This window comes from Haloarcula montana (assembly GCF_035666295.1).
GTDB lineage: Archaea > Halobacteriota > Halobacteria > Halobacteriales > Haloarculaceae > Haloarcula > Haloarcula montana.
The window spans coordinates 2,765,202-2,820,450 of sequence record NZ_CP142027.1; the positions used below are offsets into that span (position 1 = coordinate 2,765,202).

The following is a 55,249-nucleotide window of genomic DNA, read 5'->3' on the forward strand; positions in this document are numbered from 1 at the left end:
TCCGTCCTCGACGAGGGCGGTTATCTGCTCGGTGTACTGCGGGATAACTGTCGGTCCGGTTCCCAGAAACTCGCTGGCCTCGGCGATCCGTTCGGCGTTGTGCTGGACGGGTGCCAGGGGCGCTTCCGGGGTCGTCTCGATGACTGTCGCACCGTCGAGAGCGGCCGCCGGGATCGAGATATCGGGCGGTAACGGATCGAGGACTGGCTGGGCGGCCTGGAGTGCCTGGGTCCGGGAGACGAACCGGTCGTAGGCGTCACCAGCGTGCCGGCCGGCGTAGGTCGCGGTGTACGTGCTTCCCTCGCGACTGACCAGTCCGTCCGCCCGGAGCGATTCGATCGCTCTGTCGATCGTCGAGCGGGCGACATCGGTAGCTTCGACGAGTTCCGGTTTGGTTCTGGGTTCCACGAGCAGCGTGAGTAACTCCCGTCGCCGAGCGATCGTATCGACGAATTCGGGTGGACCTCCCATCGGCAGTGACATCTAACTGACTGGATATGAATGCACCGGCTCCCACAGAAACTGAGCAATGAATCCTATCCGTTGGGCAACTGTCCAGTGGTTTTTCGCACTGTGGGAACATTCCCGGACAATCGGTATAAGTACTACCGACGTACTCTATCTCTGATGGGTCCGGGACTCTTCCGGACCGGACGAGTGGTCACGTCCGCCCCCGGACGTGCCTCTGACACACCGACCACTCGTCACGTGTTCTACGCCCCGAACTCGTCTTCCGTAACCCGCACGACCAGCGTCTCGTCGACCTCACGGAGGTCGTATTCGGGGATGACCTCGCCCGTCCGCGTGACCAGCATCGGTTCGACGAGCCGGGGCGGCCCGGTCGACTCGGGTTCGGCCTGCTCCGTCTCGACAGCCTGCGGCTCGACGCCGTAGACCATCAGGAACCGATCGGTCTGGTCGGGTGTGACGTGGTCGTCCCTGACTGCCGCAGCAAGGTCCCGCGAGAGCCACTCGGTCTCACTGACCGAGGGCTCTTTGACGAGTGCGGCGTCGACAAAACGGACCAGATACCAGTTGAGGTCGTTCAACAGTGCGACTGCCGCACCCAGGCTCACCGTCTCGACCGCGACGGTGTTTTCGAACGGTTCACGCAGGTCGTAGGTCATCAACGCGTCTCTGGCCGTCTCGCGGGAGAGGAGTTCGTACCTGAGGTTCACCTCGTCGTCGCCGACGAGACAGACCTGTGTCATTGTCGGGGACAGACGCCGTGTGTGGATTTAGCTTTCGGTGCGTCCGTTCGGGGCTCTTGAGCGGGGCCGTCGCCGGGCGTCAGAACGTCGTCACGTCGCCCTCGATGACCTGCCGAGTGATTTCGGTCACGTCCGCGAGTTCGTCGTCGACGGCCGCACGGACCTCCGCCTCGATGTCGCCGACCGAGACGCCCTCTTCGGTGACCAGCATCGCGTCGGCGACGTGTGGGTCGTCGATGGGTGAACCGATCTGTGAGAGCAACCGGAGCTGGAGCTGGCGGATCCCGTCGACCTCCTCGACGACGGACTCGGCGATCGATGTCGAGAGGAGGTTGTAGATCTTCCCGATGTGGTTGACCGGGTTCTTTCCGGAGGTGGCTTCCATGCTCATCGGGCGGTTGGGCGTGATGAGCCCGTTAGCGCGGTTCCCCCGGCCGACCGAGCCGTCGTCGCCCTGCTCGGCGCTGGTCCCGGTCGTCGTCAGGTAGATCGACTCGTTCTCGTAGTCGTCGGCGGTGTTGACGTGGACGGAGATGTCCCGGTCTGTGTACCCCTCGGCCAACTCGGAGACGTATTCGCGGACGTCGGCGACGGCGTCCTTGTACCCCTCCAGGTCGGCGACGTACTCGTCGACCATCGCCACGGCGACGGTCACGTCGATGTGGTCGCCCTCGCGTTTGCCCATCACTTTCACATCTTCACCGACGACGGGGTTATCGGCAGCGTACTCCCCGGTCAGCCGGCGTTCGGTGTTGTAGACGATCCGTTCGGTCTCCGAGAGGGGCGCGTGGCCGACACCGTAGCTCGTATCGTTTGCCATCGGGATGGCGGCTTCCTCGCCGAAGACAGTCTGGAGGTCGCCCGAGCCCTCGCCCAGTTGTACGTCGACGATGACGTCCGAGCCGACATCGAGATGGGGGAACTGTTCGTCGAGGTACTCGCGGGCAGCCTCCAGCGCGAGCCGCTCGGCCGGGATTCGGGTCCCCTCGTAGGTCTTGGTCGCCCGGCCGACGATCAGCAGATAGATCGGTTCGAGGACTTCGCCGCCGCCGTAGGCCGGCGCGGCGGTGCCGGCGACGAGTTGCGTCTCATCGGTGTTGTAGTGGAGGACCTTCCCGACGCGGTCGATGTACGCGGTCGCCAGCCGGCGGGAGACGCTCTCGGCGACGCCGTCACAGATAGAGTCCGGGTGACCGATCCCCTTTCGCTCGACGATCTCGACTTCCTGGTCTTCGACTGCTAGCCCGCTCTCGGGCTTGACGTGGATGTTCCGGTCGGTCATTGCCGCGTAGTTGGCAGGGGTGGGTTCTATAACTTACGAGAAGTGTTCGGCATCGAAAAATAACTCTCAAGAATCGTCGAGCAACATCCCGAGATACGACGTCCGGCGCTGATCGGCCGGGTCGAGCCCGAGGTCTCGAACCACGTCATACGCCCCTTCGCGTGCCTCCTCGACGGCGTCTTCGGACTCGACTTCCGTCTCGACTTCGACGTACTCGCCGACGCCCTCGACGGCGTCGAGCGTGACCGTGTAGCCGTCGTATCTGTAGAACCGGCGGTCTTTCTCGACGGTGGCGACGGGATCGAATCCAAGGTTCCGAAAGAGCAAATCCGCGTCGGCCCCATCGTCGACGCCCGTCTCGACCTCCGTTCGCGTCTTGGATTCGTCGTCGACGAGCGGTCCCTTGTAGGTCATCCGGGCCGTCGTCGTCCCCTCGCGGGTCTCCCGACGGACGCGGAACGCCTCGTCGGTCTCGGCGAAGTCCCTGTGGGGCGCGTCGTAGTAGGTGTCTTCCTGGACGACTGTTCTGGTCCGTTCCGCCCCGAGGTCGGCGAGGCGGTCCGCAACCGTCGCGAGGTGGGCCGGGACCTTCACCTCCACTTCGTACATGTGACCGGAGACGGCGGACACGGTCAAAAAGCGCTTGTTTCGACCGCGGGGTTTACTGTCCCCCGGACCACGTGAGGGTGTATGGACGGTCAGTACGAACCCGTAGAGTCGCCCGACGAGACGACCGTCTTCCCGTATCACGACCTCACACCGCCGACACCCGCTGACGTCGAAGCCGCCGGAGAAGTCGTCAGCGAGTACCTCCCGACGACACCGCTGGTCCGTAGCGAACCCCTCTCGGCGGCGCTGGAGGCGGATGTCTATCTCAAACGCGAGGACACGCTCCCGACTGGAGCGTTCAAAGTACGGGGAGGTGTCAACCTCGTCGCGACGCTGCCCGAGGAGTTCCGCGAACGGGGCCTCGTCGCCGCCAGTTCCGGCAATCACGGCCAGTCCGTCGCCTGGGCCGGCCGTGAGTTCGACGTTCCCGTCACGATCGGCGTCCCCGAAGCGGCAAACGACGACAAGGTCCGGGAGATGCGCCGACTCGGCGCGGAGGTGATCCGCCACGGTGACGATTACGACGACGCCCGGGAGTACATCGAGGAGCTGGCCGTCGAGCGCCAGGCCCGCTATGTCCACTCGGGCAACGAGCCGAAGCTGCTCGCCGGCGTCGGGACCGCCGGCCTGGAGATCCTCGACGAACTCGGAGAGATCGACTACCTGTTCAGCCCGATCGGCGGGGGCTCCTCGGCCGCTGGCTACTGTCTTACGGTGGGAGCCGAGACCGATGCGAAGATCATCGGCGCACAGTCGGAGGCGGCTCCCGCGATGTATCGGGCCTGGCAGGAAGACACGCTCGCCGCCCACGAGCGCATGGAGACGATGGCCGAGGGTGTCGCGACGCGGGTCCCGTTCGCGCTCACGATGGAGGTCCTGCGCGACGACCTCGCTGACTTCCGGCTCGTCTCCGAGGACGCTATCAAGGACGGCGTCGCCCGCGTCTTCTGTGAGGACCGCATCGTCCTGGAGGGTGCCTGTGCCACTGCCGTCGCGGCCGCGTTTCAGATGCGCGAGGAACTCGCCGGTCAGACGGTCGTCATCCCGGTTTCGGGCCGAAACATCGAGCAATCGAAGCTCGAACGCATCCTCGCGGAGAGCGACTACCCCGGCTGACCGACGGGAAACGTTGTTCTTAAGAGTGCCACGACAGTCGAACACGGTATGAGCAACGAGTCCGAGGCCGACGCCGACGACGTTGAGGAAGGAGCAGACGAAGCAACCGAGGCAGGCCTGCAGGATGGCGATGTCATCAAACTCGCCTACACCGCACGCACCGTCGAGGACGGCTCGCTCGTCGACACGACCGACGAGGAAGTCGCCGAAGACGAGGGTGTCGACACCGAGCAGCAGGAGTTCGGTCCCCGCACGATCGTTCTGGGTGAGGGCCACATCTTCCCGGACGTCGAGGAAGACATCACCGGCAAGGAAGTCGGTGACGAGGGCACTGTCACGATCGCTGCCGTCGACGCCTTCGGCGAGTACGACGAGGAGCAGGTCCGGACGATCTCGAAGGACAAGATCCCGGAGGACGACCGCTACCCCGGCGCGCACGTCCAGATCGAGAACGAGCAGGGCCACGTCGAGACGATCATCGGCGGACGCGCCCGCGTCGACTTCAACCACCCGCTGGCCGGCGAGGACGTCGAGTACGAGTACGAGATCGTCGCCGAGGTCACCGACCGCGAGGAGAAGGCCCAGGGCATCATCCAGATGATGCTGGACATGGAGCTTGACCTCTGGTTCGAGACCGAGACGGTCGAAGAAGAACAGCTCGTCGAGAGCGACGACGAGGACGACGAGGAGTCCGAACCCGAGTACGAGACCGTCGAAGTCGAGAAGGACACGCTCTACATCGAGGCGACGCCCCAGCTGACGATGAACCAGCAGTGGATGATGGGCAAACAGCAGATCGCCCAGCAGCTCACCCAACTGCTCGGCGTCGATCGCATCATCGTCCAGGAGGAGATCGGTGGCGGCGGCATGGGTATGCCCGGCATGATGGGCGGCATGGGCGGCGGCCCCGGCGGTGCCGACCTCGAAGAAGCGCTCGAAGACGCCGACGTCGACGCCGAGGAGATCGTCGACGAGATCGACGGCGCCGAGGAGTAACGCCGACCGCGGTTCTCGCGTTTTCAGACCAAGCAGCCGTGCCTGTCGCGCTCCTCACAGACGACGTGGCCGGGAGGCCGCTCCGTCGGCCGACCTGGGGAAGGGCAGGGCTGTCAGGAGCATACCGCGAGCGAAGCGAGCGGTTTCACTCGGCCGAGTGCAACGAGGCCGAGCAGTTTTTCCCCATGTTTTTGCAAGGAGAGGTTCGCGCGCCGCGAAGCGGCGACGCGAACCCGACGCAATAAAAAGTGGTGTTACGCGATATCCCGGGACGTGTCGATGCTGACCTCCTCGACGAGGTCAAGTTTGATCACGTCGTTGGGCGCACGGCCGCCACGGAACTTCGGGATTGCCAGCCGGTTGGCGATCTCGTCGCCCTCGATCTGGGTGTTGAGTTGGAAGACGACATCGGCGAAATGCTCGGTGGTGTCACGCAGCGGCGGGACGTCCCGGCCGTTGAGACAGTGCAGAATGCCCAGACTGTTCGTGTTGACGATGTGGTTCTGGAGGTCGTTCATGAACGCGCGAAAGCGGGAGTGTGGCTCCTGGGATTCGAGGACGTCCAGCGGATCGACTATCAGGTTCGAGGTCTCGGGCAGCGCCGAGACGAGTTTGCCCGCGTTGTCCAGCGGGGCCTCCCCGGAGATGTGCCGAACCGTCGGGTCGCCGGTGTTGGCGGGCGTCTGTTCGATGCTGGCGACGACCGACTCGGCGGTCCGGTCCAGCGAGAGCCACAGGGTCCCGCGTGTGGCGGTGAGTTCGTAGAGGAACAACTCCGCCTGGCTCGCCGGGTGTGCGGACAGGGTGACGATACTCCCGGCGGGAATCCCGCCGTCGAGTTTCCTGTCGAGGACGTCGATGCCCGTCCGTAACCGGTTCACCATACCAGTGAGAAGTACAGAACACACAGGATTAAATATTCCGCTTATCCAGGCGCTTTGCGACTGCTGCGTACCGAACGGCGACAGCCCTCGCTTCGAGTGGAGGTTCTGATACCTCGGGGACGTGTACCACGTCCCGACACCTCAGGAGATCGCCCGGTTGAGCTGATCCGTCGCTACGGGTGAGGACGACCAGCGAGGGAGGTGAATCGAGTTCGCGGGCCATCGCCGCGGTCTTAGCGGCATCCCGGAGGCTCTGTTCGGTCGGTGTCGCCACCACGACACTCCTGTCAGCGCGGCGAAGCGGGACGGCAGCGTCGGGGCCGGCGCCGGCGGGACAATCGACCAGAACCGGTCGGTCGCGCCCACGGAGTTGTTCGAGGGCGCTCGCGAGTGTCGATCGATCGGCGGTGCCACACGGGAGCACGTCGAGACGTGGGAACCGACCGGATCGGCGGGTGAGCGGTGAGAGTCCGGTCCGCTGGAGTCGTTCGAGTCCCGGGGTCCGATCGACACTGACGCGGTGGTGGATATCCGGCATCTGTCTGTCCGCGTCGACGACGAGCGGCCGGTGGCCGCGAGCACCCAGCGCGCTGGCGATCCCGAGCGCTGTCGTCGTCTTCCCACAGCCACCTTTCCCGCCTGCGATAGCGAGCATACCGGCGTTCCCTTCGGCACCCGATTTCAACCTTCGCCGTGTCGGGAGATTCAAGAGCGTCGGGGGCGCCCTTCCGAGTACGATGCGGCACGACCACATCATCAGCGCCAAACAACTCTCACGGGCCGATATCGAGGAGGTGCTCGATCACGCCGCCACGATCGCGGAGAACCCGGCTGCCTTCGCCGACCGGCACAGCGACACGCTGTTGGGACTGCTCTTTTTCGAGCCCAGCACGCGCACGAAGATGAGCTTCGCGACGGCGATGAAGCGTCTGGGTGGCGACATCGTCGACATGGGGTCGGTCGAATCCTCCAGTGTCAAGAAAGGGGAGTCCCTGGCCGATACGGTCCGGGTCGTCGAGGGCTACGCGGACGCGCTCGTCCTCCGCCACCCGATGGAGGGATCGGCGAAGATGGCCAGCGAGTTCGTCGACGTGCCGCTTGTCAACGCCGGCGACGGGGCGGGTCAGCACCCGACGCAGACGCTGCTCGATCTCTATACGATCCGAGAGAACGCTGGGTTCGACGACCTCACGATCGGGATTATGGGTGATCTGAAGTACGGACGGACAGTCCACTCACTGGCTCACGCGCTGACGACGGTCGACGCCCACCAACATTTCATCAGCCCCGAGTCACTGCAACTGCCCCGGTCGGTCCGGTACGACCTCCACGAACAGGGAGCAGACGTCCGGGAACATACCGACCTCGACGAGATCCTCCCAGCACTCGACGTGCTGTACGTGACCCGAATCCAGCGCGAGCGGTTCCCCGACGAGAGCGAGTACCGCGAGGTCGCCGGCCAGTACCAGATCGACGGGGAGACACTCGACGTTGCGAAGGACGATCTCACGGTGATGCACCCCCTCCCCCGCGTCGACGAGATCGCCCACGAGATCGATCAGACGGACCACGCGAAGTACTTCGAGCAGGCCCACAACGGCGTTCCGGTTCGGATGGCACTGCTCGATCTGATACTCGGAGGTGAGCCACGATGACTGATGACCAGCAACTCCGCGTCTCGAAGATCAAGAACGGGACCGTTATCGATCACATCACTGGCGGCCAGGCGCTCAACGTGCTTGCGATCCTGGGGATCGACGGGAGCGGCGACGCACTCTCCGTGGCGATGAACGTCCCCTCGGACCGCCTGGGCAAGAAAGACATCGTGAAAGTCGAAGGGCGAGAACTCTCCCAGGCCGAGGTCGATGTCCTTTCGCTGATCGCCCCGGCAGCCTCGATCAACATCGTCCGGGAGTACGATGTCGTCGAGAAACACCGCGTCGAACGCCCGGACGTCGTCGAGGGCGTCCTCGAATGTCCGAACCACAATTGCATCTCGACGAAGGACGAACCTGTCGACTCACGCTTTGCCGTCACCGACGACGGCGTCCGGTGTGAGTACTGCGAGACGATTATCCGGGACGACCTGCCGGCGCACATCCTCGTCGAGTGAGTCAGCGCAGATCGATCTGGTTTCGGAGCCCGTCCCAGGACCCGGTTTCACGGGCTCGTTCGACGTTGTCGGCGACGATATCGGCTAGTCGATCGTAGTACGATGGCGTGTGTCCGGCGTTGTGTGGGGTTATCAGGACGTTCTCGAAGTTCCACAGCGGGTGCTCCTCGGGGAGTGGTTCCGGGTCGGTCACGTCCAGGACGGCGCCGCCGATGTGGTTCCGACGGAGCGCCGAGACCAGCGCGTCGGTCTCGATGACTGGACCGCGGGCGATGTTGACCAGCACGGTCTCGGCGTGCAGCGTCCTGAACACGTCGGCGTCGAGCAGTCCGTTTGTCTCTTCTGTCAGTGGGCAGGCCAGTGCGACGTAGCGGGCGTCCGCCAGCGCAGTGTGGAGGTCGTCGTAGCCGTACACTTCGTCGGCCGGGCCACCCTTCTCCGGACTGTGTCGCACCCCGACGGTCTCGATATCGAACCCGTCCAGTCGGTCCAGCACCGCCGTTCCGATCGCACCCATCCCGACGACACAGACTCGACTGCCTGCGAAGTCGTCGGCCTGGAACGACTGCCAGACACGGTCACGCTGCTGTCGTCGGGCGGTGAGGAACCCGCGAGCCATCGAGAGCCAGGCACCCAGGACGTACTCGGCGATATTCGGGCCGTGGACGCCGGAGGCAGTCGTCAGTGCGATGCCGTGGTCACGGAATTCCGACAGCGGGAGGTGGTCGTAGCCGGCGTAAGTGCTGGCGAACAGTTCGAGGTCCTCGGCGTGATCGAACAGCGCCGGCGCAAACGAACTCCCGGTGACGACGGTCGCGTCGGTCACGAGGTCCCGTTCCTCGTCGGGAGTCCGGGCCAACCGAACTGTTGTGTCGGGGAGCCGTTCCCGGAGCGCGTCGGCGTATCGGTCGGCGACCATCCCGTGGATCTTGTGGCGTAATACCAGAATTTCCGTCATCGAATCTCACCCTGGGAGCGCATGCGTTGGCTGCAAACGGCTCCGGCAAAACTCTATCGACGAACGAAACCGACTCTCCAGACTGTCGGTTTCAATGGCTTTACCGTCCGATTTATCGGTATTAAACGGTCGTAAACGGTCTCAACAGTCGGGGGTGTATATCAGATCCCGGGTCCAGGAATGGGTACGAATGAGCGATACTGTGGGGCGTGTCATGGTCGCCGATGACGACCCCGATATGCGTGAGTGTTACCGGCTCTGGCTGGGGGAGAGCTACGACGTAGTCACCGTTGCCGACGGTGACACCGCTTTGGATCGGCTCGACGAGACGGTCGATGTCCTCGTGCTTGATCGGGAGATGCCGGGATCGAACGGCGGAACGGTAGCGAGGGAAGTCGCGGCCGGGCCGTTTGAGCCCGCAGTCCTGATGATCAGTGGCGTCGAACCCGACGTGGATCTGCTCGATATTCCCGTCGATGAGTACCTCACCAAGCCCGTCGGTCGGGACGCGGTGCTGAGTGCCGTCGAACGCGTCGGCGTCGTCACACAGTTCCAGTCGGAACTACAGGAACTGTTTGCACTGGCCTCCCGGGCGGCGACACTCGAATCCGCCGTCGGTCAGGCCCAACTCGACGACTGTGGGGAGTACGCGCGCTTGCTCTCCCGGCTCCGGGAGAAACGCTCGGCCGTCGACGACGCGCTCGACCGAGCAACCAACGTCGAGAGCTGGCAGACGACCTTCGAGGCCACGCTATCGCGACCGGAATCGGATCTCTCCCAGTCGTCGGCTGCGAGACAGTAGGTTTTAGCCGCCCGGGTGGCACCGTAGTCGGTATGGAACACGTAGATGTCGCTATCGTCGGGGGTGGACCTGCCGGTTCCTCGGCGGCAGCGGCCGCCGCCGACCACGGCGCGGACGCGGTGGTCCTGGAGAAGGGGGTCCCAAGGGCCGACCGCGACCCGACGGGGCCGGACTCGACGGACGCAGCCGGGCTGTTGGACTACTGGATCGACCTCATGGAGTTCTCCGTCGACGAGATTCCCGATCACGTCATCCTCAGCGAACTCGACGGGGCGAAGTTCCACGGTCCGAACAACGAACTCGCGATGACGGAGACGGGCATCGACGCGAGCTACGATGGGTTCGGCCTCACCTTCCACCGCGCCCGGTTCGACGACTGGCTCCGCGAGCGGGCCACGGCGGCCGGTGCCGACTATCGCGTCGGCGTCAGCGTTCGCTCTGTCGAGACCGATGTCAATAGCGATCCCCGACACACCCTCCGGCTGGCCGACGGCGACGATCTCACCGCCGACTACGTCGTCCTCGCGGACGGACCACAGCGGACGATAACCGGGGGGACGCTCGATCAGTTCCTTCCAGCCGACCAGCAGATGAGCGATGTCCTGCCGTCGACGACGGCCAACCACATCGCCTACCAGGAACACCGCCGGATGCCCGAGGAGCTGTTCGACCCCGATCACATCGAGTTCTGGTGGGGGATTATGCCCGGCCACACGGCTTATCCGTGGATCTTCCCCAACGATCGCCCAGTCGCTCGGATCGGGCTGACGATGCCGATCGGGCTCGATATCGACGACTACGATGTCGCCGAGTGGGACCTGCTCGAAGAGAGCGACGAGGGAATCCCGCGGGGCAACGAGTACATCCGCCGACTGCTTCGCCGGCAGTTCCCCGACTACGAACTCGCGGACTTCCCGCTCGTCGAGGACCGCGGGAAGTCCGGCGGCACCGAGACCTATCCGATCTCCTCGACGCGACCGATCGAGTCCCCGGTCGGGGCCGGCATCGCCGTCACCGGCGGTGCGATGGGGGGGACCTCGGCCTTCCACGAGGGCGGGGACCACGTCGCCGTCCGAACGGGGAAGATCGCCGGTCGACTGGCCGCACAGGGCAGCCTGGAGCGGTACAACGACGAGTGGGAGGCAGCCCTCGGCGACGAGATCCGACGGAACGTCACCTTCGCGGATCTCGTCCGTGGCTGGGGGCCGAGCGACTGGGACCGCGCGTTCGAGACCGCAACTGCTCTGCAGGACGTTCGGGGGATCAAGGCCGACGCGGCACTGCGTGGCGGACTCCACGGCGTCGAACTGGTCGCCCGCTACAAGTGGGGGAAGTTCGGCTACCGGGGCAACCGCTACGCCCAGTTGCACGAGGACGACTACACGGTCTGAGGGCGAACGCTTAGGTACGCCTATCTGTTAGGACGAGTGCGCGCCTTCAATCCCCGGCGGAGGCCCGTCTTCGGGACGATGAAGGTCCGGAGAACCCGGGCGCGCGACAGTTGCAGTTCGGAGACGCTTTCGGCGTCTCCCGCGCTCGCGGTTGACGCCGCTCGCGCAACTGGTCGTCCAGTGGACGACCCGCCCGGCACGAGGGTTTGCCGGCTGACCTGGCACGCCGCCCAGGATGATGCCGGACGTTAGTGTTCCGGGCGTACATTTCGAGTATGCTAATAGAACCATATAAAAATAATATAAATGACTTCAGATACAATCTATAGTTGATAGGTATTCGTCCGTATTGATGCCCCCCTTCTCGCCGAATTTCGGAAATCGTCGCTGATGACGGGCCTGGGATGAGGTCTGCCGGGAGTGCTGCATCGCTGTCGTGTCTGGATATCCCTGCTGAATATGTAGCACAAATTCTATGTGGTCAGTCGGAGTATTCTGGGTAAAGGGTGAATAGATGAGTCCTCTCTTTTTTCTTTTTTCGTGGAACAATAGTTTCCCTCTACAACAACTCCCCGTGCAGCTTCCGGTCTCGTTCGACGTAGTCGTCGTACTGGCGATCATCGCCATCGTCTTCGTCCTCTTCGTTACCCAGCCGGTTCCGATCGACGCCACCGCGGTCGGCCTCGTCGTCGCACTCGTCCTCCTCGGCGAGTGGACCGGCGTATCACCCGAGCAGGGTGTTTCGGGATTCTCGAACCCCGCGACGCTCACGGTGCTGGCGATGTTCGTCCTGAGCGAAGGCGTCCGACGGACCGGGGTCATCCAGATCCTCACGCGGAAACTGATCGCGTTCGCCGGGGACAACGAGTTCAAACAGTTGCTCGCTACGGTCACGCTCTCCGGACCGCCGGGCGGGGTCGTCAGCAACGTCTCCGTCGTCGCCGTGTTGATACCGGCGATAATGAATCTCGCTCGGCAAACGAAGACGTCGCCCTCGAAGCTCCTGATACCACTGTCGTTCGCCTCGATGCTCGGCGGGATGCTCACCGTCGTCGGGACGATTACGAACCTCCTGGCGAGCGAGGTGTGGGTCCAGGTCGGCGGTCCCGACGCAGAGCCGTTCGCCCTGCTTGAGTTCACGCATTTGGGCGCGATCGTCTTGCTCGTGGGGATCGTGTACCTGCTCACCGTCGGCCGATACCTCACTCCGGCACGGATCGAGCCGGCGGAGTCGCCCAGCGACGCGTTCGGCATGACCGACTACCTCACCGACGTCGTCGTCATGGAGGACTCGCCGGTCGTGGGTTCCCGTGTCGGGGAACTGGGCGAGGAGGACCTCGATCTCGACGTGTTCCAGATCGTCCGTGGCAACCGGACACTCGCCCGCGGACTCGGATCGGAACGGATCCAAGCGGGCGACGTCCTCTCCGTCAGGGCCGACCAGGAAACCCTCCAGGAGGTCATCGAGCAGGACCACCTACAGCTGTTACCGGAGGTCATGGAAGCGGCCACGGAGGACGATACGTTTCTCCCTGCCGGCTTCTCGCCACGGCGTCACGGTGGGGAATCGCTCGACGCGGAACGCAGCGACTCTCTCGCCGAGGACGAGGCGTCGAGCGAAGACACGGAGGAAGACGGCGACGAGACGGCCGAAGAAGCCCCCGACGAGGAGATTGAACTCACCGAAGTCGTACTCCTGCCCGGCCCCTGGTCGAGTCGGCGCAGCGGTGTCGCAGACTTCGAGCGCGACTACGACGTGACAGTGCTTGCGATCCGGCGCGGCGACGAGGTGATCCGTCAGCGTCTCCGAGAGGTCCGGTTGCGGGCCGGCGATGTCATCCTCGTCCAGGCGCCTGACCAAGTACTCGATCGCATTGCGAGGGACACGAATGTCGCTATCGCGGGCGAGGACAGATGGGAGGATTTCGACCGATCGAAGATCCCCATCGCGCTGGGAATCCTCGCCGGAGCCCTCGGACTCGCGGCACTCGACGTTTTGGGGCTTATGACGAGTGCGCTGACGGGCGTTGCGGCGATGTTCTTCACGGGCATCCTCACGCCTGAGGACGCATACGAAGCCGTCGACTGGGAAGTGATTTTCATGGTGGCGGGTGTCATCCCGCTTGGCATCGCAGTCGAGGCCTCGGGCACGGCGGATCTCATCGCCGACCTCGTCGTTTCCGTCAGTGACCTCTTTCCCGTGATCGTGGTCCTGGGGCTGTTCTACCTTGGGACCGCGGTCATCACGGAGATGGTCAGCAACTCCGCCAGCGTCGTATTGCTGTTGCCAATCGGGGTTGAGGTCGCTAGCCAACTCGGCGCCAATCCCTTTGCGTTCGTAATGGCCGTGACCTTCGCGGCCAGCACACCGCTCCTGACCCCCGTCGGCTACCAGACGAACCTGATGGTCTACGGACCAGGCGGGTACAAATTCACTGATTTCGCACGCGTCGGTGCGCCATTACAGTTGATCTTGACTGTCGTCACGACAGTCGGCATTGTGTTCTTTTGGGGAGTATAACCCGGAGAGAGTGGAGAACTAGCAGCGATACCGAGACGCTCAAAGCTGCACCAGCTATGTGGTTACCGACCGACGAAGCTCTATGGTCGGGTTGCTACCGGTTACAACTGTTGTGATGACTGAGATAGATCGATGCGAATCTATGATTGGCCGACGGGTAACTCTCAGGCGAACAATTAATGCCACTTCCCTAATTTGATACTGGTGAGGACTCCAAACGAGCGATGGATTCACGAACCGTCTTCCATAAGCATCCCTATGCTACGATGGTCTCCACCGTGTTCCTCTTCTCCCTCCTGATAACAACAGTATACTTCTTCGGCTTGTATCCTGGCGTACAGAAAACCCGGCCGAAGTTGGACGCATTCCTCACGATTACAGTGGTCCTCTTCGTCGCAACAGTTGGGAGCTGGATCACAGCAATAATTCTGAGCTCGGATAATATATGATCCACTCGGAGTTGAAATGACACTTTGCCTACCGCCGATTTGCAAAACAATGCCGCCCAGCGGTCGAACGCAAATTGGTATGGGTAAGCGCTCCTGCGATCACGACAAACTCGTTGAATACATGGACCCGTGGGCGCAACCGATTTCACAGCACAGGATAGAGTCCGTTTAGTAGCGAATGTCTCATTCACCGAGTCTACTAGTGGATTCTCGCCTGGTCCGGGCGTACATTTTGAATATACTATTAGTGCTATTTGTGAATAATATGAATAGCATCAACTACAGTCTATCATTGGGGCCTGATTTCCCACGTAGAGTCCCTCAGTCGCTGTATTTTCAGGGAAACAGTCGATGATAGCGGCCCTGGAATAATGTCTGTCGGGAGACTATGTTACCTGTCTGGTGTGGATGTGTGTGCTGCATACAGAGCGCATAGTCAGCATTCCGGACTACCGATTAGAGGCAATTGGCAATGGTCAGCACAGAGGAGTCACTTATGAGTGCAGGCAACGTGTCGTACAGTATGCCTGAAGAAGTCCTGTTCAAATCGGAAAGCAACCAGAGTCGAGAAGAGATTGCAGCATACCTTCGGAAAGTCGCGGATAATCTCGACAGCGGAAACGCTATCAGCCTGAAGGCAGGCTCCGACTCTGTAACGCTGAATCCCCCTGCCCGACCAACCTTCGAAGTCAAAGCTGAACGCGAAGGCCCGGCTGGCAATATGACTGAACGAAGTATCGAGTTCGAACTCGAATGGGACGAGAATGACGGCGAGGAGAGTGGCGAAAGTGGTCAGTTAGAAATCGAGTAGTCACTCCGCAGATCTTTTGACCGGCTGATTCATCGCAGGGTTCCCGAAGCAAACAGAACCAGTTTGCTGGATCCATCCTCTGAGCCTTGCACAGCTGTTACTGACACATTGCGTATAGATCAGAATGAGGCGTGCAAGATGGAAGGCGCATATCTTGCACACCGTTTCTTTTTGTTCAGCCGGCTTGACACAATTAATACAGACACCACACTTTTTGATTTGGCGAAGGGGATCTTCAGTATCCTGTGACTGGAGCCGACCCGATACAGTGTCCATTTTGTGGGTGGACTGGTGACGAGGCTGAACTCGAACAGACAAATAATGGGATCGCCTGCCCTGCTTGCGGGGAAACTGTAATGATCGGGTAACTGTACAGCAAGACGGTATCAAATTTGTCCCGCCACCGCACTTAGGTGGCTTGAACATGAACACGAGGTATGGTTCTTGACTCAGACGTCAGGACCCACGATTCACTGCAGACAAGCCTCAAAACCGCAATCGAACAGGCACTCACACTGGAGACGTGGGTCTCCAGTTCCCGCGAGCGGATTGCCTCGAAATCGTTCATCAGTCGCCACACGCAGTTTGGTTCGGTGGACGAGTTCTATGTGGCCAGCCCGTGTGACGATGACACTATTGGCGGCGTCCAACAGCTCTCGGCCGATGAACGCGACGCGTTCGTAGCGCGGACAACTGATTTCGAGACATGGGCAGAAATGAAGGAAAGCGCAGCTGTCGAAGATCTCGTCACGCTTCAGAATATCTAACTACCCGAGTCCCGGAAGCGCAGCGAGTGTGTGATAGAGCGCGAAGCTAATTACGGCCCCGCCGACCATCGAGCCGACCCACGCCCCGACAGTGTAGACCGTCTTTGTGGTCGATACCCCGGCGGAGTCCGACGACCCGCCAACAAGTCCGGCCCCGACAATACTAGAAATCATCACTTTGTTGAACGAGATGGGATAGCCGAGCGCGATTGCTGCTTGCGCGACGAGAAATGCAGGAATGAATGCCGCAATCGACCGCTTCGGCCCGAGTGAGGCATACTCGCGGGCCACAGCCTGGATGAGGCGTGGCGAACGGAACCATCCCCCGAGGAGAATTCCAAGGCCCCCGAGCGCGAGCAGGTACAGCGAGGGAAGGCCGAGCGACGATTCAAAGACGGCTTCCAGTGGCCCGGTGGCCAGTCCGACCTGCGACCCACCGCTGGTGAACACGACGACGAGGGCGAGCGCGACCAGCATTCTGTTGATTCCGGTCCTCACGTCACGCCGGAGTTGCCAGTAGACCACTGCGAGCGTGAGAAGTCCGAGTACAACCCCAACGAGTACGGTTCCGGCCTCGCCGAGCCCTATCGATGCGACGTTAAATTGACGGGTGATGACGCCCGCGATCGATCCTTGCTCGCTCTGGGGGGCCGGGAGAAACGATAGCTGGACGTTGGCGAGTGTGTAGCCGACGCCGCCAGCGAGCAGCGGAATACTTAGCGTATCCGAGACCGTCTCATCCAGTAACAGCCACGCGAGACCATACGCGAGGACGCCCTCGACGACCGGAATCGCAAACCAAAATCCCAGAATCCTGGCGTACGTCACGACTGCAAAGCCACCGCCGAGAGCGACACCCGCACCGATCGCTGCACCGGTGACCGTGAACGCTGAGGGAATAGGGTAGCCGCGGGAGTTCCCGATCGTGATGAGTGTGGCTGCCGTGAGCAGCGTCGCAGTGGCTGCTAGTGGCGTGATCGTCACGCCGGTCACCAGCCCGTGACCAATCGTCTCGGAGATACTGCCACCCTGTGCAATGGCACCGAGACCGGCGACGAGGCCGACCAGTAGTGCCCCCCGAAGGGTGGACAACGCGTTCGCTCCGACGGCTGGCGCAATCGGGGCGGAGTTGCTGTTTGCCCCGACGGTAAATGACATAAAAAGCGACGCAACGAGCGCGACAGAGACGATTCCGATTACTGAGGACATAGGTGTCCAGATTCAGACGGTGCTGTGACTCGGAGTAGGACCCCGATACGCCACACTCCTAAACAGACACGTATGACTCTGTTGGTAGCGTTCGCGCGTCTCGTGGAACTGATCACAGACCCCGTCTAGTTGACTCTCCTCATCGTTCGACCCGAGTCTGCTACCTCGCCGCCTGGTCGATGAATACCCACGGATCCCGGTGAAACCTGATACGGAATGCGGAAGTAGGAATATTATGGATCTGAGGTTCCTTAGAAGGGGATAACACATTCACCGAGCCTACTAGTAGTTTCTCGCCCGGTAGTGTTCCGGGCGTACATCTCAGTCCTACGTAGTCAGCAGTATGTTTTTGTTGGAGTAACAGCAATACGGAACTACGTCTGAGAGAGGTGTCCGACGGATCGCACGCGATCTCATGTAGTGAACCGCACGTACGCGACCGTCGAATCAGTGTCCGTCAGGTGTACGCCCTCGTTGAAGAGCGTGGGAAAGATCCCGAAGCAGTTGCCGATCGCTACGATCTCGACGTGGCCGACGTGTACCACGCGCTGGCATACTATCACGATCACCCGCGAGAGATGCGCACCGTAGAACAGGAACGCGAAGTCGCCATGGAAGAGTTCAGTGAATCGATCGATCGTCCCGAAGGCGTCGATCCAGACGCTGCCTGAGATGAGCGGGTGTCGCTTTCTACTGGACGAAAATATCGACCCAAAGGCGGCGACGTATTTGGCGAAGGAAGAACTCTACACTGAGCACGTCCGTGACGCGCTCTAGCAGGGAGCAGATGTCTTTCCGTATGCCCGAGACCACGATCTGGTTATCGTAACGAGCGACGTGAAAGATTTCGGTGGATTACCATCCGGGGATCACGCTGGTATTGTTCTGCTTCACGATGATACGATGCCGGCGTATCAGGTTGCGGCAGGTCTCATTACGATGACCGACGCATACCAGAATCGAGATCCGTTTGGTGGCCGTGAGGTACTCGACCCATGGGTTTGACAGATATGTTATTTCCATCTATTTGAATTATTAAAATAGACGATACACTTCTACTGTATAGTAGATCTTCGCCCGGAATACTTCCGGGCGACACACTCACTACCGTTACCGAACCTGTCGGTGAATACCTCCACAGAGACTGTTTCAGGCACAGTCACTGCTTACGAGTTCTATCCCGCTATCGCCGTGTTGGCGGTTTGTAGAAATTACGAGGGGAAACCTACGACGGGAGCCGCGGGACGGTCAGCCGTGTACAGCCAACCGCTCGACGGACTGCTTGAGTTGTGAGACGCCGGCACGCCAGAGTGCGAACCCGGAGCGGACCCGGTCGCGGCTGTGGTCCCAGGCGTCGGCTGGGGCCTCGGCTGGGCGTCGGGTGACGAGAGCGAAACAGCGAGGACACCGCTTGTGGCGCTGATCCGAGAGCGTGTACTCCAGCCACCCACTCGGGGCGGGACTCTCGTATCCGCAGTCCGAACAGAACAGCGTCGATTTCTGTCGCGGTGCGTCTGGCTGGCTCATAGTCGAAGCGAACAGGTACCCATATAAATCCCTTCTGGCTCGGGTGGCTAGTCACTGTACAACCGTTAGTATCCATTAATCGTCCTAGGGTTCTGCTGGGGCCGGCTGTCACGACTATCCCGGCAACAGACCACCGTCGCGACGCTGCTATCGATGGTCCGGGCCTGCTCTCAATGTTTGAACTGGGGCCGAGAGGTTCATACGACTCGATGTGATTTACTGTCCCATGGCGAGGGGAAGCTCCCCCGTGACGGTCCTTTGCCTGGTCGTACTCCTGGCTGTGGCACCGGCACAGGGAACCGCGTTCAGCGGAGCGGGACAGCAGAGTGCGGACGACCAACCGACCGGTTCGGTAGCGGACGCCCTGGAGACAGCAGCCGCATCGTCTGAGGATGCGGCTGGCGAGCGCGTCCGTGTCGTCGTCCGGTTCGTGAGCGACGATGCCCGCGACGACGCGTCGTTGGGGGAGACCCACCCTGGAGTCGATATCACGGGTGGGAGATCGGTCGATTTCATGCCGGTACTGTTCGTCGAGGTACCCCGGTCAGCACTACCGGGACTCCGTGCGCGTCCGGATGTCGAGTCCGTGGTCATCGACACCAAAATCGAAGGACCTGAACCCGTAACTCCGGCGAGTACGGTCGATACTCAGTCGGGGACGACGCAAAGTCAGACGACACCCTGGGGAGTGGACCGAATCGGTGCCCCCACCGCCCAACAGCAGATCGACGACGAGGCCGTTGCAGACGTGGACGTGGCTGTCCTCGACAGCGGGATCGACTACCAACACCCCGACCTCGACGACAACGTCGTCTGGGGAGCGAACTTCTCCGGGTGGGCGAACGAACGGACGCTTGCGAGCGCCGACGACGATAACGGACACGGAACGCGTGCAGCCGGTATCGTCGCTGCCGAAGACAACAACCGGGACGTCGTCGGCGTCGCCCCGAACGCTGATCTCTACGCGATCAAGGTGATGAATTCGAGCGGTGTCGGCTACTACAGCTGGTGGGTCAGCGGAATCGACGCGGCACTGAAAGGGCCAGACGGGACGATAGGGACTGCCGACGACGCCGACGTACTCTCGATGAGTATCGGCGGCAGGAGCGACGCGAGTACCCTCCGGAACGCGATCGCGGACGCCAGCAGCCATACGATCGTCGTTGCGGCCGCCGGCAACAACGGCGACGGCGACCCGTCGACCAACGAGGTTATGTACCCGGCGAAGTACGACGATGCAATCGCGGTCGCGGCGACCGACCGCGACGACCGGACGATGGAGTTCAGCGCTGAAGGCTCGGAGATCGAACTCGCCGCACCTGGTTCCGGACAGTACACCACGGACATCGGCGGCGGGACCTCCTACTTCGGCGGGACTTCCGCGGCAGCGCCCCACGTCGCCGGCGCGGCGGCGCTGATAATCGGTGAAGACGTAGAAGACGGTACCAGGGATCTCTCGGACGACGATGTCCGTCAGCGTCTCCGGGAGACGGCGACCGACATCGAGGCGCCGGGACGGGACAACAAGGCCGGGTACGGACTCGTTCAGGTCGATATGGCGCTATCGAGCCCGAACGCGGCCCCGACGGCAGATGCCGGATCGGACACGTCGGTGACTGCTGGGGCCACGGTGACCCTGGACGCGACCGGTTCGACAGATCCGGACGGGGATACGCTGGAGTACTCCTGGGACCAGATCGATAGCACCTCGGTATCACTGCGTGACGCGAACACGGCGACGCCGGAGTTTACCGCGCCCACCGTCGACAGCCAAACGACGCTGACGTTCGAGCTGAAAGTCGACGACGGAAACGGCGGCTCGGCGACGGATACGGTGGACGTGACGGTCTCGCCGTCGAACTCGGCACCGACTGCCGACGCCGGCCCGGATTCCTCGGTGGCCAGTGAGGCGACGGTCACACTGGACGCGACCGGTTCGACCGATCCGGACGGGGACAGTTTAGCGTATGCCTGGAGCCAGACCGGCGGGCCGGCGGTTTCGTTGTCGGGAGCGGCGACTGCACAGCCCACGTTCACGGCCCCGAGTGTTCGCAATCAGACAACGTTGACCTTCGAGGTCACGGTTCAGGACGGATCGGCGGCCAGCACCGATACGGTCGCGATCACTGTCGAACCGCCAGCGAACAGCAGTCGGTTCGATGTCGACGGTGACGGAACCGTCGACAGGGAGGACGCGATGGCGGTCATTTCCGCGTACAACTCCGGCTCGTCGATCGGCGGGAAACCCGTCGACGTAACCGATGTCATGACGGCCATCTCCGAGTTAAACTCCTGAGTTCGAGACCGCGAGCGCAACTCGAACGCTCTTGTACGCCTATCACATACCGATCCATATGATCCGTGACCGGGAGCTGGCAGCGGAGGAGCCGGCGACGACTGTCGCACTCGACTGTCTCGAACGTGGGATCGAGAGTGCTCGACCTGGGACCGTGATACCGTCCGTGGTCTCCGTCGATGGGACGACGATCACGGTCGCCGGCGAACAGTTCGACCGTCGCGCGTACGACGAGGTGGTCGTCCTGGGTGGGGGAAACGGCGGCGGGCACATCGCGGCAGCACTCGAACGCGAACTCGGATCGGCGCTAGACGGCGGTGTCGTCGTGACCGACGCTTCGGTCGACACCGACCGAGTTCGTGTCCTGCCAGCGGATCACCCGCTGCCAAGCGAGCGCGGCGTCGAGTCGACACGGGAGTTGCTCGCAGCGGCCGACGACGTCGACGAACGGACCCTCGTTCTCGCAGTGGTAACCGGTGGCGGGAGCGCCTGCATGGTCGCCCCCGACGGAATCCCGCTGGCAGACCTGCGGTCGACGACGACAGCGCTGCTCGACAGCGGCGTTCCCATCGAGTCGATCAACGCCGTCCGCAAGCACCTCTCGGCGGTCAAAGGCGGGCACCTGGCACGGCGACTGGCGCCGGCCCGTGTCTGTGGAATCGTTTTCAGCGACGTCGTCGGCGACGATCTGTCGGTGATCGCCAGTGGCCCGCTCACACCGGACGATTCGACGTTTCAGGACGCGTTGGACGTTCTCGACGGGATCGACGCGGCCGTCCCCGACAGCGTCCGTCGTCGGCTGGACCGCGGCGCTCGTGGCGAGGTGGCCGAGACCCCGCAGGCGGGCGATCCGGCCTTCGACCGGGTCTCGACGCACGTCGTCGCTACCAACATGACGGCGCTGCGTGCGGCGAGCGACCGAGCGGCGGCGGCCGGCTACGAGTCGGTGATCCTCTCGTCGCGCGTTCGCGGCGAGGCACGGACTGCAGCGGGGACACACGCGGCTATCGCCGCCGAGATCCGTGCGACCGGCACGCCGATCGAACCACCCGCCGTCCTCCTCTCGGGTGGCGAAACGACGGTTACGGTTTCGGGTGACGGCCACGGTGGGCCGAACCAGGAGTTCGTCCTCGGTGGCCTCGCGGACCTGCCCGAAGACAGCGTCCTCGCGGCTGTCGACACCGACGGTATCGACGGAGCGACCGACGCAGCCGGGGCGATCCTCGGGGCGGGGAACCGTCCGGATCGAGAAGCGGTCCGTGGGGCGCTGGACCGAAACGACGCCTATCCGCTGGTGGCCGACTACGGTGGGCTCGTCGAGACGGGACCGACCGGGACGAACGTCAACGACCTTCGCGTACTGGTCGTTCCGTAGCTCACAGCGCGAGCAGCGCGCTCTGGACAGTCTGGTCGGCGTAGACCACGGAGAAATAGAGACCGGTGAACAGCGTCGCGTTGTAGAAGCCGTGGATCAGCGAGGGGACCACGATGTTGTCGGTGTACTCGTAGCTGACACCGAAGACCAGCGCCGGCAGGACCAGCAGGCTCACGACGAAGAGGTTCCCCGCGGTCGAGCCACCCGAGAGCGCGAACCAGTGGAGGCCGGCGAACGCGACGCTGGGGACGAGAATCCCGACGACGGGGTTGAACACCGTCCGGATTCGGCCCTGGACGACGCCGCGGAAGAGCAGTTCCTCGCCGGGGCCGACGAGCAACAGCGAGGCGGGGATCAACAGGAGGATGATCTCCGGGTTCTCCATGCCGACCTCCGCCGCGGAGTTGGTTCCGGTATCGACCGCTAGTTGCGAGGCCAGTAGCGAGCCACCGATCGCGGCGGCGAGCGCGAGGAAATAGCCCACGACGACGACGGCTACGTCTCTGAACGACGGCACCGACGCGGGGATGTCGAACTCGACGAACGGGCCATCGATACCTAAGAGGTCCCGGATCCCCGACGCGATCCGGGGTCTGAACCGGACGTACGCGAGTGCGACGCCGGCACAGCCGACACCTTGGACGAAGATGAGACCGAGGACGAGGATGTGGGTCGTCGTCAGGTTCAACCCCACTCCGAACTGGAGGATTACGAGCGTGAGGACTGTCAGTGCCGTTCCGAAGAGGAGACCACCGGCGCCGATTCCCAGTGCCGAGACGACGGCGACGACGGTCTGCAGGAGGGACTGTTGGCGTTCGTCGGCTGCACGTGCCATGATACTCACGGCTAGTGGCGTGGGCCTGATAACAGTTCGTCTACGGGAGACCTACCGCGACCGTTCGCCGGCTTCGACGGCGATCTCCAGCCAGTTATCCTCGGGCGGGAGCGGACAGGAGAAGGTCTCGCTGTATGCACAGAAGGGCGCGTACGCCAGGTTGAAATCCAGCGGGATCTCCTGACCGTCTGTCAGCGAATCGCCGAGTTCGAGTTCGATGTAGCGGCCGTTGTCGTAGCTCTGTTGCCCGGTCGTCTTGTCTCTGAAGGGGACAAACAGCGTCGCCGTATCCTCGTCGGGCTGTCGGTAGCCCGCCAGTTCGCAGTCGGTTCCGTTGAGGGTGAACGAGAGTGTCGCGACGCGCTCGTAGCGGCTCGGTGGCCCGTTCGTCGTCTCCAGATCGAGTGTCTCCGGATCGTCGTGGACAGTGACCGTCGCCGTGACGCGATACGTCGGGTCCGGGTCGAAGTACGCCAGGCCGTCGAACTCGTCGCGTTCGGCCGGCGGGATCGGCGATTGGCGGTGGTCGGCGAAGAATCGATCCTTCTCGGCGCGGTTCTCACGTACTTGCTCGGCCCACCCGTCAGGGACATCGTTCATACCACTGCTTGGCCGAGCGACCGTTTCAGTCCGGCGACTCGGACCTGGAGCGGGAGCCCTCGCTGGACAGGCGCGGAGTCACAACCCGAGATGACGCCGGAAAACGGGACCAAACTTGACAGCGGTTTCTTCACCGTGAAACAGCCCGTACAATTATATATTCGGCCACAAGATTAATATACCAATGGGGTCCCCCGAGGCGAAGACGTTCTACAGTATCTTGGGTGTGGGTCCGGACGACGACGCCGCCCAGATCCGTGAGGCGTACCGAGACCAGGTCAAACAACACCATCCGGATGTCAGCGAGGCCGCCGACGCACCCAGGCAGTTCAAGCGGCTCACGACGGCGAAGGAGGTCCTCACCGACGAGGACGAACGGGCGCGATACGACCGGCTGGGTCACGAGTCCTATCTGCGCCGTCAGCCCACCACAGCGGGCTGGGAGATCGAGACCGAGAACGCCCGTACTGCCAGCGAGGCCGCCGGCGAGTACGCTGACGGCTCACCCGATCGGAGTGGTCCGACTGCACGGACCGAGACACCGAACCAACAGACCAGAGGGGGGACGACGGCCTACGGAACCGCAGCGAGCTACTACACGCCGGGGCAGCGTCTCGGCGCGGATCAGTCGGGCGGCGTCCGCTCGCTTCTGGGAAGTCTCCGACGATCCGACACTGCGCTGCTGGTCCACGCGCTGTTGCTCGTCAGTTCAATCGTCATCGGGTCGATCCTCCTGACCGCCGGCGTCGTCGGTGCCGTCTCGCCGTTCGTGAGCGCGGTCCTCGGCGTGTCGATGGTCGGAATCACGGTCTTCGTCGCCGGACTCCACGTCGTCTCGCGACTGTAGCCCCGGCTCGAAGGGAAACCCGTTTTCCGTCCCGTCCCGAACGCGGGGTATGAACGTACGTTCCGTCCAAGATCTCGGTCCGGACGAGCGCGCGGCACTGTTCGACCGGGACGCGGGTGTCGATGCCGTCCGTGACGACGTCAGCGATATCGTCGCACAGGTCCGCCAGGAAGGCGACGTGGCACTCCGCCGGTTCGCCAGCGAGTTCGACGACGTGGAGGTCGGCAACGTCGACATCACCGACGCCGCCGAACGCGCTTACGAGGAGTTAGACGAAGACGTCCGTGACGCCATCAAACACGCGGCCGACAACATCCGGTCGTTCCACGGGCGCCAGGTCCCCGAAGACTGGCGCGAGACCGTCGGCGGGCGGGAACTGGGCCGTCGGTTCAGACCCCTGGACAGCGCCGGCGTCTACGCGCCCGGTGGGACCGCCGCGTACCCGTCGAGCGCCCTGATGGGTGTGATCCCGGCCAAGGTCGCCGGTGTCGACCACGTGGCCGTCGCCACGCCGCCCGCCGAGACGATCAATCCTGTTACGCTGGCCGCTATCCACGTCGCTGGGGCCGACGCGGTCTATCAGGTCGGGGGCGCACAGGCCATCGCGGCGCTGGCCTACGGAACCGAGACGGTCAGCGCCACCGACATCGTCGTCGGGCCGGGAAATCAGTGGGTGACCGCCGCCAAAGCCGAGGTCAGGGGCGATGTCGCGATCGACTTCCTGGCCGGTCCCTCCGAAATCCTCGTCGTCGCCGACGGGACAGCCGACCCGGACCTCGTCGCGGCCGACCTCGTCGCCCAGGCCGAACACGACGAGAACGCCTCCGTCGTCGCCGTGACCGACGACGAGAATCTGGCCGAAGCCGTCGTCGAGGCCGTCGACGAACAGGCCGCTGGAAGGGAGCGGGAGGCGGTCGTCCGGTCGGCGCTGGACAACGACGCGTCGGCGGTCCTGCACGCCCGTTCGATGAGTGAGGCCGTCCTCTTCGCAGAGGAATACGCCGCCGAACACCTCTCGATCCAGGCCGACGACGACGAGGAACTGCTCGAACGGATTCCGTCGGCTGGCTCCGTGTTTCTGGGGCCGGACAGCCCCGTCGCCGCCGGCGACTACGCGACCGGGACGAACCACGTGTTGCCAACCGGCGGCGGTGCCCGCGTGACCGGAGGGCTCTCCGTCGACACGTTCGTCCGGTCGACGACCGTCCAGCGACTCTCCCACGACGCACTCGCCGATCTCTCGGAGACGATCACGACGTTAGCCGAGGCGGAAGGGCTCGAAGCTCACGCCGAGAGCGTCCGCAAGCGCTTCGAGGACTGAAACTCCCGCGCCGTCAGGGTTAACAGGATCGGGCGCGCAACTGGTTGTATGAGCAGCACAGCCGAGGACGGCGAGCCGGAACCGAACCCGGACCGGACGGCGGTCGCCGTCAGCGAGCACGCAGCCGAGGAGGCACTGGACCTGCTGGCCAGCGAAGGGATGGATACCGACATCGCTGGACTCAGACTGTTCGTCCAGCAAGGGGGGTGCGCGGGGCTCTCCTACGGGATGCGCTTCGAACACGAACCCGAAGACGACGATACGGTCTACGAACGCAACGGACTCCGGGTGTTCGTCGACGGGGCCAGTCTGGACTACATCTCGGGGTCGGTCCTCGACTACGAGGGCGGGCTTCAGGGGGCTGGCTTCCACGTCGAGAATCCGAACATCGTCAGCGAGTGTGGCTGCGGCGAGTCGTTCCGGACGTAGGGTTCTATTCTGCGAAACGAGTGGTGTATTCACCCGGAACAGCTGTGATTGGCAGCGTTGGGCAACGCTGTCCAACACGGCTGTCGGTAGACTGGTACGGGAGCGACAGCCGGACCCAGTCGTGGGGTTATTCTTCGAGTTCGAACGCGACGACGACCTCGGCCTGATACTCCCGGCCCTCGACGCTGCCGATCTCGACGCCTAACTCCTCGACTTCGACCCATTTGAGATTGTCGAGTGTCCGTTCTGCACGCTCGATAGCGTCGTCGGCGGCGGCGTCGAAGCTCTCCGAACTGGTTCCGATCAGCGTGATTTTCTTGAACACCATGGCATGGTACCATGCCACACGGTAGGGGATAAAACTACGGAAAGGGGTGGTTTGGGTGGGCGCGGTTCAGGAGTCCTCTTGTCGTGCCTTCCGGTCGAGCCACCCCTCCACGTGTCCGACGACATCGGTGAGGTGAGCTGTGCCCCACGTGGCGACGACGATGGCGCCGATGGTGTCGAACACGAGATCGAGCATCGTGTCTTCGAGTCCGAACTGGGTGAGGATGTTATCGTTGCCCGTCGCAGTCGCCAGCAGGCCCAGCGAGAACTCGATGACCTCCCACAACACGCCGAAGGCCATCACGAACAGCAGGATGAACACGAACGTAAATCGCGGCGGGAGAACGAGGTCCGGGGAGTGCTCTTCGAGTGCTCTGACGGTCGTGTAGCCGACGGCGGCGACCACCGACGACGAGAGTGTGTGTGTGATGTGGTCCCATCCCGGGACCGTGGCGTAGAAGTTCTGCTCAGCCCCCGGGAGTCCGACGACCCCGACGGCGTGAAGGAACACGGCTGCGGAGATCCACAGCGTCAACGCGGGGTCGAGTGTGATGTTGTAGTCCCGTTCCAGCACCGACGGGAGTTGTGCGACGAGTAGGCCGATGCCCGTGTTGACGATGATTCCGGTACTCCCCCGCTCGATCCCGATGGCGAACAGGCCGACCATCGCGAAGATCATCCCCCGCGAGATCCGTGTCTGCCACCGCTCGCTGATCCCGATACGGTCGCGTAGTCTCATTGTTGGACCCTCACGTCTTCGGGGACGCGGTTCAGGCCGACCTGTCGGCTGACGTAGACCGCGAAGACGAGTCCGGCGCCGACGCCCGCGGCCGTCGAGGCGACGAACTCCCACATCAGTGCCTCTTCGATAGCGTGTCCGGAGAGCGCGGGATCGAGCAGGAACGTCGTCCCCAGCAGCAGGTCCGCCCCCCACCGGACGACCGCCCAGATGCCCGCCGTGGCCATGGTGGTGACGACGACGAACGCGGCGGCGAACCGGGGGGTCATACGGACCGGCGTGAACACGTGGAGTTCGACGGCGACGATGAGTGCGACCGCCGCCACGGAGAGGTACTTCGCGAGGTTTCCGGTCATCTGCACGGTGGCGAACATCCGGCCGACGACCGGCAGCGCGGCGAGCAGGAGCACCTCCCAGGGGAGCATCGCGTTCCGGTGGCGTAACAAAACGGGCGGTAACACGGCGAGAGCGACGAGCCCTGCCGCGAACCCCGCCCACAGGAGATCACCGCTGAGAAAACTCGTTACAACGACAGCGGCGACGACGGCGACGACGGCCCAGGCCGCGAGGGCGTTGGTTCGCTGGTCCCGGAGCAACCGACGGACGTCGCGGTTCATATCAGGGGGTGCGGTCGGACGAGGAAAGGTCTATCGCAAACGGGAGTCCTCAGAGCGCACCCAGGGCGAGGGCGTACGCGAGCGCCGCGATCGTCACTGCAGTGAGTCCGGTAACGAGCGTCGAGAGCCAGTCCACTTCCCGACTGAACGGTCTGACCGGCGTCGCGACGGCGCCCAGCGCGAGGACGCTGAACACGAAGTGGGCCGACTGTTCCAGCGTCGGCGCCGGGATGACGAGCGCGGCGGCCGCGTACCCGACTCCCAGCGAGGCACGGGGGTGGACGAGTCGCGTGAGCGACTGGCCCTGGCTGTGGACGTAGGCGTATACCGCCAGCCAAACCGTTCCCAGTTCGATGGCGAACGCTCCGAGGAGATGCACCGTCGGGTCGGGATGCAGCACCACCAGGTCGGTGATCAACTGTACGTCGAACGGGAACAGTAACGGTGGCGGCGATCCGGTAAACAGGTCACCGAAGGGGTGTGAGAGCAAGCCGGCGAGCGCCAGCGGCAGGAGCGTCCACGGCTCGATGTCCAGGCGCCCGGCGACTATCGCGACGGCGATCCCGCTCGTGACGAACACGAGCGTGACGATACCGCCGACAGGCCCGCTGAACAGCGTCGCGACGACGATCAACGCTGTGGCGATTCCAACGGCAACCGGCCGCCCCGGCCACGCCGACAGTCGCCAGCAGACGGCTGCGACGGCCAGGGCGGCCCCCATGACGAGCGAGTGTGTCGGCCCGCGGTGGATGACGTTGGCCGTCTCCCAGAACACGTCTGGCCCGACAGTCTCGGCCGACTGCAAGAGCAGTCCGACCGGTGCGTAGACGACGTCGACGTCCGGAACAGCGGCGAACAGACCGGCCACCGCACCGAACTGCAGCGCTCGTCGTGGTGCCACCCCGAGTCGCTGGGCGACCAGGACGACGACGGCAAACGCTAGCAGCGCGTGACCGACGAACATACTACACAGTTCTCGGTCCAGTAGCTTAACTGTCGCGTGTCAGACGATATCAGGGGAACCACCCGTCGATAGTCGGGAGCTACCGAGACAGCGGCACCGAACCCGCCGGGAACGCGTCACTCGCCCCGCAAATCTCCGTCTGTTCCGGTGCGTTATTTAGGCACGACTCCCGAACGGCCTACAACAGATGGCTATCGCAGAGTCGGTCAGAGACCGAGGACGCCTTGTCGTCGAGCGACCCGGTGGAATCGCCGTCGGCGCGGTCATCGGGTACCTCTTGCTCGATCTCCTCGTGAAACTGAGTGGGACGAACCTCTATTTCGGGGGAATCAAACTGATCGGTGGATCGCTCACCATCCCCTCGCTGGGGACGATGGTGTTAGACGGAATTCTGGTCGGGCTGGCCGTCGGGTTGGCCGGAATCGGTCTCTCGATGACGTACAGTATCCTCGATTTCGCGAACTTCGCACACGGGGATACCGTTACCGCCGGCGCATTTTTCGGCTGGGTCGTCGCCTATATCCTCGCCGGCGTCGGGACGGGCGCATCGCTCGATCAACTGTTCCTGTTCAACTCCGGCGAGCAACTGAGTGCCGTCACGACGCTCCTTCCGGTCTTGGTCGGTCTCGTCGTGGCCGGCGTTGGCTCGATCGCACTCGTCTTGCTCCTCGATCGGTTGACCTACCGACCGATGCGTGACTCGGGGAGCATCTCCCTGCTGATCGCGTCGATCGGGGTCGCGCTCGCGCTCCGGTACGGGATCGCGTTCGTCTTCGGCACACAGACCAGCGGTGTCGCGACCAGTGGCCTCCAGATCACGCTGTTGGCGCTCCCAAGCGGGACCGTCACGATCACGGACAACGAACTGACGCTGCTGGTGGTCTCGCTCGTCGCGATGCTGGGCGTCCACGTCTTGCTCCAGCGGACCAAACTCGGGAAGGCCATGCGTGCGATGGCCGACAACGAGGATCTGGCTCGCGTGACGGGCATCCCGACCGAGCGAGTCGTTCGCCTGACCTGGATTCTCGGCGGCGGGCTCGCGGGGATGAGCGGCTATCTCCTGGTCCTGGAGAGCGGGACCATCTCCTTCAACTTCGGCTGGCTCCTCCTGTTGCTCATCTTCTCGGCGGTCATCCTCGGGGGGATCGGTTCGATCTACGGGGCGATGGCCGGGGGCGTTGTCATCGGCCTGGTCGACAGCATGGCGCTGATCTGGCTCCCTTCGGGACTGACGAAGGCCGCCGCGTTCTTCGTGCTCATCGTCGTGCTCCTGTTGCGGCCGTCCGGGATTTTCTCGGGGGTGACGACTGCATGAGCACGGCTGGCGTCCGGGCACGCATGGACGGCCTGCCCGATGCGGTGCTGGTCGTCGGCTTCCTGGCCGGGATCTGGCTGCTGTTGACCGCCCTCGCGTTCCTCGTGGGCGGCCAGCAGTGGCCGAACCTCGCAGCCGGCTTCATCGGCAGCGTCACCATCCTCGTCGCGGCCTACGCGATCCTCGTGTTGGCGCTGAACCTCCAGTGGGGGTACACCGGGCTGTTCAACATCGGCGTCGCCGGGTTCATGGCAGTCGGAGCCTACACCACGGCGATCCTGACCGCACCGGTCGACCCCGGTGCCGGCGGGGTTCCCGGGTTCGGCCTCCCGCTGTGGGTCGGGCTGCTGGGTGGGATGGTGATGGCCGCCGTCGTCGGCGCGGTCGCCGCGTTGCCGGCACTGCGACTCAAGGCCGACTACCTCGCTATCGTCACGGTCGCGCTCTCGGAGATCATCCGGCTGTTCGTCAACTGGGGCGGGGTCGCCGAGATCCAGCTGTTCGGTGCCCGCTTCGGGACCGGCGGTGGGACCGGAATTTCCTTTGCCTCTCCGAGTGGTGTCGTCTCCGGACTGATCAACGGACCGGGCCAGCCCCTGGTCGCTGCGGCCGAGAGCGTCGGCGTCTCCGGCCCGAACGTGGCCAACATCGCGTACGGGCTTGTCCTGCTCGCGGTGGTCGGCGGGTCCTACTGGGTGCTCGCCCGCGTGGCGAACTCGCCGTTCGGTCGCGTCCTGAAGGCGATCCGGGAAGACGAGACGGTCACCCAGTCGCTGGGCAAGGACACCCGGCTGTTCAAGATCAAGGCGTTCATGATCGGCTGTGCGCTGATGGGGCTGGCCGGTGCCCTGTTCCGCGGGCAGGCCGGCTACATCAGCCCACAGCAGTTCCGGCCGGCGATCACGTTCTACGTCTTCGCCGCGCTCATCATCGGCGGCTCGGGGTCGAACACGGGGAGCATTCTCGGTGCGGCGACCTTCTCCGCCCTGCTGTTCTACGTGCCGGCCCGTCTCGGCGAGTACGCGCCCGTGGCTGGCAGCGGGACGCCGGGTAACATTGTCGAAGCGGTCGCGGCGTTGTCGTCGCTCGATCCGGTCCCGCTGGTCGCCTATACGGCAGCCAACATCTCGACGCTGCGGTTCGTCCTCATCGGTGTCGTCCTGGTCCTCATCATCCAGCGCCAGCCCGAGGGGTTGCTGGGCCACCGGAACGAACCGGCAAGCAGCGTCCCGCTGGACCGACCCGAGGGAGGTGAGACCGATGAGTGAGACCGTCCCCGACACCGAGGAGGGACCGGCCGTCGAGAGTGCGGCGATCGACGCGCCGCTGCTGGAGGTCGACGGACTGCGCAAGGAGTTCGGCGGGGTGACCGCCGTCGACGGTGCCAGTTTCGCCGTCGGGCCGGGCGCACTGACCGGTCTCATCGGACCCAACGGCGCCGGCAAGTCGACGACGTTCAACTGTATCACCGGCGCACACACGCCGACCGACGGCACGGTCCGCTTCGACGGCCAGGACATCACGGGTCTCCCGCCGTATGCCATCGCCCAGCGCGGCCTCGTCCGGACCTTCCAGATCGCCCGCGAACTCTCCGAGATGACCGTCCTGGAGAACGTCATGCTCGCCCCACCCGATCAGGCCGGCGAGTCCGCGCTACGGGCGGTGTTGCCGGGACTTCGTGACGGCGTCAGACGCGACGAGACCGAGGTCGTCGAACGGGCCTGGGAGACCCTGGAGTTCTTCGAGATCGACCACCTCGCACACGAGAACGCCGGGAACCTCTCGGGCGGCCAGCGGAAACTGCTGGAGATGGCCCGCGTACTGATGACCGAACCCGACATGGTCCTGCTGGACGAACCGCTGGCCGGCGTCAACCCGACGCTGGAGGAGAAACTGCTCGAACGCATCCACGACCTCCGTGAGGACGGGCTGACCTTCCTGCTGGTCGAACACGACATGGACGTCATCATGAACCACTGTGAACACATCATCGTCATGCACCAGGGGAGCGTGCTGGCCGAGGGCGACGCCGAGACGATCCGCAACGACGACCGTGTTCTCGATGCCTACCTGGGGGGTGACGTATGAGCCCGACCGCACAGCGCTCGGCGGAGGTCGAGCTACCCGATCCGGCCGAGAGCCTGCTCTCGGTCCGTGATCTCGACGCCGGCTACGGCGACCTCCAGGTCCTCTCGGACGTGGACATGGACGTCGCCGACGACGAGTACGTCGTCATCGTCGGCCCCAACGGCGCCGGCAAGTCGACGGTGATGAAATCGGTGTTCGGGCTCACGACCTACATGGGGGGACAGGTCGTCTTCGACGGGCTCAATATCGAGCAACTTCGCCCCGACCAGATCATCCACGAAGGGATCGGCTACGTCCCACAGAGCGACAACGTCTTCGAGACCCTCTCGATCCGCGAGAACCTGGAGATGGGCGCGTACATTCTCGATTCGGTTCCCGAGGACCGAATCCAGGCGGTCTACGACCGGTTCCCGATCCTGCGGGAACGCTCGGGGAAGAAGGCGGGGACGCTCTCGGGCGGCCAGCGACAGATGCTCGCGATGGGGCGGGCGCTGATGCTCGACCCGGATCTGCTCCTGTTGGACGAGCCGTCGGCCGGGCTGGCGCCCGACCTCGTCGAGGAGATGTTCGACCGCATCGACGAGATCAACGCCGATGGAACGTCGGTGTTGATGGTCGAACAGAACGCGAAGGAGGCGCTGCGCCGCTGTGACCGGGGGTACGTTCTCGTACAGGGGCAGAACCGGTATCAGGACACCGGCGAGACGCTGTTGAACGACCAGCAGGTCCGCCGGGAGTTCCTCGGTGGCTGATCGGCGGGGCAAAAACGGCTGCGTGTGGAGCTACTGGCTCAGCGCTTCGTTGAGCTGGGAGGTGTAGGAGGACTGCTGGGACTCGAAGCCGACCTGGCTGACGATCGAACCGCCGGCCTCCTCGAACGCGGAGACGAAGCTCTCCTGGAGCGCCTGGCCGTAGCTGTTGTTGAGATACAGCGTCGAGGCCGTCGAGGCGCCGAGTTCCTCGGTGGAGACCTGGGCGAGCACCTGGCCCTGGAGCGCGTCGCTCGGCGGCGTCCGGAAGAGGTAGTCGTCGTCCTCCAGGGAGGTGATCGCCGGCGAGGTCGAAGCCGGCGAGCAGGCGACGACGCCGTTGTTCGTCAGGACGTTGTTGGCGACCTGGATCGTCGACTCGGAACTCGCTGCTCCGGTGATCATCGGGTAGCCGGCGCTGACTAGCGAGTTCGCCGCGTCGATGGCGGCCTGAGCCTGTGACTGGGTGTCACCGACCTGCGTGTCGAAGGTGAAGTCGACCTCACCTTCGAGCTGGCGGGCCGGCAGGAGCGCGGCGTCCCGGATGGCGACGCCGAGCGGACCGAGGTCGCCGGTTTCGGGCTGGAGGACGCCCAGCCGGACCGTTCGACCGCTGTCGGAGCCACTCGCCGAGGGCTCGGGCTCCGGGATGCTCCCGGAGGCGCCGAAGTCGATGGTCTGTTGGGTCTCGTAGCCGTCGCTGTTGAACCCGAAGACCTGGTAGCGCGCGGAGGTGATGTCACCGTTCCCGTCGAAGTTGACGTTGCTGGAGGCACCCTGGTAGTTGATGTTCTCGCCCGCTGCGGCGGCCTCGACGGCCTCGGGGAGTTCCGAGGGGCCGTAGCTGGTCCCGCCGGGGTTGGCGACGACGCGCATGTGGTCACGGATGGCCTCGCCGTCGTTCTCGCCGGCCATGACGTTCGCGAGGATCTGGACCGCGCTGGCGTCGTAGGCCTGGGAGGTGAACACGCCGGGCTCGTCGTAGTCGAACTCGGAGGTGAACAGGTCGGCGAACGTCTCCCGGCCGGGGCCGGAGGAGGTCGGCGCCGTCCCCATCACGTTGGACATGTCGTTGCCGACGTTGCCCGGCAGATCCGAGGACTGGAGGCCGTCGGTGACGAGGATGTCGACATCGTCATCGCTGTAGTCCGAGTAGTAGTCCTTGAACAGTTGGACGCCGCTCTGTGGGTAGCCGACCACGATGAGGACGTCGGGACCGACGGAGCTACCGCCGTCACTACTGCCACCGTCGCCGCCGTCCCCGCTGCCGCCGTCGCCGCCGTCACCGCCGTCACCGCTCCCACCATCACTGCCGCCGTCACCACTTCCCCCGTCGGCCTGTTCGGTCGTACAACCCGACAGCCCCACGATACCGAGGGAACTGAGTGCGCCGGTTCGCTTCAGAAACGTTCGTCGACTGCTGTCACGAGACATAGTCACCCGTGATTGAACCCCAACGTAAAAATATGTTGTCTGTCGACCAACGGTGTCCCACGGCCGTACAACTCAGCACTCCCGGAGGTGGGTCCTCAGGGAGCCAGCCGGTTCTTCCGGTTTTTCATGTGTTCCTCGTAGTGAGCGAACGTGATCGGACACCAGTCGGCCGCGAGGTCGAGCAACCCCTCAGTCAGATTGCGAATTTCCCACTGGGCATCGGCCGCCGCGCGCATGTCGGCGACGTGCATCAACATCCGCGCGTTCATCGACATGACGATGTTGACCTTCGTCCCGATCGGGAGGACGAAGCGGGCGTCCTCGGGGGGCATCCCCAGATCGAGGAGTTCCTGGTAGGACTCGACGGCGTGTTCGATGGTGTCGTTGAACACTTCGGTCCGTCGCTCGACCGTCTCCTCGTCGACATCGCCGGTCTTCTGATTGCGGCCAACCCAGTCGGGGTCGGTCGCCGACGGCGGCGTGACGACGAGTTCACCCTCCCGAACGTCCGCGGGATCGATGTCGTCGAAGGCGACGTACCGCATCGACTGGACGTCGAAGGAGACGTGTCGGTGACGCGTGATCTGAGCCATACACGAGCGGGAGACGCCTTTCACCGCGAAGGTGATCTGTGGGTGTTCGAACGGGCCGAAGTGGCCGTGTTCGAGCAGGTGACCGATGAGCGTCTCCTTCTTTTCCTCCATGTCCTCACCCTCGACGGTCTCCATCGTCGCGTCGAAGGACTGACCGCCCACGAACTCCCCGCTGTAGTCGTTCCGGGCCGCCTTGCAGATGAGTTCCTCCGGGTCCGAAGTCGCTTCCAGTAACGTGACTTCCATACCGGAGGGGTACACCCGAGCGGGATAATTCTTTCCGGGTGGACTTTCGGGATGGGGCGTCTGGTGTCGGTATGGACACATCGACGCTGTCGAGTTTGGGTACTATCGTCGTCTTGCTGGCTGCGAGTGCGTTCTTCTCCAGCAGCGAGACGGCGCTGTTTACGGTCTCGCGAGAGTCACTGACTGCTGCTGCCGAGTCCGATCCCCGCGGGGCGGCGGCCCTCGAAGTGCTTGCTGATCCACATCGCCTGTTGGTCACGATCCTGGTCGGGAACAACGTCGTCAACATCGCGATCTCCAGCCTACTGACGGCGCTGTTGGTCGATCACGTGCAGTCGAGTGTCGCGGTTCTGGTCACGACAGTCGTCGCAAGCAGTGTCATCCTCGTCGCGGGCGAGATCGTCCCGAAATCCTACGGTCTCGGGCACGCCAACTCGTACGCGCTCCGGGTCGTCCGGCCGCTTCGGTACGTCGAACTGCTCCTCTATCCGGCCGTCGTCGCGTTCGATCTGCTGACCAGACAGATAACCAGACGGATCGGCGGCCAGCAGGCCATCGAGCGCCCCTACGAGGACGAGGAGTGAACGCGGTCAGTGGAACCCGACGTTCGTCCGAGGATGCTGTGAAGTCCTTGGCCCGTTCGTCGGGGCTGCCCGCGTGTCGGCCGCGGAGACGAGTCTCGTGGTGGTTCATACGAGTGGCTGATCGAGACGACTACACGGGAGCACGGAGCGGAAAAACGCATGGACCATCCGGCGTCGACGGCTCGTCTACGCAATCGAACAGAGATCCACAGAACAGGCGTTCTGTCGCCCGGAAACGCGATCGGACCGTCTCACTCCCCGTCCCAGTCGGAACGACACTGTTCGTCACAGAAGTGGGCAGTCTGGACGGCTCCCTCTTCGATCCAGGTCAGGACGCGATGAGTGGTCTCGTTCGCGATGGGGTCGCCACACGTCGCACAGTTCGGCGCCTCGTCCTCGTCGATATCCTCGTGGTGATCCGATGTCGGGTCGACCATCGTATCTGAGCGTCGGTGTCACCCTACTTAATCCCACATATCCGTCCCGAACCGATCACCGATCTCTGGTGACAGATTCGCCGGGCGTCGTCGTCGCCCCCGTCGAGAGCACGACGCCGGCGTTGAGGCTCGTGTTGATCGCTGTCTTGACCCGGTCGCCGGCGACCACACCGAACTTCCGACGCCCGGTCGAGACCCGGTCACCCTTCACCGTCATGCGCACGTCCTCCCCGTCGTGACGGAGGTTCGCCACCTGCGTGCTGGCACCGAAGTTGACTTCCGACCCCAGGACGCTGTCGCCCACGTAGGAGACGTGTGGGACGTTCGAGTCCCGTCCGACGACGGAGTTTTTGATCTCGACGCCGTGGCCGACGTGGGCGTCTTCCCCGAGTAGCGTCGCGCCGCGGACGTAGGCGTTGGGACCGACCGTCGCACCCGACCGGACGAGTGCCGGCCCTTCGATCACGACGCCGGGTTCGACGACGGCCCCCTCCTCGACGACGACGGTTCCCCGGAGGTCGGCGTCCCCGCGGACGTCGCCGTCGAGTCGGCGGTCCATCTCGGCCAGTTTCCACTCGTTGGCTTCGAGCAGTTCCCACGGCCGGCCCACGTCGAGCCAGCGGTCGACTTCGACGGCGGTGACGGTCTGTTCCGCGATTACTCTCGCGAGTACGTCGGTGATCTCCCGCTCGCCGCGATCGCTGAGTGGCACACTCAGCCACTCCCGGGCCGCCGCCGGGAACACGTACGCGCCGGCGTTGGCGAGTTCCGTCGGCGGGTCGGCGGGTTTCTCGACGATGTCGGTGACGGTATCGCCATCCGTCGAGAGCACGCCATAGTTGCTCGGGTCCTCGACGCGGTAGGCTGCGACCGACGGTGCGGCCTCGAACAGCGCGGTCAGGCTCGCCTCGTCGTAGAGGTTGTCGCCGTTGAGGACGGCGAAGGGACCGTCGATGTACTCGCTGGCCGCGTCGACGGCGTCGGCCGTCCCGAGTTGCTCGGCCTGGACGGCAAACGAGACCGGGACACCCCCGTAGCTGTCGCCGAAGTACGACCGGACGTCGTCGGCTTCGTATCCGACGACGAAGATCAGTTCCTCGGCACCGGCGGCAATGGCCGTGTCGGCGGTGTGTGCCACGAGCGGCCGGTCAGCGACCGGGAGCATCGGCTTCGGTGTGTTGGCCGTCAGCGGTCGCATCCGTGTTCCTTCGCCCGCCGCCAGAATCACTGCTTGCATGGGCGGCCAGTCGTCCGGTCACCGAAAATAGCTGTCGCTCCCGGATCGATCGGTGATGACGGTCGGGCGCAACGCTCTCCGGTCGACGCCTCGTGAGAATGTGCTCGGTAGGGGATTTGAACCCCTGTCCTCGGCTGTCTTCCTCGCGGAGGGTGACTCCGTGAGCCGAAAGGCCAAGATGATTGGCCGGACTACACCAACCGAGCGCATCCTACTTTATCGGGTGCTCCGTTTTAATCCCATCGAAACGCCGGCTCCCTGTGGCGTTGTCTCACCCCAATCGGGGGCGGCAGCCGTCGATCAACGCCACTCGACGCCGAGGACGTCGATGCGGGCGCCCCCCTCGTCGCTCTGTCGTGCCCGGACGGTCCAGCCGTGAGCCTCGGCGACGCTCTGGACGATCGCGAGTCCGAACCCCGTTCCCGTCTCACTCGTCGTAAATCCCTCCTCGAACACCTCGTCGGGGTCGACATCCTCGAACCCGACGCCGTCGTCGGCGACGAAGAACCCACCGACCGACCCCTCGGGGTCGAACCGCTCGACGGTGATCGTGATATCCGCGCCGTCGACGCGGCCGTGTTCCACGGCGTCATCGGAGGCTGTCGGATTGCCCGTCGAACCGTGTTCGACGGCGTTGCGAAACAGGTTCTCGAACAGTCGTTGGAGCCGACTCGCGTCGGCCTGGACCTCCCCCAGTTCCCCGACAGAGAGCGTCGCTTGCTGGGTTCCGACGGTCTTCCAGGCAGTCTCGGCGACCTGTGCGAGCGCGACCTGCTGTGGGTCCGTGATCTCCCTGCCCTCGCGTGCGAGCGTGAGCACGTCGCTGATGAGTTCGTCCATCCGGTCCAGCGCTCCCGAGATCGCCGTCAGGTGCTCGCTGTCACACTCCTCACTGAGGACCGTTGTCCGCCCCATCGCCACGTCGAGTGGGTTCCGGAGGTCGTGGCTGATCACGTTGGCGAACTGTTCGAGTCGCTCGTTCTGGCGTTCGAGTTCAGTCCGATCGGCTAGCCGATCGCTGATGTCGGTTATCGTTCCGACGTGGTATCGACGGTCGCCGACGGTGATCGCCGTGGTATGTGTCTCGACCGGGACCACCGTTCCGTTCGACCGCCGGTGTGTCGTCTCCGCACGGCGTGTCTCGCCCACGTCGAACGACTCCCAGTACTCCTCGAACCGATCGGGATCGATCTCCGGGTTGATCTCCCATATCGGCGTGTCGACGAGAGACTGGCGGGAGCGGTCGAGCATCTCGACGTAGTTCGGGTTGACGTAGCGGTACCGACCGTCTGCAGCGTACAGCGCGACGCCGACGCCGACACCGTCGACGATCTTCGAAAACAGTGGCCCGCCCTCGCCCGCGTCGGGATTCTGTAGCTCACCGACTCGCTCGCGGAGTCGGCGCTCGTATTCGAGAAGATCCTGCGGGAGAAAGGCAGTCACGTCCGCGTCGACAGCACGACTGGCGATCTCGCTGTCGCCGGTCTCGGGGACGAGCACGAACGAGACCGTGGGTCGTCGGTCCCGGACGGCATCGAGCAGTTCGAGTCCGTCGCTCTCGCCGAGGTCGTACTCGCTGACGATACAATCGACTCCATCGAGTGCTGAAAGCGCCTCGTCGAGTGACCCGACAGTTGCCACGTCTTCACCTAGTGTCGTGGCCGTCTCGTGATCGCGCCCGACGTACAGGACCGGCGGTTCAGTCACGTATCAACCCACACGCTAACGGCTAGGGAGTTATCGGTTATAAAGAACCGGTGCCGGCGTCTCGCTCCACCCGGGTCGTTACTTCCCTTCGAACTCCGGTTCGCCGTCGCCCATGAACGCGGTGATCCCCTCCATCACGTCGTCGGTGCCGATGAGGTGACCGAAGGCCTGGGATTCGACCTCCAGACCCGCCTCGGTGTCGTCGCGGCCCGCGTGCATCGCGCGTTTGGTGAACCGCTGTGCGACCGGCGGGCCGGCGGCGAGATCGGCGGCCAGTTCGAACGCGCGGTCGTCGAGTTCGTCGTTGCCGACGACTTCGTTGACGAAGCCGTAATCGGCCATCTCCGCGGCGTCGTAGCGCTCGGCGGTGAAGATGATCTCTTTCGCGCGGCCCTCGCCGACGATGTTAGCCAGCCGCTGGGTCCCGCCCCATCCCGGCAGGAGGCCGAGATTGTGTTCGGGTTGGCCCAGTTCCGAGCGCTCGGAGGCCACTCGCAGGTCCGCACAGGTCGCCAGTTCCATCCCGCCACCCAGCGCGTAGCCGTCGATCCCCGCGACGACCGGCATCGGGCACTCCTCCAGTTTCCCGAAGGTCTCCTGACCCTTCTTCGAGAGTTCGACCGCCTCCAGCGGGGTCGCGTTCGAGGCCATCGACTGGACGTCGGCCCCGGCGGAGAACGCCTTGTCGCCGGCACCCGTCAGCAGGATCGCACGCACGTCGTCGTCCTCGGCCAGCAGGTCGATCGCCTCGCTCAGTTCGTCCATCAGGTCGGGGCTGACCGTGTTCATCCGGTGGGGTCGGTCGAGTTCGATGTGGCCGACCATCTCGCCCGGGTAGTCGACAGCGATGTTCTCGAACTCGGTCGTCCCCTCGTCGTCGCTCCCGTAGAAGCCACCCTCCGTAGTCGCGTTCCGGAGCCCCTCGGAGACGGCGAAGCGTTCCGCGCCGGTCTCCTCGTGGGCCGTCTCCAGCGTCTCGACGAGCGTCTCCAGTCCGGCCTTGTCGGCCAGCTTCGCGGGACCTTCGGGGAAGCCACCGCCCAGCATCACGGCGTCGTCGATGTCGCCAACCGGTGCGACATCGTTCTCGACGAGTTTGCCGACCTCGTTCGCCATCACGGCCAGCAGGCGGTTCTCGACGTGGTCGCTCCCGGCGTCGGTCGGGATGTCGACACCGCCGTTCTCGTAGTCGTAGAAGCCCTTGCCTGACTTCTTTCCGAGTTCCTCGTTCTCGACTTTCTCTTCGAGGAGGGGACATGGCGCGTAGGGCTCGCCCAGGACCTCGTGCATGTACTCAAGGACGTGCAGCCCCACGTCGTTGCCCACCTGGTCGGAGAGTTCGAACGACCCCATTGGGAGGCCGATGTCGAACTTCGTCGTCGAGTCGACTTCGGCGATGGTGGCCTCGTCGTCGTGGACGAGCCAGCAGGCCTCGTTCATCAGCGGGACGAGGATGCGGTTGACGATGAAGCCGGGGGAGTCCTTGCGGACGCGGACCGGCGACTTGTCGAAGGCCTCGGCCAGTTGCTCGATGGTATCGAGGGTCTCCTCGCTGCTGTGGGCGCCGGAGATGACCTCGACCAACTGCATGCGGACCGGCGGGTTGAAGAAGTGCATCCCGCAGAACTGTTCGGGCCGCTCTGTCACTTCCGAGAGTTCGGTGATCGAGAGACTGGAGGTGTTCGTCGCGAAGATGGCCGTCTCGGGAGCGTACTCCTCGACCTCCTCGTAGACGTCTTTCTTGATCTCCATTTTCTCCGGGACCGCCTCGATGACCACGTCGGCGTCATCGACCGCTTCCTCGACGTCGACCAGCGGGGTGATCCGGTCGAGTGTCGCGTCGGCCTCGTCCTGTGAGAGTTGCTCTTTCTCGGCGAGTTTGTTCACCGACCACTCGATGTTGTCGTAGCCGTCCTGGACGAACTCGTCTTTGATGTCCCGCATCCGCACGTCGTAGCCGGCCAGCGCTGCGACTTCTGCGATGCCGTGGCCCATATTTCCGGCTCCCAGTACCGTGATCGTCTCGATCTCCTCGAAATCCATGACGTGTACTCAGACTGTCGGCCCACGTTTCAACGTTTCTCTCGTTCAGGAACTCCAGGGGAGTTCATTCGACCCTAACCGCGTCATTTAACCGGTCGTCGCCGTTAGGCCTGGATATGATGGGTGCCGTACTCCCGTCGCCCGAAGGCTCGGCGGTCGAACCACTCGCCCGCGGTTCAGTGGCGTGTCGCTGTTGTCGGTAGCGCCAGCGACAGTTGTTCTCCCACGCACGGCATCCAAGCGACCGTCCCGACACGACACACGCCACACCATGTTCGAGACACTCCGAGACGACGTTCGCACCGCACTCGCCAAAGACCCCGCTGCCAGGAACACCGTCGAGGTCGTCCTCACGTATCCGGGGCTCCACGCCGTCTGGCTCTTCAGAGTCGCCCACGCGCTCTTCGAAGGAGGGTTCCCGTTCGCCGCACGGCTCCTCTCGCACGTGATCCGGCTGCTCACCGGCGTCGAGATCCACCCCGCCGCCGATGTCGGTGACCGGCTGTTTATCGATCACGGAATGGGAACGGTCGTCGGTGAGACCGCCGAGATCGGAGACGACGTCCTGTTGTACCACGGCGTCACGCTTGGCGGTGCATCGATGCGCCGCGAGAAGCGCCATCCGACGCTGGGCGACGACGTGACCGTCGGCGCGGACGCGACGCTTCTGGGGCCGATCACCGTCGGCGACGGCGCGACGGTCGGCGCCGGCTCCGTGGTCGTCGAGGACGTTCCACCGGGAACGACCGTCGCCGGGTACCCGGCGAAACCGATCGACGACCGCGCGACCGACGACACCTCTCGTCGGGCGGCTGACTGCTGAGCAGTCAGGTTCATCACCATCGACCTACTACGCCGAGACCATGACCGAACCACCCCACGAGCAGTTGCGCTCGGACGAGTACCTCGGCCCGCTCGTCGACCATCACGGCGATCTCACGCTGGACCCGGCCAACGATCTCTTCCAGCGGTTGGTGACGTCGATCCTGCGCCAGCAGGTATCGATGGCGTCGGCAGCGGCGACCAGAGAGCGGCTCTTCGAGGCCATCGAGGTGACCCCGGAGGGGGTACAGGCAGCCGACGATCAGCTACTGAAAGACGCCGGGCTCTCCCGGCAGAAGACCCGGTACGTCAACGCCGTCGCCGACGCCTTTCTGGAAGAGGGGTACTCGCGGGAATCATTCGCCGAGATGGACGACGATGCGGTCCGGGCGGAACTGACTGCGATCACCGGCGTCGGCGAGTGGACGGCGAACATGCAACTCCTCTTCTCGCTCGGGCGACCCGACATCTTTCCCGTGGGGGATCTCGGGATCAGAAAGGGATTCGAAACCGTCGTCGGCGAGGGGTACGACCGTGCGGAGATGGCGACGTTCGCCCAGCGATGGGCACCCTACCGGAGCTACGCGAGCCTCTACCTCTGGCGCGCCGAAGAGGACATCGCCGACGGCGTCGCCGAGGTCGTCGAGGAGTAACTACTCCTCGGCTGTCTCTTCCTCTTCCTCCGTGTCGGGGTCCGCTTCGTCGTCGGCTCGACGGGTCACGTCGACCTGGTAGTGTTTGAGGATGTCTCGACCGAGCAACAGCGGGTAGTCCATGTGTGAGCGGTCCTCGACGCTGGCCGTGACCGTGTGTTGTGTCCCGCCGACCCCGACCACGAGGTCGACGACCGGGCGCGAGCGGCCGCCCTTGACGCTACCGGATTTGACGTTGACGATGTCGAGGATGGGGCCGGTCCCGATCTCGGCGGCCAGCCGCGTGTCGATGCTGGTCCGGGTCGCGCCGGTGTCGGACTTCGCGAGGATGGTCTTCGTCCCGCGAGTGCCGGTGACGACGACCTCCTCGATGTAGCCGACGACGATCGTCTCGGAACTGCGCTCGGTCGTCTCCCGGGGCATACAGGTCGGCCTGGAGTCGTCCAGCGTCCCCTGAAGCCGTTGGACTTCGCTCTCGGGGACGCTCCCACCGGCCCGCTCGATCGCCAGCTTGGCGATGTACGGCGCCGGACTGACGCCGGTGGCCTTGAACAACCCCCGGAACCCGGCAGTCGGGTTGACCTCCAGCACGTAGTAGCCGTCGTCGCCTTCGACGATATCGACACCGGCGTAGTCGAGGCCGACCGCGTCGGTGGCCCGCCGGGCGATCGATCGGACCGCCTCGGGGAGCTGTCCAGTCATGTCCTCGACCGAGCCACCGAGCGCCACGTTCGTCCGCCACTCCCCGTCGGGTGCGTACCGGTTCATCGCGCCGACGATCTCGTCGCCGACGACGTAGACGCGGAGGTCGTGGTGGCGCTCGGCGTCGTGGTCGACGAACTGCTGGAGGAAGGCGTGGCGGTTCCCGATCTTCGCGTTGACGGGGTCGTCCAACTCGACCATCCACGTTCCGCCGCCGTGGGTCCCGATCGCGGTCTTGTAGACCGCTCGGTCGCCGAACCGCGTGCGCGCTCTGTTGAGGTTGTCGTTCGACAGCGCCATCACGGCGTCGGGGACCGGGACCCCAGATTCGGCCAGCGCCGCGGCGCTTGCGAACTTGTGGAGCGCCGTCGTCGCCGCGGTGGGTTCGTTCAGCATCGGCGCCTGCTTTGCGAGCGTCAGTGCGAGACCGATCCCTTCGGCCGGGTCCTCGTTGCTTGAGAGCAACAGTCGGTTCGCGATGACGTCGACCGACGGGGTGAGTTCCATCGCACCGTCGGTGACGCTGAGCGTCGTGTTCTCGGCCCGGAGCCACTCCGTCCCGTATCCCAGCTCCTCGGTCGCGTTCAGGATCGCCTTCGTCTCCTTGCTCGAATGAAGACTCAGTACCCCGAGCGTGATGTCCGTATTCATAGTGACAGTTCTCGTCCCGCGGAGAAAGCGTTGGTGGTCAGGTCGCTCGGTTGCCAGGTCCAGGCGGTGCCGGACACGCTTTTGTCACCGGCCACTCTCCGTAGTGGTATGGACGAAGCCGAGCCGTTCACCTACGACGGTGGCCGGGTCGACCCGGGCGAGACACAGAACGTCCGCTACACGGTCAGTGAGACGTACATGGGTGACCCGGTTCGGCTCCCGGTGACGATCGTCAACGGGCCACGTCCCGGTCCGACCGTCTTCCTCTCGGCAGCGGCCCACGGGGACGAACTCAACGGGATCGAGGTCGTGCGGGAAGTCGCCCACGAGTGGAACCACGACGACCTCGCGGGGACGCTGGTCTGTCTCCCCGTGTTGAACGTTCCCGCCTTCCTCGCACAGGAGCGGTACCTCCCGATCTACGACCGCGACCTCAACCGGTCGTTTCCCGGCAACCCGGACTCGACGAGCGCCAAGCGGATGGCCCACGAAGTGTTCCGGAACTTCCTGGCGCCGTGTGATCTGGGATTGGACTTCCATACCTCGACCCGTGGCCGAACAAACATGCTCCACGTACGGGCGGACATGACCGACTCGACTGTCGCCCGCGTCGCGAACGCCTTCGCGTCGAACCTGATCATCTCCTCGGAGGGGCCGTCCGGGTCGCTGCGCCGGGAGGCCAGCGCCGCTGGCGTCCCGTCGGTCACGATCGAGATGGGCGAGGCCCACCGGTTCCAGCGTTCGCTGATCGACAACGCCCTCGACAGTGTCCGATCGGTGCTGGCGGAGTTCGGCCTCCTTGAGAGCGAGGTCGTCCGGTGGCCGGGGTGGCGGACCGTCGTCGAGAACGGAAGCGACGACAAGACCTGGATTCGTGCGGACGCCGGCGGTCTGGTCGACATGCACCACGAGCGAGGTGGCCTGGTCCACGCCGGCGAGACGATCTGTACGATCACGAACCCGTTCAAGACCGACGCGATCGAAGTGAGCGCACCGTTTACCGGGTTGTTGGTCGGCGTCCTGGAGAACCCGCTGGTCTACCCGGGCAATCCACTGTGTCACCTCGTGAGTCTGGACCAGCGGACCCGCCGAGCGATCGAACAGTCCGAGCGGGCGGAGCGGACGGCTCGGTGACCGCGGCCCGGACTGAACAGTCAGCCAGTTCGTCTCCGATATCGTCAATACGCGAACGTCTTCGGCACGACAGCCGGCGACCTGCGCGTGGGGTAGTAACTACTATTTGTCCCCGGACTAACCCCCCAGTGTATGAGTCAGTCTTACAATCGCGGCACCGTCGAGGACTTCGGACGGTGGCGGGAGTTCACAGCCGGGATGTGGGCGTGGATCTTCCACAAGTTCACCGGCTGGGTGCTCGTCGGGTACCTCTTTACCCACATCGCCGTCTTGAGCACCTCCCTGGGAGGGGCAGAACTCTATACGAACACGCTCCAGGGGCTAGAGGCCCTGCTCGTCGTTCGCTTCCTAGAGATCGGATTGCTCGCCGTCGCCGTCTTCCACATCCTCAACGGCATCCGCCTGTTGATGGTCGATCTCGGCGTCGGACTAGAGGCACAGGACAAGAGCTTCTATCTCTCGCTGGTGTTGACGGGTGCGATCGTCGTCGCCAGCGTGCCGACCTTCCTCGGGGGGCCACTCGCATAATGGCCGAACACTACTCCTCGTTCGAGCGCGGTGGCCGCCGCTGGCTCTTCCAGCGGCTCACGGCGGTGTTCCTGGTCGGTGTCCTGGCGTTTCACTTCATGCTGTTGCACTTCGTCAACCACGCCGCAAACATCACCTTCGCCGGGACGCAGGTCCGGATGAGTCAGGTGGGCTACTTCGCGACGATGTGGCTGTTCCTCGTGACCGCGACGTTCCACGGCGTCAACGGCGTCTACAACGCACTCGTCAACCAGGGGCTCAAAGGCACCCAGCAGACCGCGATCAAGTACCTGCTCGCAGTTGCCGGCCTCCTGTTGATCGCACAGGGGACCCGCGTCGCAGTCGCTATGACAAACCTCGTCTAACCTATGAGTACACAGATCGAACAACAAGAGACCGAGTCAGAGAGCGAACAAGAGGCCGAATCGGCCGTCGAGTCACCCGGTGACCGGCGCCGTGCGGAGAAACAGCAACGCCTCGACGAACAGAAACAGGCCGAACGCGAGGAGTCGACCCTCGACGACGAGGAGACGATCCGTCTGAAGGTGTTCCGCTACGACCCTGAGGTCGAGGGGAAACAGGAGCCTCGCTTCGACGACTTCCTCGTCCCGTTCCACAAGGGGATGACCATCCTGGACGCGCTCATCTACGCGCGCGACCAGTACGATTCCTCGCTGACGTTCCGACACTCCTGTCGGCAGGCCGTCTGTGGCTCCGACGCGCTGTTCGTCAACGGCCGCCAGCGGCTGGGGTGTAAGACCCAGATCGCCGACCTGGAGACGCCGGTTCGGATCGAACCGCTCCCACACCAGGAGGTCGTCAAGGACCTCGTGGTCGATATGGAGCACTTCTACGATCAGATGGAAGCCGTCGAGCCGTACTTCGACGCCGACGAACTGCCCGAGAACGAACTCGAAGAACAGCGCCAGAGCCGGGAGAACCGCGAGAAGGTCAAGATGTCCACGCGGTGTATCTGGTGTGGCGCCTGCATGTCCTCGTGTAACATCGCGGCGGGCGACAACGAGTACCTGGGGCCGGCGGCGATCAACAAGGCCTACCGGTTTGCCATGGACGAACGCGAAGGCGCCGACCGCAAACAGGAACGACTCCGGATTATCGAACAGGAACACGGCGTCTGGCGGTGCCAGACGATGTTCTCCTGTACCGAGGTGTGTCCGAAGGACATCCCGCTGACCGAGCACATCCAGGAACTCAAACGCGAGGCAGTGAAGAACAACCTCAAGTTCTGGTAGTCCTAAGCACGCCTACGACACTACTTCCCATACTATGTACGAACACGACGTCATCGTGGTCGGCGCCGGCGGCGCCGGCCTCAGAGCGGCTATCGCAGCACACGAGGAAGGCGCAGATGTCGCCCTCGTGACGAAACTCCACCCGGTCCGGAGCCACACGGGCGCGGCCGAGGGTGGCATCAACGCGGCACTCCGGGAGGGCGACTCCTGGGACCTGCACGCCTACGACACCATGAAGGGGTCGGACTATCTTGGGGACGCCCCGGCGATCGACACCTTCGCCAAGGACGCTCCCGAGGAGGTCGTCCAGATCGAACACTGGGGGATGCCCTTCTCCCGCGAGGACGACGGCCGGGTCTCCCAGCGACCGTTCGGCGGGATGTCGTTCCCGCGGACGACCTACGCCGGCGCCGAGACTGGCCACCACCTGCTGCATACGATGTACGAGCAGGCGGTCAAACGCGGTATCGAGGTCTACGACGAGTGGTACGTCACGAACCTCGCAGTCACCGACCACGAGGACCCCGAGGACCGTGTCTGTCACGGCTGTGTCGCCTACGACATCAAGTCGGGCGAGATCCACGGCTTCCGGGCGAAAAACGGCGTGATCCTGGCGACTGGTGGACTCGGACAGGCGTTCGATCACACCACCAACGCCGTCGCCAACACTGGCGACGGCTGTGCGATGGCCTACCGCGCCGGTGCCCCGATGGAGGACATGGAGATGATCCAGTTCCACCCGACGACGCTGCCGTCGACGGGTGTGCTCATCTCCGAGGGTGTCCGTGGCGAAGGTGGCATCCTCTACAACGAGGACGAGGAGCGGTTCATGTTCGAGCACGGCTACGCGAACAACGACGGCGAACTCGCCTCCCGTGACGTGGTCTCGCGTGCCGAACTGACCGAAGTCAACGAAGGCCGCGGGATCGAGGACGAGTTCGTCCACCTGGACATGCGTCACCTCGGCGAGGAGCGCATCCTCGACCGCCTGGAGAACATCCTCCACCTCGCGGAGGACTTCGAGGGCGTCGACGGGCTCGACGAACCGATGCCGGTCAAACCCGGCCAACACTACGCCATGGGTGGCATCGAGTGCGACGAGAACGGCGAGACCTGTATCGACGGCCTCTACGCGGCCGGCGAGACGGCCTGTGTCTCCCTCCACGGTGCGAACCGCCTTGGCGGGAACGCGCTACCGGAACTCCTCGTGTTCGGCGCCCGCGCCGGCCACCACGCGGCCGGCAAGGACATGAAAGTCGCGGAGATCCAGACCGGCCCGTCGGCCAAAAGCGAGGACGGCGCCGTCGAGCCGCCGGTCGACCCCGGCGCGGTCGACGCTGGCACCGACGACGTCGTCGCCGACGGCGGGGCGGCAGCCACACCCAAAAGCGTCGTCAAGGGAGCCGTCGAGGAGGAGCGCCAGCGCATCGAGGAACTGCTGGAGGCCGACGGCATCAACCACGCCGAGGTCCGTGCGGACGTCCAGGAGACGATGACCCAGCGCGTCAACGTCTTCCGGGAGGAAGAGGGCCTCCAGCAGGCGCTGCGGGAACTCAAGGACGCACGCAGAGAGTACCAGAACGTCGCCGTCTCGGACCCCTCTCGCACCTACAACACCGATCTGATCCACACCATCGAGACTCGTAACATCCTCGACGTGGCCGAGGCCATCACCATCGGCGCGCTGGCCCGCGAGGAGTTTCGCGGTGCCCACTGGCGCGCGGAACACCAGGAGCGGAAAGACGACGAGTGGATCAAGCACACGATGCTCGCCTGGAACGGCGGCGATCCGGAACTGTACTACAAACCCGTCGAACTCGACGGCGACGAGGAAACCTACGAGCCCAAAGAGCGGTCGTACTGAAACCACACAATAGCACTGCGAATCGGGTCCCACCGAGACTGACTCTTCTCGTCCCCGAAACCGTCGGTCTGTTCGCGGTCGAACTCCCGGGATGGTTCGTTTTGGTCGTGAATCTCACACTGAGCAGGAACTCCGTTCTCACGGAGTGAGCGACTAATGCAGTCGCTACGCGTCGGAATTCACCGAAAGCAAGATTGGGGGTGGGTGGGGGGTGATGGCACCAGAATGGTGCCTATCACGATGTAGGGAGTTTTCGATAATAAATCTGGCGTCGCAGTTATCATCTCCGAGAACGTTTTCGGTCCGAACTGCTGGCGGTCGCTCCGTTCGTTTCAGGGTTCGAATCCGCACTTCTGCAAAGCAGTTGCTCGCAGGTCAGCTCGCAACAGAATATGCGTGGGACCGGATTCGAACTGATCGGAGACGGTCGCTCACTGCGTTCGCGCTGCGACTCCCAGAGTTCGACTCCGCTCCAATCACTATTCGTTCTCACTATCGTTCGAACAGAATATGCGTGGGACCGGATTCGAACCGCCTGAACTCGCTCACTGTGTTCGCTCGTTCCGTGCTTCGAATCCGTCAGACGATTTTGTCACTCACGGATTCGTTCGTGACAAAAATGCGTGGGACCGGATTCGAACCGGCGGACCCCTACGGGACAGCGCCCTCAACGCTGCGCCGTTGGCCTGGCTTGGCTACCCACGCGCTCGCTGTCTTACTGCACTCATTCGTACCCGACGGCCCAATAAAAGCGCTTTCGTTTCGTCGTCGGCTGCGGGAGAGAGTCCCATCCGTCCGAACCGGACGTTTCAAATACGACGAGGCAGCTACCTGCCTCATGGCCAAATACTCGACCGGCAGCGGGGGGAGCGACGCCGGCGGGAGCTGTGAGCTCTGCGGTGCCGACGGTGGCGACCTCCAGACGGCGAGTGTCGCCGGCGCGACGTTGCAGGTCTGTGACGACTGCGCACGCGACCACGGCGAGAACGAACGGACCTCCACAGGCGACAGCTCTCCCGACGAGCGCGACCGACGCAAGCGCGCGGCACAGAACGTCGCACGCGCCCACGACGCACAGCAAGCCGACCCATCCCACTGGGAGGACGGCGCGGACTACGACGACGACCAACTTCCGTATCTCGTCAGCGGTTACGGCGACATGGTCGTCACTGCCCGTCAGGAAGAAGGCCTCCAGACTGCCGAACTCGCCGAGGAACTCGGACTCGACGAAGCCGACGTACTGGCCGTCGAACAGGGCCGTGCGACCCAGGCCAACGTCGGTGGCTCCGTCATCGCCGCCCTCGAACAGTTCCTCGACATCGAGCTGGTCGAGGCGAACTGACCGAGTCGACTCCCGAAGTCTCTTTCCATGCCGGCGTGCAACTGTGTAGCGTGACACACGACGCTGTCGTCTATGATCTGGACGGGACCCTCGTCCGCCTGGCCGTCGACTGGGACGCTGTCGCGACGGAGGTCGCGACCGTCCTCCGAGAGCGTGATGTCGACCCCGGAACGGGCGATCTCTGGTCGATGCTGGAACTGTCCGACGAGGTCGGCCACCGGTCTACCGTCGAGGAGACGATCACCCGACACGAACGCGACGGGGCCGACCGCTCCGAGCGACTCCCGCTGGCTGAGGGACTCCCGCACGGCGTTCCGGTCGGTGTCTGTTCGCTCAACGCCGAGGTCGCGGTCCGCGATGCTCTCGACGTTCACGGGATCGATCCACACGTCCAGTCGGTCGTCGGGCGGGATACCGTCGGGTCGTCCAAACCCGATCCCGAAGGGTTGCTCCGGGTGATCGACGATCTGGACGCGTCTCCGGAGGCGACCGTGTTCGTCGGGGACTCCGAGAGCGACGCCGAGACCGCCCGGCGAGCGGGCACGGACTTCGAGTGGGCTCGGGCGTTCGATCAGCGCCGGTACCGGGCGTAGAGGTAGACGCCGATCGCTGTCAGGAACCAGACGACTGCACCGACTCTGACGGCGAACAGTGCGCGGGCGGTCCACGTCGACAAGGTGAGCGGGATCGACGCCACGGCGACGATCGGCGAGCCGACCAGGATCGTCGTGACGAACGTCACCTGCATCACCCACCCGAAGTCGACGCCGTCCGGATCGGTGTGTTCGACTGCTGGCACGAGTGGTGGTTCGCGTGGACCCGGCAAGCCGCTTCCGGTTCGGCGAGGACGAAACACGAAGACGTAAGCCCCAGGCGCGCCCGCTCACGGACATGACCACCGTCCGTGACCTCCAGACGATGGCGGGCGAAGAACCGATCACGATGCTGACGGCATACGACGCCGCGACCGCCGAGATCGTCGACGAGAGCGGGGTCGATGTCGTCCTGGTGGGCGACAGCATGGGAAACGCCGTGTTGGGCCACGAGAACACGCTTCCGGTGACAGTCGACGAGGTGGCGTCCCACGTGGGGGCCGTCGCGCGCGGGACCGAGGACGCGCTCGTCGTCGCCGACATGCCCTTCCTCTCCTTTGGCGCTGACGAGAGCGAGAGCGTCAAGAACTGCGGACGGATGCTCAAAGAGGAAGGCGCAAACGCCGTGAAACTCGAATCCGGGCCGCACACGATCGAGTTGACCGAACGGTTGGCCGATCTCGGAATCCCGGTGATGGCGCACCTCGGGCTCACCCCACAGAGCGTCAACCAGACGGGTTACACCCAGCAGGCCGACGGCCGTGAGGAGGCCGAGACGATCCTGGATCTGGCGCGCGAACACGAGGCCGCGGGCGCGTTCGCGCTCGTCCTCGAACACGTCCCAGCGAACCTCGCTGCACAGGTGACCGAAGCCATCGACATCCCGACCATCGGAATCGGTGCCGGCGGGCAGTGCGACGGTCAGGTGCTCGTCTTCACTGATGTCGTTGGCATGGCCGAACGGAGCCCTCCCTTTGCCGAGCAGTTCGGTGACGTTCGCAGCGAGATGCGCGAGGCCGTCTCGGAGTACGTCGACGCCGTCGAGTCCGGATCGTTCCCGACAGCGGACCACGCGAGCCGTTCCGAGGAACTGGACGACCTGTACTGAGGCCCTCGACCGCTCGCTTTCCGCCGCTTCGTCGTTTACTGTCGTCGGTGGCTGATCCGATAGTGGTCACAGCTACCATACCGCTATTAGATCTGAAATTTGGGCAGATATCTTGATAACCCGTCTTACTAGTCGTGTAGCCACATGGTATCGCGAAGGGGATTTCTAAGGGGTGTCGCTTCGGCGAGCGCCCTCGCCGGCGGTGCCGGTTGCTCGGGCCTCCCGTCAGGATCCGGTGACTCGGCGACCACGTCCGGAACTATCGTGGTCGGGTCGAAGACGTTCACCGAGAACCGGATCCTCGGCTACATGGCGTACGAGGCACTGAACGAACTGACCGATCTCCAGGTGGTCGACGAGATGGGGTACGGAGCGACATCGACGGTCTGGAGCGGGCTGACCGGCGGCGCGCTAGACCTGTACTGGGAGTACACCGGGACGCTCCGGCTACTCACCCGCCACAACAGGATTCACTGATAGCCGATCCGGAAGAACAGTACCAGCAGGCGAGCCAGACGATCGCATCGGAGTACGATCTCCGGGTGTTGAACCGCGCGCCGTTTAATAACACTTACACGATCGTGACCCGTCCGGAGTGGGTCCAGCAGACCGGGATCGATTCGGTCGGTGCCCTTGCTGAGCACGTCAACGACGGCAACACCGATGTGACGATCGCACTCGGCCCCTCGTTCTACGACCGGGCGGACGGATGGCCGGGACTGCTAGACCACTACGGGTTCGAGGAGTCTGCCGTCGAGGCCTGGTCCGACAACGTCGAAGTGGTGTCGCTGGGGCTCACGTACGAGTTCCTGGGGACTGGCGACGCGGACCTGGCCATGGGATTCCTCACCGACGGGCAGATCGGTGTCCAGAACTTCCAGCCACTGGCCGACGATCAGAACTTCTGGCCGATCTACAGCCCCTGCCCCTGTGTCTCGGCGTCGGTCGTCGAGGAAAACCCAGCGGTCGCGGAGGCGTTGAACCCTATCGGACCCAGCATCGGCGACGAAGCGACGATCCGGGAGCTGAACGCGGCCGTGACCAACGACGGGAAGTCCCCGCAGGCAGTGGCCCGAACCCATCTGGAATCTAACGGGGTCCTGTGACAATGTCGGGACAGAACACGGGTCTCTCCGCGCTCGTTCCGGACCGGATCCGCGGATCGTACTTTCTCAAGTTCGCGATCGCAACCGGGCTGGTCCTCCTCGCGATCGGCCTCATCGGCTACGGCGTTCAGGCACAGACATCCGAAACACTCAGGGAGGACGTCCAGACGTCGTTGACACAGCAGACGGTCTCGGAGGCCGGGAGCCTCTCGGAGTTCATCGAGAGCCGGCGGGGACCGGCCCGGTTCATCTCCGACGCACCGGTGTTCGAGAACGGGTCGAACGCGGAGATCCGCTCGTATCTCCAGGAGCAGCGTGAATCGAAACTCTCCGGTTCCGTAACCGGGATCCACTATATCGACACGCGCGAGGAGCGCATCGTCGCGAGCACTGCGTCGGGACGTGCCGGCGAGGACATCAGCGACGTGTCGTGGTACGGTAGCTACGCGTTCGGTGATTTCGACGACGTGATCGTCAGTGAACCGTACGAGGGGCCAGATGGACGAACCCAGATCGCGTTCATCAGCCCAGTCAACGGCGTGTTCAACGGCGGACTCGTGGTGACCTACACCGCGGACGAGGTCGGCACGCGGTTCCAGAGTCCCATCAGTGGCACCTTCACCAGGGTCGTCGATTCCAGCGGGAAAGTCCTGTTCGCCAACGAAAACGCCACGACGCTCCAGCCGTATCTCGACGACGAGAACGCGACCTCCGTCGCGGTCGCCCGGGGATCCGAGGGCGAGGCGGGCTTCGTCAGCGACCCCGCCATCGACTCACAGCAGTCACAGAATCTCGTGGTGTCGTACGCTCCGGTCGCTGGAACGGACTGGGTCGTCCTCAAACACGTGCCGGCGGCGAACGCCTATCAACTGGCCCGAAACGTCGGCAACGGGGTATTGCTGTTGGTCGGGGTGGCACTCGTCGGTGTCGTGGCCATCGGGGCGACCATCGGCCGGAACACCGCTATCGCCGTCCGCGAGCTGTCGGATCGCGCCTCGGCCATCGAACAGGGGGAGTACGACGTGACGCTCTCGTCGGGCCGGATCGACGACGTCGGCCAGCTGTTCGACTCCATTGCAGGGATGCGGGACAGTCTCGTCGACCGGATCGAGGAGGCCGAGCGGGCCGTTGAGGAGGCCGACGAGGCCCGCACGACCGCCGAGGAGGCGAAGGCCAGTGCGGAGCAAGCCCGTGAGGAAGCCGAGGCACTGAGCGAGCAGCTCGAAGCCACTGCGAGCGAGTACGGGGACGTGATGACTGCCTGCGCCGGGGGTGATCTCTCCCGTCGGCTCGACACGGACGCCCAGAGCGAGGCCATGCGTGACATTGCGGTCTCGTTCAACGCGATGCTCGAAGAGTGGGAGGAGACAATCGTCAGTATCCAGACGTTCACTGACACCGTAGAGGGGGCGAGCCAGGAGAGCGCGACCAGCGTCCGGGAGATCGAATCGGCGAGCCAGGACGTGAGTGAATCTGCCCAGCGCATCACAGAGTCGACCCAGGAACAGCGTGAACAGGTCGAACGCGTCTCAAGCGAGATGTCGGATCTCTCGGCGACCGTCGAAGAGATTACGTCGACCGCCGAGACGGTCGCTGCGACCTCCGAGGAGACCGCCCGGACCGGCGAGGAAGGGCAGTCAGCCGCGACCGAGGCCGTCGATGAACTGGATGCGATCCGGAACCAGACCGAGCGAGCCATCGCGTCGGTTGAACAGCTCGACGAGCAGATGGCCGCTATCGGCGAGGTCGCTCAGGTCATCGGTGACATCGCGGAGGAGACGAACATGCTGGCGCTGAACGCCAACATCGAGGCCGCCCGTGCGGGCGATGGCAGCGGCAGCGGTGAGGGGTTCGCCGTGGTGGCCGACGAGGTAAAGGCCCTGGCCGAGGAGACCAAGGAGTCCGCCGAGCAGATCGGCTCGCTCATCGAGGAGGTGACGGAACAGACCGAGCAGACCGTCGACGAGATGCAGGACGTCGGCGAGCGGGTCGACAGCGGCAGTGAGACCGTCGAGAGCGCGCTCGACGCGCTCGACACGATCGCCGAACAGGCCCGGGAGACCA

At 64.1% G+C, this 55,249-nt stretch carries 57 protein-coding genes, 2 tRNA genes and 2 pseudogenes (2 of these 61 only partly in view); 35 read left to right on the plus strand and 26 right to left on the minus strand.

The window, feature by feature from the left end; all coding sequences use genetic code 11:
- From VJ109_RS14645 to cyaB, 4 genes are all read right to left on the minus strand, one after another.
- Positions 1–471, minus strand: the 5' portion of a protein-coding gene (locus tag VJ109_RS14645; protein WP_324757721.1) for a helix-turn-helix transcriptional regulator. 291 nt of this gene lie to the left of the window's left edge; 471 of the gene's 762 nt are visible here — the first part of the coding sequence; the start codon lies at positions 469–471; its stop codon lies off the left edge, out of view.
- Positions 472–713: 242 nt separating this feature from the next.
- Entirely contained in the window at positions 714–1,211 is a 498-nt protein-coding gene (locus VJ109_RS14650; RefSeq protein ID WP_324757723.1) for a DUF5804 family protein, read from the minus strand.
- 79 nt (positions 1,212–1,290) lie between these two features.
- Positions 1,291–2,493: a methionine adenosyltransferase gene (locus VJ109_RS14655; RefSeq protein ID WP_324757725.1), complete on the minus strand. Its 1,203-nt coding sequence runs from the start codon at positions 2,491–2,493 to the stop codon at positions 1,291–1,293.
- Between the two features lie 66 nt (positions 2,494–2,559).
- Positions 2,560–3,102 carry a class IV adenylate cyclase gene (gene cyaB / locus VJ109_RS14660; RefSeq protein ID WP_324757727.1) on the minus strand — a complete coding sequence of 181 codons (543 nt, stop codon included), beginning with the start codon at positions 3,100–3,102 and terminating at the stop codon, positions 2,560–2,562.
- 81 nt (positions 3,103–3,183) lie between these two features.
- Between cyaB and VJ109_RS14665 the strand changes: the two genes are divergently transcribed.
- Entirely contained in the window at positions 3,184–4,218 is a 1,035-nt protein-coding gene (locus VJ109_RS14665; RefSeq protein WP_324757729.1) for a threonine ammonia-lyase, read from the plus strand.
- A gap of 48 nt (positions 4,219–4,266) precedes the next feature.
- On the plus strand, positions 4,267–5,214 hold the full coding sequence (locus tag VJ109_RS14670; RefSeq protein ID WP_324757731.1) for an FKBP-type peptidyl-prolyl cis-trans isomerase: 948 nt from the start codon (positions 4,267–4,269) through the stop codon (positions 5,212–5,214).
- 254 nt (positions 5,215–5,468) lie between these two features.
- Here the strand turns inward: VJ109_RS14670 and VJ109_RS14675 are convergent, their stop codons facing one another.
- Together VJ109_RS14675 and VJ109_RS14680 are read right to left on the minus strand one after the other, a co-directional pair.
- On the minus strand, positions 5,469–6,098 hold the full coding sequence (locus VJ109_RS14675) for an RAD55 family ATPase (RefSeq protein ID WP_276221686.1): 630 nt from the start codon (positions 6,096–6,098) through the stop codon (positions 5,469–5,471).
- A gap of 28 nt (positions 6,099–6,126) precedes the next feature.
- Positions 6,127–6,753, minus strand: a complete 627-nt coding sequence (locus VJ109_RS14680) for a MinD/ParA family ATP-binding protein (RefSeq protein ID WP_324757733.1) — start codon at positions 6,751–6,753, stop codon at positions 6,127–6,129.
- Between the two features lie 82 nt (positions 6,754–6,835).
- On the opposite strand from VJ109_RS14680, the gene pyrB reads away from it, so the two are divergent.
- Positions 6,836–7,753, plus strand: coding sequence for an aspartate carbamoyltransferase (gene pyrB, locus VJ109_RS14685; protein WP_324757734.1), 918 nt, complete (start codon positions 6,836–6,838; stop codon positions 7,751–7,753).
- Positions 7,750–8,211 carry an aspartate carbamoyltransferase regulatory subunit gene (gene pyrI, locus VJ109_RS14690; protein WP_324757736.1) on the plus strand — a complete coding sequence of 154 codons (462 nt, stop codon included), beginning with the start codon at positions 7,750–7,752 and terminating at the stop codon, positions 8,209–8,211. Before pyrB ends, pyrI begins: the two co-directional genes overlap by 4 nt.
- A 1-nt stretch (position 8,212) precedes the next feature.
- Here pyrI and VJ109_RS14695 read toward each other — a convergent pair whose 3' ends face one another.
- Positions 8,213–9,169: a D-2-hydroxyacid dehydrogenase gene (locus VJ109_RS14695; protein ID WP_324757738.1), complete on the minus strand. Its 957-nt coding sequence runs from the start codon at positions 9,167–9,169 to the stop codon at positions 8,213–8,215.
- 190 nt (positions 9,170–9,359) lie between these two features.
- Between VJ109_RS14695 and VJ109_RS14700 the strand changes: the two genes are divergently transcribed.
- The 6 genes from VJ109_RS14700 (at position 9,360) to VJ109_RS14725 (ending at position 15,910) form a co-directional block, all read left to right on the plus strand.
- Positions 9,360–9,971 carry a response regulator gene (locus tag VJ109_RS14700; RefSeq protein WP_324757740.1) on the plus strand — a complete coding sequence of 204 codons (612 nt, stop codon included), beginning with the start codon at positions 9,360–9,362 and terminating at the stop codon, positions 9,969–9,971.
- A gap of 32 nt (positions 9,972–10,003) precedes the next feature.
- Complete coding sequence (locus VJ109_RS14705) at positions 10,004–11,362, plus strand: NAD(P)/FAD-dependent oxidoreductase (RefSeq protein WP_324757742.1); 1,359 nt, start codon at positions 10,004–10,006, stop codon at positions 11,360–11,362.
- A 514-nt stretch (positions 11,363–11,876) separates the two neighbouring features.
- Positions 11,877–13,883 (plus strand): SLC13 family permease, encoded by a 2,007-nt coding sequence (locus tag VJ109_RS14710; protein ID WP_434737262.1) that lies wholly within the window; start codon positions 11,877–11,879, stop codon positions 13,881–13,883.
- 224 nt (positions 13,884–14,107) lie between these two features.
- The gene (locus tag VJ109_RS14715; RefSeq protein WP_324757746.1) at positions 14,108–14,332 is read left to right on the plus strand and encodes a hypothetical protein; all 225 of its coding nucleotides are present in this window, start codon (positions 14,108–14,110) and stop codon (positions 14,330–14,332) included.
- Between the two features lie 523 nt (positions 14,333–14,855).
- Positions 14,856–15,143, plus strand: a complete 288-nt coding sequence (locus VJ109_RS14720; RefSeq protein ID WP_324757748.1) for an amphi-Trp domain-containing protein — start codon at positions 14,856–14,858, stop codon at positions 15,141–15,143.
- A gap of 437 nt (positions 15,144–15,580) precedes the next feature.
- Positions 15,581–15,910: a hypothetical protein gene (locus VJ109_RS14725; protein ID WP_324757749.1), complete on the plus strand. Its 330-nt coding sequence runs from the start codon at positions 15,581–15,583 to the stop codon at positions 15,908–15,910.
- On the opposite strand, the gene VJ109_RS14730 is transcribed toward VJ109_RS14725, so the two are convergent.
- Entirely contained in the window at positions 15,911–17,119 is a 1,209-nt protein-coding gene (locus VJ109_RS14730) for an inorganic phosphate transporter (RefSeq protein WP_324757751.1), read from the minus strand.
- Positions 17,120–17,508: 389 nt separating this feature from the next.
- On the opposite strand from VJ109_RS14730, the gene VJ109_RS14735 reads away from it, so the two are divergent.
- Entirely contained in the window at positions 17,509–17,790 is a 282-nt protein-coding gene (locus VJ109_RS14735; RefSeq protein WP_324757752.1) for a DUF433 domain-containing protein, read from the plus strand.
- A 577-nt stretch (positions 17,791–18,367) separates the two neighbouring features.
- Here the strand turns inward: VJ109_RS14735 and VJ109_RS14740 are convergent.
- On the minus strand, positions 18,368–18,646 hold the full coding sequence (locus VJ109_RS14740) for a DUF8106 domain-containing protein (RefSeq protein WP_324757753.1): 279 nt from the start codon (positions 18,644–18,646) through the stop codon (positions 18,368–18,370).
- 280 nt (positions 18,647–18,926) lie between these two features.
- Here VJ109_RS14740 and VJ109_RS14745 point away from each other — a divergent pair, with 280 nt between their 5' ends.
- Entirely contained in the window at positions 18,927–20,942 is a 2,016-nt protein-coding gene (locus tag VJ109_RS14745; protein WP_324757755.1) for a S8 family serine peptidase, read from the plus strand.
- 58 nt (positions 20,943–21,000) lie between these two features.
- Positions 21,001–22,317, plus strand: a complete 1,317-nt coding sequence (locus VJ109_RS14750; RefSeq protein WP_324757757.1) for a glycerate kinase type-2 family protein — start codon at positions 21,001–21,003, stop codon at positions 22,315–22,317.
- Between the two features lies 1 nt (position 22,318).
- Here the strand turns inward: VJ109_RS14750 and VJ109_RS14755 are convergent, their stop codons facing one another.
- The gene (locus tag VJ109_RS14755) at positions 22,319–23,152 is read right to left on the minus strand and encodes a CPBP family intramembrane glutamic endopeptidase (RefSeq protein WP_324757759.1); all 834 of its coding nucleotides are present in this window, start codon (positions 23,150–23,152) and stop codon (positions 22,319–22,321) included.
- A gap of 51 nt (positions 23,153–23,203) precedes the next feature.
- Positions 23,204–23,752, minus strand: a complete 549-nt coding sequence (locus tag VJ109_RS14760) for a DUF1684 domain-containing protein (RefSeq protein ID WP_324757760.1) — start codon at positions 23,750–23,752, stop codon at positions 23,204–23,206.
- 184 nt (positions 23,753–23,936) lie between these two features.
- Between VJ109_RS14760 and VJ109_RS14765 the strand changes: the two genes are divergently transcribed.
- Genes VJ109_RS14765 through VJ109_RS14775 form a run of 3 tightly spaced genes read left to right on the plus strand, consistent with a single transcriptional unit; the run spans position 23,937 to position 26,349 of the window.
- Complete coding sequence (locus VJ109_RS14765; protein WP_324757762.1) at positions 23,937–24,599, plus strand: J domain-containing protein; 663 nt, start codon at positions 23,937–23,939, stop codon at positions 24,597–24,599.
- A gap of 49 nt (positions 24,600–24,648) precedes the next feature.
- Positions 24,649–25,920, plus strand: a complete 1,272-nt coding sequence (gene hisD / locus VJ109_RS14770; RefSeq protein WP_324757764.1) for a histidinol dehydrogenase — start codon at positions 24,649–24,651, stop codon at positions 25,918–25,920.
- Positions 25,921–25,968: 48 nt separating this feature from the next.
- Complete coding sequence (locus VJ109_RS14775) at positions 25,969–26,349, plus strand: HesB/IscA family protein (protein WP_276221660.1); 381 nt, start codon at positions 25,969–25,971, stop codon at positions 26,347–26,349.
- Positions 26,350–26,476: 127 nt separating this feature from the next.
- Here the strand turns inward: VJ109_RS14775 and VJ109_RS14780 are convergent, their stop codons facing one another.
- The 4 genes from VJ109_RS14780 to VJ109_RS14795 all read right to left on the minus strand — a co-directional run bounded on the left by VJ109_RS14780 (position 26,477) and on the right by VJ109_RS14795 (position 28,996).
- Positions 26,477–26,677, minus strand: coding sequence for a dodecin (locus VJ109_RS14780; RefSeq protein WP_324757765.1), 201 nt, complete (start codon positions 26,675–26,677; stop codon positions 26,477–26,479).
- Between the two features lie 66 nt (positions 26,678–26,743).
- Positions 26,744–27,415 carry a DUF2238 domain-containing protein gene (locus VJ109_RS14785; RefSeq protein ID WP_324757766.1) on the minus strand — a complete coding sequence of 224 codons (672 nt, stop codon included), beginning with the start codon at positions 27,413–27,415 and terminating at the stop codon, positions 26,744–26,746.
- A complete protein-coding gene (locus VJ109_RS14790) occupies positions 27,412–28,032 on the minus strand; it encodes a hypothetical protein (protein ID WP_324757767.1) in 621 nt (206 codons plus the stop codon). Before VJ109_RS14790 ends, VJ109_RS14785 begins: the two co-directional genes overlap by 4 nt.
- A gap of 49 nt (positions 28,033–28,081) precedes the next feature.
- Entirely contained in the window at positions 28,082–28,996 is a 915-nt protein-coding gene (locus VJ109_RS14795; protein WP_324757768.1) for a metal-dependent hydrolase, read from the minus strand.
- 187 nt (positions 28,997–29,183) lie between these two features.
- On the opposite strand from VJ109_RS14795, the gene VJ109_RS14800 reads away from it, so the two are divergent.
- From VJ109_RS14800 to VJ109_RS14815, 4 genes are read left to right on the plus strand one after another with little or no spacing between them, the layout of a single operon-like run.
- Positions 29,184–30,311: a branched-chain amino acid ABC transporter permease gene (locus tag VJ109_RS14800; protein WP_324757770.1), complete on the plus strand. Its 1,128-nt coding sequence runs from the start codon at positions 29,184–29,186 to the stop codon at positions 30,309–30,311.
- The gene (locus VJ109_RS14805) at positions 30,308–31,579 is read left to right on the plus strand and encodes a branched-chain amino acid ABC transporter permease (RefSeq protein WP_324757771.1); all 1,272 of its coding nucleotides are present in this window, start codon (positions 30,308–30,310) and stop codon (positions 31,577–31,579) included. Before VJ109_RS14800 ends, VJ109_RS14805 begins: the two co-directional genes overlap by 4 nt.
- Complete coding sequence (locus VJ109_RS14810) at positions 31,572–32,399, plus strand: ABC transporter ATP-binding protein (protein WP_324757773.1); 828 nt, start codon at positions 31,572–31,574, stop codon at positions 32,397–32,399. Before VJ109_RS14805 ends, VJ109_RS14810 begins: the two co-directional genes overlap by 8 nt.
- On the plus strand, positions 32,396–33,151 hold the full coding sequence (locus tag VJ109_RS14815) for an ABC transporter ATP-binding protein (RefSeq protein ID WP_324757775.1): 756 nt from the start codon (positions 32,396–32,398) through the stop codon (positions 33,149–33,151). Before VJ109_RS14810 ends, VJ109_RS14815 begins: the two co-directional genes overlap by 4 nt.
- A 30-nt stretch (positions 33,152–33,181) precedes the next feature.
- On the opposite strand, the gene VJ109_RS14820 is transcribed toward VJ109_RS14815, so the two are convergent.
- Both VJ109_RS14820 and thyX read right to left on the minus strand, forming a co-directional pair.
- Positions 33,182–34,582: an ABC transporter substrate-binding protein gene (locus VJ109_RS14820; protein ID WP_324757777.1), complete on the minus strand. Its 1,401-nt coding sequence runs from the start codon at positions 34,580–34,582 to the stop codon at positions 33,182–33,184.
- Between the two features lie 95 nt (positions 34,583–34,677).
- Positions 34,678–35,421, minus strand: coding sequence for an FAD-dependent thymidylate synthase (gene thyX, locus VJ109_RS14825; protein WP_324757779.1), 744 nt, complete (start codon positions 35,419–35,421; stop codon positions 34,678–34,680).
- Between the two features lie 71 nt (positions 35,422–35,492).
- On the opposite strand from thyX, the gene VJ109_RS14830 reads away from it, so the two are divergent.
- Positions 35,493–36,005, plus strand: a complete 513-nt coding sequence (locus VJ109_RS14830; protein ID WP_324757781.1) for a DUF21 domain-containing protein — start codon at positions 35,493–35,495, stop codon at positions 36,003–36,005.
- A gap of 251 nt (positions 36,006–36,256) precedes the next feature.
- Here the strand turns inward: VJ109_RS14830 and VJ109_RS14835 are convergent, their stop codons facing one another.
- From VJ109_RS14835 to VJ109_RS19620, 5 genes are all read right to left on the minus strand, one after another.
- Complete coding sequence (locus VJ109_RS14835; RefSeq protein WP_324757783.1) at positions 36,257–36,442, minus strand: DUF7576 family protein; 186 nt, start codon at positions 36,440–36,442, stop codon at positions 36,257–36,259.
- Positions 36,443–36,497: 55 nt separating this feature from the next.
- Complete coding sequence (gene glmU, locus VJ109_RS14840) at positions 36,498–37,679, minus strand: bifunctional sugar-1-phosphate nucleotidylyltransferase/acetyltransferase (RefSeq protein ID WP_324757785.1); 1,182 nt, start codon at positions 37,677–37,679, stop codon at positions 36,498–36,500.
- 101 nt (positions 37,680–37,780) lie between these two features.
- A tRNA-Glu gene (locus VJ109_RS14845) sits at positions 37,781–37,885 on the minus strand.
- A gap of 94 nt (positions 37,886–37,979) precedes the next feature.
- Entirely contained in the window at positions 37,980–39,386 is a 1,407-nt protein-coding gene (locus tag VJ109_RS14850) for a sensor histidine kinase (RefSeq protein ID WP_324757786.1), read from the minus strand.
- A 78-nt stretch (positions 39,387–39,464) separates the two neighbouring features.
- On the minus strand, positions 39,465–40,502 hold the full coding sequence (locus VJ109_RS19620; protein ID WP_491745817.1) for an enoyl-CoA hydratase/isomerase family protein: 1,038 nt from the start codon (positions 40,500–40,502) through the stop codon (positions 39,465–39,467).
- Between VJ109_RS19620 and VJ109_RS19625 the strand changes: the two are divergent.
- Positions 40,431–40,595: pseudogene (locus VJ109_RS19625) on the plus strand (hypothetical protein); the annotation flags it as partial. The gene VJ109_RS19620 and the pseudogene VJ109_RS19625 sit on opposite strands and share 72 nt — an antisense overlap.
- A gap of 36 nt (positions 40,596–40,631) precedes the next feature.
- Here the strand turns inward: VJ109_RS19625 and VJ109_RS19630 are convergent.
- Positions 40,632–41,429: pseudogene (locus tag VJ109_RS19630) on the minus strand (3-hydroxyacyl-CoA dehydrogenase family protein); the annotation flags it as partial.
- Positions 41,430–41,700: 271 nt separating this feature from the next.
- Here VJ109_RS19630 and cysE point away from each other — a divergent pair.
- Both cysE and VJ109_RS14865 read left to right on the plus strand, forming a co-directional pair.
- Positions 41,701–42,252: a serine O-acetyltransferase gene (gene cysE, locus VJ109_RS14860; RefSeq protein WP_324757788.1), complete on the plus strand. Its 552-nt coding sequence runs from the start codon at positions 41,701–41,703 to the stop codon at positions 42,250–42,252.
- Positions 42,253–42,292: 40 nt separating this feature from the next.
- Positions 42,293–42,904, plus strand: a complete 612-nt coding sequence (locus tag VJ109_RS14865; protein ID WP_324757789.1) for a DNA-3-methyladenine glycosylase family protein — start codon at positions 42,293–42,295, stop codon at positions 42,902–42,904.
- On the opposite strand, the gene VJ109_RS14870 is transcribed toward VJ109_RS14865, so the two are convergent.
- Entirely contained in the window at positions 42,905–44,257 is a 1,353-nt protein-coding gene (locus VJ109_RS14870; RefSeq protein WP_324757791.1) for a RimK family alpha-L-glutamate ligase, read from the minus strand. It lies immediately after the preceding gene.
- Between the two features lie 108 nt (positions 44,258–44,365).
- Between VJ109_RS14870 and VJ109_RS14875 the strand changes: the two genes are divergently transcribed.
- The 5 genes from VJ109_RS14875 to VJ109_RS14895 all read left to right on the plus strand — a co-directional run bounded on the left by VJ109_RS14875 (position 44,366) and on the right by VJ109_RS14895 (position 49,036).
- Positions 44,366–45,391, plus strand: a complete 1,026-nt coding sequence (locus VJ109_RS14875) for a succinylglutamate desuccinylase/aspartoacylase family protein (protein ID WP_324757792.1) — start codon at positions 44,366–44,368, stop codon at positions 45,389–45,391.
- A gap of 132 nt (positions 45,392–45,523) precedes the next feature.
- Positions 45,524–45,919 carry a succinate dehydrogenase, cytochrome b556 subunit gene (gene sdhC, locus VJ109_RS14880; protein ID WP_276221625.1) on the plus strand — a complete coding sequence of 132 codons (396 nt, stop codon included), beginning with the start codon at positions 45,524–45,526 and terminating at the stop codon, positions 45,917–45,919.
- Positions 45,919–46,284: a succinate dehydrogenase hydrophobic membrane anchor subunit gene (locus VJ109_RS14885; RefSeq protein WP_276221624.1), complete on the plus strand. Its 366-nt coding sequence runs from the start codon at positions 45,919–45,921 to the stop codon at positions 46,282–46,284. Before sdhC ends, VJ109_RS14885 begins: the two co-directional genes overlap by 1 nt.
- A 3-nt stretch (positions 46,285–46,287) precedes the next feature.
- Positions 46,288–47,172: a succinate dehydrogenase/fumarate reductase iron-sulfur subunit gene (locus tag VJ109_RS14890; RefSeq protein ID WP_324757794.1), complete on the plus strand. Its 885-nt coding sequence runs from the start codon at positions 46,288–46,290 to the stop codon at positions 47,170–47,172.
- A 34-nt stretch (positions 47,173–47,206) separates the two neighbouring features.
- On the plus strand, positions 47,207–49,036 hold the full coding sequence (locus tag VJ109_RS14895) for an FAD-binding protein (protein ID WP_324757796.1): 1,830 nt from the start codon (positions 47,207–47,209) through the stop codon (positions 49,034–49,036).
- A gap of 620 nt (positions 49,037–49,656) precedes the next feature.
- Here the strand turns inward: VJ109_RS14895 and VJ109_RS14900 are convergent.
- Positions 49,657–49,741, minus strand: a tRNA-Leu gene (locus VJ109_RS14900).
- 133 nt (positions 49,742–49,874) lie between these two features.
- Here VJ109_RS14900 and VJ109_RS14905 point away from each other — a divergent pair.
- Complete coding sequence (locus VJ109_RS14905) at positions 49,875–50,378, plus strand: helix-turn-helix domain-containing protein (protein ID WP_324757797.1); 504 nt, start codon at positions 49,875–49,877, stop codon at positions 50,376–50,378.
- Between the two features lie 50 nt (positions 50,379–50,428).
- On the plus strand, positions 50,429–50,971 hold the full coding sequence (locus VJ109_RS14910) for an HAD family hydrolase (protein ID WP_324757799.1): 543 nt from the start codon (positions 50,429–50,431) through the stop codon (positions 50,969–50,971).
- On the opposite strand, the gene VJ109_RS14915 is transcribed toward VJ109_RS14910, so the two are convergent.
- Positions 50,950–51,177 carry a DUF5822 domain-containing protein gene (locus VJ109_RS14915; RefSeq protein WP_276221615.1) on the minus strand — a complete coding sequence of 76 codons (228 nt, stop codon included), beginning with the start codon at positions 51,175–51,177 and terminating at the stop codon, positions 50,950–50,952. The two genes, VJ109_RS14910 and VJ109_RS14915, sit on opposite strands and share 22 nt — an antisense overlap.
- A 92-nt stretch (positions 51,178–51,269) precedes the next feature.
- Here VJ109_RS14915 and panB point away from each other — a divergent pair, with 92 nt between their 5' ends.
- From panB to VJ109_RS14935, 4 genes are all read left to right on the plus strand, one after another.
- Complete coding sequence (gene panB / locus VJ109_RS14920) at positions 51,270–52,079, plus strand: 3-methyl-2-oxobutanoate hydroxymethyltransferase (RefSeq protein ID WP_324757800.1); 810 nt, start codon at positions 51,270–51,272, stop codon at positions 52,077–52,079.
- Positions 52,080–52,223: 144 nt separating this feature from the next.
- Positions 52,224–52,556: a glycine betaine ABC transporter substrate-binding protein gene (locus VJ109_RS14925; protein ID WP_324757801.1), complete on the plus strand. Its 333-nt coding sequence runs from the start codon at positions 52,224–52,226 to the stop codon at positions 52,554–52,556.
- Positions 52,556–53,185: a glycine betaine ABC transporter substrate-binding protein gene (locus VJ109_RS14930; protein WP_324760360.1), complete on the plus strand. Its 630-nt coding sequence runs from the start codon at positions 52,556–52,558 to the stop codon at positions 53,183–53,185. Before VJ109_RS14925 ends, VJ109_RS14930 begins: the two co-directional genes overlap by 1 nt.
- A 2-nt stretch (positions 53,186–53,187) precedes the next feature.
- Positions 53,188–55,249: the 5' portion of a methyl-accepting chemotaxis protein gene (locus VJ109_RS14935; RefSeq protein ID WP_324757802.1), read on the plus strand. It continues 308 nt past the right edge of the window; only the first 2,062 of its 2,370 coding nucleotides appear in the window; the start codon lies at positions 53,188–53,190; its stop codon lies beyond the right edge, outside the window.

Excerpts from the sequence above, each read along its gene's own strand:
- VJ109_RS14890 (WP_324757794.1), top strand. The coding sequence starts at position 46,288 with ATGAGTACACAGATCGAACAACAAGAGACCGAGTCAGAGAGCGAACAA.
- VJ109_RS14815 (WP_324757775.1), top strand. The coding sequence starts at position 32,396 with ATGAGCCCGACCGCACAGCGCTCGGCGGAGGTCGAGCTACCCGATCCG.
- VJ109_RS14875 (WP_324757792.1), top strand. The coding sequence starts at position 44,366 with ATGGACGAAGCCGAGCCGTTCACCTACGACGGTGGCCGGGTCGACCCG.
- VJ109_RS14695 (WP_324757738.1), bottom strand. The coding sequence starts at position 9,169 with ATGACGGAAATTCTGGTATTACGCCACAAGATCCACGGGATGGTCGCC.
- VJ109_RS14830 (WP_324757781.1), top strand. The coding sequence starts at position 35,493 with ATGGACACATCGACGCTGTCGAGTTTGGGTACTATCGTCGTCTTGCTG.
- VJ109_RS14750 (WP_324757757.1), top strand. The coding sequence starts at position 21,001 with ATGATCCGTGACCGGGAGCTGGCAGCGGAGGAGCCGGCGACGACTGTC.
- VJ109_RS14655 (WP_324757725.1), bottom strand. The coding sequence starts at position 2,493 with ATGACCGACCGGAACATCCACGTCAAGCCCGAGAGCGGGCTAGCAGTC.
- VJ109_RS14760 (WP_324757760.1), bottom strand. The coding sequence starts at position 23,752 with ATGAACGATGTCCCTGACGGGTGGGCCGAGCAAGTACGTGAGAACCGC.
- VJ109_RS14785 (WP_324757766.1), bottom strand. The coding sequence starts at position 27,415 with ATGAGACTACGCGACCGTATCGGGATCAGCGAGCGGTGGCAGACACGG.
- VJ109_RS19620 (WP_491745817.1), bottom strand. The coding sequence starts at position 40,502 with ATGGCGAACGAGGTCGGCAAACTCGTCGAGAACGATGTCGCACCGGTT.
- VJ109_RS14790 (WP_324757767.1), bottom strand. The coding sequence starts at position 28,032 with ATGAACCGCGACGTCCGTCGGTTGCTCCGGGACCAGCGAACCAACGCC.
- VJ109_RS14715 (WP_324757746.1), top strand. The coding sequence starts at position 14,108 with ATGGATTCACGAACCGTCTTCCATAAGCATCCCTATGCTACGATGGTC.
- VJ109_RS14705 (WP_324757742.1), top strand. The coding sequence starts at position 10,004 with ATGGAACACGTAGATGTCGCTATCGTCGGGGGTGGACCTGCCGGTTCC.
- VJ109_RS14775 (WP_276221660.1), top strand. The coding sequence starts at position 25,969 with ATGAGCAGCACAGCCGAGGACGGCGAGCCGGAACCGAACCCGGACCGG.
- VJ109_RS14835 (WP_324757783.1), bottom strand. The coding sequence starts at position 36,442 with ATGGTCGACCCGACATCGGATCACCACGAGGATATCGACGAGGACGAG.
- VJ109_RS14805 (WP_324757771.1), top strand. The coding sequence starts at position 30,308 with ATGAGCACGGCTGGCGTCCGGGCACGCATGGACGGCCTGCCCGATGCG.
- VJ109_RS14765 (WP_324757762.1), top strand. The coding sequence starts at position 23,937 with ATGGGGTCCCCCGAGGCGAAGACGTTCTACAGTATCTTGGGTGTGGGT.
- VJ109_RS14675 (WP_276221686.1), bottom strand. The coding sequence starts at position 6,098 with ATGGTGAACCGGTTACGGACGGGCATCGACGTCCTCGACAGGAAACTC.
- cysE (WP_324757788.1), top strand. The coding sequence starts at position 41,701 with ATGTTCGAGACACTCCGAGACGACGTTCGCACCGCACTCGCCAAAGAC.
- VJ109_RS14885 (WP_276221624.1), top strand. The coding sequence starts at position 45,919 with ATGGCCGAACACTACTCCTCGTTCGAGCGCGGTGGCCGCCGCTGGCTC.
- VJ109_RS14665 (WP_324757729.1), top strand. The coding sequence starts at position 3,184 with ATGGACGGTCAGTACGAACCCGTAGAGTCGCCCGACGAGACGACCGTC.
- cyaB (WP_324757727.1), bottom strand. The coding sequence starts at position 3,102 with ATGTACGAAGTGGAGGTGAAGGTCCCGGCCCACCTCGCGACGGTTGCG.
- VJ109_RS14740 (WP_324757753.1), bottom strand. The coding sequence starts at position 18,646 with ATGAGCCAGCCAGACGCACCGCGACAGAAATCGACGCTGTTCTGTTCG.
- VJ109_RS14795 (WP_324757768.1), bottom strand. The coding sequence starts at position 28,996 with ATGTTCGTCGGTCACGCGCTGCTAGCGTTTGCCGTCGTCGTCCTGGTC.
- VJ109_RS14720 (WP_324757748.1), top strand. The coding sequence starts at position 14,856 with ATGCCTGAAGAAGTCCTGTTCAAATCGGAAAGCAACCAGAGTCGAGAA.
- VJ109_RS14865 (WP_324757789.1), top strand. The coding sequence starts at position 42,293 with ATGACCGAACCACCCCACGAGCAGTTGCGCTCGGACGAGTACCTCGGC.
- pyrB (WP_324757734.1), top strand. The coding sequence starts at position 6,836 with ATGCGGCACGACCACATCATCAGCGCCAAACAACTCTCACGGGCCGAT.
- VJ109_RS14780 (WP_324757765.1), bottom strand. The coding sequence starts at position 26,677 with ATGGTGTTCAAGAAAATCACGCTGATCGGAACCAGTTCGGAGAGCTTC.
- glmU (WP_324757785.1), bottom strand. The coding sequence starts at position 37,679 with ATGCAAGCAGTGATTCTGGCGGCGGGCGAAGGAACACGGATGCGACCG.
- VJ109_RS14810 (WP_324757773.1), top strand. The coding sequence starts at position 31,572 with ATGAGTGAGACCGTCCCCGACACCGAGGAGGGACCGGCCGTCGAGAGT.
- VJ109_RS14800 (WP_324757770.1), top strand. The coding sequence starts at position 29,184 with ATGGCTATCGCAGAGTCGGTCAGAGACCGAGGACGCCTTGTCGTCGAG.
- VJ109_RS14700 (WP_324757740.1), top strand. The coding sequence starts at position 9,360 with ATGAGCGATACTGTGGGGCGTGTCATGGTCGCCGATGACGACCCCGAT.
- VJ109_RS14730 (WP_324757751.1), bottom strand. The coding sequence starts at position 17,119 with ATGTCCTCAGTAATCGGAATCGTCTCTGTCGCGCTCGTTGCGTCGCTT.
- pyrI (WP_324757736.1), top strand. The coding sequence starts at position 7,750 with ATGACTGATGACCAGCAACTCCGCGTCTCGAAGATCAAGAACGGGACC.
- VJ109_RS14650 (WP_324757723.1), bottom strand. The coding sequence starts at position 1,211 with ATGACACAGGTCTGTCTCGTCGGCGACGACGAGGTGAACCTCAGGTAC.
- VJ109_RS14710 (WP_434737262.1), top strand. The coding sequence starts at position 11,877 with ATGAGTCCTCTCTTTTTTCTTTTTTCGTGGAACAATAGTTTCCCTCTA.
- VJ109_RS14670 (WP_324757731.1), top strand. The coding sequence starts at position 4,267 with ATGAGCAACGAGTCCGAGGCCGACGCCGACGACGTTGAGGAAGGAGCA.
- VJ109_RS14755 (WP_324757759.1), bottom strand. The coding sequence starts at position 23,152 with ATGGCACGTGCAGCCGACGAACGCCAACAGTCCCTCCTGCAGACCGTC.
- VJ109_RS14820 (WP_324757777.1), bottom strand. The coding sequence starts at position 34,582 with ATGTCTCGTGACAGCAGTCGACGAACGTTTCTGAAGCGAACCGGCGCA.
- VJ109_RS14905 (WP_324757797.1), top strand. The coding sequence starts at position 49,875 with ATGGCCAAATACTCGACCGGCAGCGGGGGGAGCGACGCCGGCGGGAGC.
- VJ109_RS14895 (WP_324757796.1), top strand. The coding sequence starts at position 47,207 with ATGTACGAACACGACGTCATCGTGGTCGGCGCCGGCGGCGCCGGCCTC.
- VJ109_RS14725 (WP_324757749.1), top strand. The coding sequence starts at position 15,581 with ATGGTTCTTGACTCAGACGTCAGGACCCACGATTCACTGCAGACAAGC.
- panB (WP_324757800.1), top strand. The coding sequence starts at position 51,270 with ATGACCACCGTCCGTGACCTCCAGACGATGGCGGGCGAAGAACCGATC.
- VJ109_RS14680 (WP_324757733.1), bottom strand. The coding sequence starts at position 6,753 with ATGCTCGCTATCGCAGGCGGGAAAGGTGGCTGTGGGAAGACGACGACA.
- VJ109_RS14870 (WP_324757791.1), bottom strand. The coding sequence starts at position 44,257 with ATGAATACGGACATCACGCTCGGGGTACTGAGTCTTCATTCGAGCAAG.
- VJ109_RS14925 (WP_324757801.1), top strand. The coding sequence starts at position 52,224 with ATGGTATCGCGAAGGGGATTTCTAAGGGGTGTCGCTTCGGCGAGCGCC.
- thyX (WP_324757779.1), bottom strand. The coding sequence starts at position 35,421 with ATGGAAGTCACGTTACTGGAAGCGACTTCGGACCCGGAGGAACTCATC.
- sdhC (WP_276221625.1), top strand. The coding sequence starts at position 45,524 with ATGAGTCAGTCTTACAATCGCGGCACCGTCGAGGACTTCGGACGGTGG.
- hisD (WP_324757764.1), top strand. The coding sequence starts at position 24,649 with ATGAACGTACGTTCCGTCCAAGATCTCGGTCCGGACGAGCGCGCGGCA.